The following is a 57,282-nucleotide window of genomic DNA, read 5'->3' on the forward strand; positions in this document are numbered from 1 at the left end:
CTCCCAACGAGATCCGAGCTGCCTCCCAGCTTCCTCAGGCCGCTGTGACGACCCGAGATCGGGGGTCTCTCACCCCCGATCGGTAACAACGCGCCTCAGGGCGCACATGGACCAGATGGTGGACCTGGGTATGTGCTGCTGGGGCACCGCATTTCACGCAACACCGGTCCCGGACGATGATCGCCTGCCGCAGATGGTGAGGGAACAGTCGTTTCGTGGTCCCCATCCGTAACGGGACACCCTCGGCGTCGAGGACGATCTCGGCTACCCCGCCGTCACACGACAACCGCCTGGCCGTCGATGCCGTGACCGCACCCACCCACGGCAGGCGTGCCGGATCGAGACCATCGGCGGGAATGGTGACCAGTAATTGGGTGCGCGGGGCTCCGGCGGTGGTCATCGCCGCGCCGATCGCCGCCTGATCGAGCAGCAGTTCCAGACCGTCGGCGCGACGCTCGCCGACACTGCGTCGATCGTCGGTGCCGTCGGGTTCGGGTCGCGGACCGGATCGTTCGTCGATCATCGTCAGGAACTTCTCTCCGATGACCGCCGTCACATCGCCGGTGATGGCGACTCGGCCCTCCTCGGTCACCCGGGCGTGCACGGTGTTCAGTGATGCGTTATCGGCTGCCGGAACCGCGTCCGGGTTTTCGTCGGCGACACGCATGGCGATCGAGCGGGCGTGGGTGTCGATCTCGGCGGGTGTGGCACCGGAGAACGCCTGGGTGAGCAACTCGGTCTCGAACAGCTGCCGGTCGTCGTCGGAATGCGTTGATGTGGAACACCTGTCGATGGAGGCGATACCGCGGACGACCGCATCGACGCACTCGACGGCGAGGTATCCGTCGGCGGCGCAGTCGGCGACCTTTGGCAACGACGCCAGGCCGGCGGCGATCCGCACACCGCGGTAGGCGACCGATGGTGGCATGCCCATCTCGATCAGCCACGACCGTGTCGTCGATCCCGCACGCGCCGCTGTACCCGAGGCCTCCAGAAGAGCTATGTGGACAGCGATCTGGTGATCGAGCACGTTGCGCAGCACCCGTAGTTCGTCGAGTCGGTCGAGCACCGCGCGACCGGTGCCGTCGTCGGGTGGTGGAGTCAGACCGATGAGGGTGTCGCGGAGCTCGGTGATCGAGGGCATGACACCAAGGTACTCGCCAAAGCGTTCGACGACGAGATTTGTTTCACAACCTAGGAGTCGACGAAAATTACTGCACTGCAATGGATGTCACTCACGTCCCAGCGGTGAACCGTGGTGAACTGTGGTGAACAGAAACCCCACCTGTCACAAGGGGGCCGGCCGAGTCAGGGAGCAGTGAACGAGACGCCCCGCGCCGACCACCGGCCCTCCTGGTGCGCGATCTCGATGGGGTAGTCGAAGCACTCGGTCACCAACTCGGTGGTCAGGATCTCGTCGACGGGGCCGGCGGCGAGGATTCGACCTCCGGTCACCAATACGGCATGCGTGGTCGTCTCGGGCAGTTCCTCGAGGTGGTGGGTGACGAGCACGGTCGCGAGGTCCGGGTGCGTGCGGTGCAACCGGTCGACGGTCTGCAGAAGTCGCTCGCGCGCGGCCACATCGAGGCCGGTCGACGGCTCGTCGAGCAGCAGGAGCCGCGGGTCGGACAGCAGCGCGCGGGCGATCAGCGTCCGGCCGCGTTCGCCCTGTGACAGGTTGGTCCACGGCGCCGACGCGAGCGCGCTCAGGCCGAGCATCTCGATCAGCTCGTCGGCGCGGGCGAGTGTCTCCGGTGCGGGTTTCCGGTGGTCCATCAACTCGGTCGTGCCGGTCGCACCGGTCAGCACGACCTCGCGGATGGTCAGCGGTGATCGCAGCGGATGCCGCGGGTTCACGTGGCCGATGGACTCGCGCAGTTGTCGTATCTCGACCCGCCCCAGCTGATGTCCGAGGACATGGACCGTTCCGGACGTCGGATGTTGTTCGGCGCCACACAGGCTCAGGATCGTCGATTTGCCCGCACCGTTCGGGCCGATGAGCGCCCATCGCTCGCCGGCCCGGATGGTGAGGTCGATGTCGGTGAGGATCGCGCGGGACTGCCGCACGAAACCGACCGAATCCAGGCGCAAGACATCCGGGGTAGACACGCTTGCGAACCTACCGGACCCTTCGTGACGGCCCTCCGCAAGCTCCGGGCCTCCTCAGCCTGGATCTTTCACGGGTTTGCGAGTTTGTCGGCGTGTGAATGCGCGAAAGTGCCTGTCTGCCAGTGGATTATTGAATCACCACAACACAATGATCCTGGCGCAGAGAGGCACTTCGCACGTGAAGCATAACCGCTACCCACATCTGGTTGTCGATACCGACCGCAGTGAGTCACTGACCAGCTCCACCGGCGCAGTCCTGCTACGCAAAACCATGCAGATCGCCGGTCTCGATACCGCCCTGAGCGCGGCGTTGATGCCGTGGACCGCACCACGGGCCGAGCATGACCCCGCCAAAATGCTGTTGGATCTGGCGACCGCGGTCGCTGTGGGCGGCGATTGTGTGTCTGATCTGGCGATCGTGCGCGCCCAACCCGCCCTGTTCGGCACCGTTGCCTCAGACCCGACGGTGTCTCGCCTGATCAGCACACTCGCCGAGAATTCCACCGCGGTTGTGGCCGCCATCCGCCAAGCCCGCGCACACTGCCGAGACAAGGTGTGGGCGCGGCGACGGCCACTGGACGGAGTGCCGGGCAGCGTCGACGGCGGGCAGGTCATCGTCGATCTCGACGCCACCACCGTGACCGCGCACTCGGACAAAGAACACGCCGAAATCAACTACAAACGCCAGTACGGCCACGCCCCGATGTGCGCACTGGTCGATCACGGCCAGTACGGCACCGGTGAACCACTCATCTGCGACCTCCGCCGCGGCGGCGCCTCACCACAAGGTGCTGACCTGCACATCTCTACGCTGACCGCCGCGTTGGCCCAGCTACCTCCTGGTGAACGTGATCAGGTACTCGTGCGCACCGACGCCGCGGGATGTTCCAAAGAGTTCCTGGCCCACATCACCGACGCCGGATTGCAGTACTCGATCGGCTACATCATCTCCGACACCATCAAAACCGCACTCGCTCGACTCCCCGAACAGGCCTGGCAACCAGCCCTCGACGCCAACGGCGAACCCCGACTCGACGCCCACGTCGCCGAACTCACCACCGCGATCCCCGCCCTGGCCACCAGCGACGCACCGTGGCCGAAAGGGATGCGTGTCATCGTCCGCCGCGAGTACCCCCACTCCGGCGCCCAGCTCCGGCTGACCGATATCGATGGCCGCCACTACACCGTGTTCGCCACCAACACCCGCGGCACCGGCTGGACGCTACCCACCCTCGAACTGCGCCACCGACAACGCGCCCGCGCCGAGGACCGCATCCGCAACCTCAAAGACACCGGACTGGCCAACCTACCGTTCCAAGCATTCGCCAAGAACCAGATCTGGCTGGAAATAGTCTGTCTAGCAACAGAACTACTGGTATGGACCCAAACCCTGTGCTGGGACCCCCACGCACCGATCCGCCGATGGGAACCCAAACAACTACGCCTACGCATCCTCGCCGTGGCCGGACGCATCATCCGATCCGGACGCCGCCAACTCCTCCGACTACCCCGCAACTGGCCCCACCTCGAGGCCATCACCACCGGCTGGACCGCACTACACACCACCTGAGCACCACAACCATCACGCACTCGGTCACTGCAGCCCGAACCCGACAACCCAGGACACCGAAAAACCGGCGCACAACGCCGGAACCCCCGCACGCCCACACCACAACCCCACCCAGCCCGACCTCACGTGAAAGATCCAGGCTCAGGGGGGCGGGGGTGACGGCCCTCCGCAAGCTCCGGGCCTCCTCAGGGGGCGGGGGTGGCGGCCGTCCGCAAGCTCCGGGCCTCCTCAGGGGGCGGGGTGGCGGCCCTCCGCAAGCTCCGGGCCTCCTCAGGGGGCGGGGGTGGCGGCCGTCCGCAAGCTCCGGGCCTCCTCAGGGGGCGGGGGTGGCGGCCCTCCGCAAGCTCCGGGCGCTGCGCCTTAACCCAACGATCCCAGCGTCTTCAACCGTTCGTGCGCCTGGGTCATGATCGACTGGATCAGCTCGTCACAGCTCGGCAGGTCGTCGATCATCCCGACCACCTGGCCGGAGGCGAGTACCCCGGCGCGGGTGTCGCCCTCGACGAGGCCGGCCTTGAGCAGCATCGGGGTGTTGCCGGCCATGATGACCTGTTGCCACGTGCGTTCGCCCGACTTCTTCATCGTGCGACCGTCTTTGAGCATCGTCGTCCAGCGCATGCCGGTCATCTGTTTGAACTCGTTGGCGTTGCGCGCCGCGGCGACGAGCGCCTTGACCGGGCTTCCGCTTTCGAGCGCCTCCACCAGCGGGGTACGCAAGACGCGATGCGGCATGCCGTCGACCTTCACCGACACGACGGTGTCGCCGAGTCCGCGTCCGAGGTACTCCTGTTTGACCGAGTCGGGCACGGCACTGTCGGAGGTGAGCAGAAAGCGCGTGCCCATCGCGACGCCCTGGGCGCCATAGGCCAGCGCCGCGGCGAGCCCGCGGCCGTCGAAGAAGCCGCCGGCGGCGACCACCGGCATGTCGATGCCTTTCGCCGACAACGCATCCAGCACCGACGGCAAGAGCAGCGTCGTCGCGACGGGTCCGGTGTGGCCGCCACCTTCGCCGCCCTGCACGATCACCGCGTCGGCACCCCACGACGCGACTTTCACGGCGTGCTTGGCCGCACCGATCGACGGGATGACGACGATCCCGTTGTCCTTCAGCTTGGCGATGAGTTCCGGTTTGGGTGCCAGCGCGAAGGACGCGACCTTCACACGCTCGCGGATCAGCAGGTCGATCCGCTCCGGGGCGTCGGTCGCGTCGGCGCGCATGTTCACGCCGAACGGCTTGTCGGTCAGCGTCTTCGTCTTCGCGATCGCGGTCTCGAGTTCGGCGAAGGTCATCGTCGCCGACGCCAGGATTCCCAGCCCGCCGGCGTTCGACGTCGCCGAGGTCAACGAGGGCCCGGACACCCAGCCCATCCCGGTCTGCACGATCGGGTACTCGATGCCCACGAGTTCGGTGAACGCAGTCGACAATCCGGCTGCACGTGCCGGGCTCGGATGCGCGGCGGTGGGTTCGCTCATCGGACTTCCTTGTTGCGGACGCCCTTCGGATCGAGGACGTCCCGGATCAGGCCGAGCTCCTCTGCCGTCGGCCTGCGCGTTTCCGGTGCATCGGCGAGGCCGTCGATCTCGAAGCCGGTGTTCTCGGCGACCTCGTCGGCCGTGACTCCCGGATGCAGGGACAGGGCCCGCATCGTGTGGCCCGCACCGCCGAAGTCGAAGACGCCCAGGTTGGTGACGACGCGGTGGATGTTCAGATCGTCGAAGGCGGGGTTCTCCGGATCGACCTTGTCGAAGCCGACGCCGGACACGATGTCGACGGACTCGCCGAAGACGCGTGCCGTGTGCCGCGGCACCCAGTAGCTCGTCGGGTGGTTGATGGTGTTGCCGGGAGCTCCGCGCACACCGAACATCTGGCGGGTCGGGTGCTGCAGCGGTCCGAAGGCCGACAGATTCTGATTGCCGTGACGGTCGATCTGGTTGGCGCCCATGACCACATGACGACGCCCCGACGCGACGACGTCGAAGACCTTGCGGAACGGCATCCACCCCTCGATGGGTCCGGTCTTCCCGATCGGCGGGGTGTCGGCCAGGATCAACGCCTCACCGTCGGTGATCAGCAGATCGGGTTCGGTGGTGAGACGTGCCAGGCGGGCACCGAGCAGGGGAGTGGGCGCCATCGGCGATGCCATGATCTCGCCTGCCCCGGAGAAGATCTCGGCGCAGGAGATGACGCAGTACTCGGCACGCGTGACGTCCGTGGACGTCTGGGTCTCGGCGGTGCTCACTGCTCGTTCTCCTTCTGCTCGGTCTGCCACGCGGTGACCTCGCGCTGGTAGGTCTCCTCGTCGACCTGGAGGAACCGGCGGGAGAACGCATCCCAGGTCTCGGGTTCCTTGGCCGAGGCCACATAGAACTGCTGGAACTTCTCATCCCGGCCGTACTCGGCTGTGCCATTGGGCCCGCTCGCTCCGCTCCCGGCGCCCGTCAAAGTGAAGTGCGCCCCGTTCGGTGCGTGGACAACCCGGTCGACGTTCATCCGATTGAGCAGAAGACGCTGATGCGGAACCGTTTTGACCAGTACCTCCGTGGAGACGATCTGATCTGTTTCGAGGTAGCGACGCTCGGCGGCCGCGCAGTAGAGATCGTCGAAGTACGGGTCGACCCCGGTGTAGGCGGCGTTGCCGTGGGCGTCGGCCAGATCCAGGTGGACGAAGGCGGCGTCGAGTTTCAGTGCCGGCATCGCCACCAGGGTCTGGGTGCGGCCGTCGGCGTCGGGATAGGGCGAGGTGACGGTCTTCAGCTCCCCCTCCCAGAAATTGAGGACGTCGGAGCCCAGGCCGGCGCGGATGGGCAGGAACGGCACGCGCGCGGCGGCTGCTTCCAGCCCGCATTTCACCATTCCCTCGTCCATCTCGCGCACCTCGATCTCGCCGTTGGTGCGGGCCTTGGCGAACCACGGGTCGTAGAACGGCGCCGAGTCGAGCGAGACGAAGCCGTAGTACGCGCGGCGTACCTTGCCTGCGGCGCACAACAACCCGAGGTCGGGCCCGCCGTAGGTGACCACGGTGAGGTCCTTGACGTCGGAGCGGGCGAGCGCGCGCACCAGCGCCATCGGCTTACGGCGCGAACCCCATCCGCCGATGCCGATGGTCATCCCGTCGCGCAGCTCGGCGATGACGTCGTCGAAAGTGCTTGTCTTGTCGGTGAGCATCAGGCACGTCCTCCATCCGAAGCCGAATTCGCGGTGAGTGGCTTGCCGGTCGAGACGAACGCGTCGCGGTGCTCGTCGGCGACGCCGGCCAGGTTCAACTCGAAGGTGTAACCCTGCTCGAGGCGGTAACTCGCCTTGACGTCGATCGGGTCGATGTTGTTGATCGCTTCCTTCGCTGCGCGGATCACCCGAGTGTCCTTGGCGGCGATGGCCTCCGCGATCTCGAGGGCCGCGTCGAGCAGCTCCTCGCGCGGCACGACCCGGTACACCGACCCGAAATGCTCGAGTTGCTGGGCGGTGACGTTCTTGGCGGTGAAGTACAGGGTCCGCATCATGTGCTGGGGCACGAGTCGTGCGAGATGCGTTGCCGCGCCGAGGGCTCCGCGGTCGACCTCGGGCAGTCCGAAGACGGCGTCGTCGGAGGCCACGATGACGTCGGCGTTCCCGACGAGTCCGATGCCGCCGCCCACGCAGAATCCGTTCACGGCGACGACGACGGGGACCGCGCAGTCGTAGACCGCGCTGAACGCGGCGGCGCATCCGCGGTTGGCGCCGATCAGGGCGTCGAAGCCGTCGGTCGCCTGCATCTCCTTGATGTCGACGCCGGCATTGAAGCCGCGCCCCTCTGCTCGCAGGACCACCACATGCGTGGTCGGGTCCGCTCCGGCGGCGGTGATGGCGTCACCGAGTTCGAACCACGCGGCCGATGGCAGCGCGTTGACCGGCGGATAGTCGACGGTGACCGTCACGATCCCGGAATCGGAACGTGTCGTGGTGATCGGCACGCGGGCTCCTCTCATGGGGCGATTCGGACAGCCCGGAGGACTGCGGAAGCGCACCAAGCAAGTGCTTGGTTGTTTGGTAGGGTAGCACCCATGCAGACGCAGTCACAGGTCGAGCTGGGCCTGGTCGGAAAGGTCGTGCTGGTCACCGGCGGGGCGCGTGGGGTGGGTGCCGGGATCACCCGCGTGCTGGGCTCGCTCGGCGCTCGACCGGTGATCTGCGGCCGTAACGCCGACAACCTCGCCGACGACCTCCGTGAGGTCGACTTCGTGTCCTGCGACGTCCGCGACGCGGATGCGGTCGAGGCGATGATGGACGAGATCATCGGGCGCGCCGGACGTATCGACGGCGTCGTGAACAACGCAGGCGGATCACCGTTCGCACTGGCTGCCGACGCGTCGGTCCGATTCGCCAGCAAGATCGTCGATCTCAACCTGCTCGCTCCGCTGGCCGTGGCCCGCGCGGCCAACGCCGTGATGCAGACGCAGCCCGACGGCGGTGCGATCGTGAACATCTCCAGCGTGAGCGGCCACCGGCCGTCACCCGGGACCTCGGCCTACGGGGCGGCGAAGGCCGGGCTCGACAACCTGATGAGCTCGCTGGCCGTCGAGTGGGCGCCGCGGGTGCGGGTGAACTCGGTGATCGCCGGTCCGGTCGTCACCGAGCAGTCGCACCTGCACTACGGCGACGACGCCGGCGTCGCGGCGGTGGGTGCGACCATCCCGATGGGCCGCATGGCCACGCCCGCCGACGTGGGCAATGCGGTCGCGTTCCTGCTGTCACCGCTCGCCGGTTACATCAGCGGATCGACGCTGACCGTGCACGGGGGCGGCGAGAAACCGGCATTCCTCGACGCCGCGACCGCCGGTAACGCAGTCTGAGACCCGGCGCGGATCGGGTCCGAGAGCAGTTCGGAAAGGAAACAGTGTGACCAGCACAATGAATGAGGGTCGAGTCGTCATCGTGACCGGTGCCGGCCAGGGCATCGGACGTGCCCACGCCCTCGCGTTCGCCGCCGACGGCGCGAAGGTCGTGGTCAACGATTACGCCGAGGATCCGGCGAGCGAGGTGGTCGACGAGATCGTCGCCGCGGGCGGGCAGGCCGTCGCATCGGTGGGTGATGTCGCGGACTGGGATGCGGGAGCGGCCATGGTCGAGACCGCGCTCTCCACCTTCGGGCGCCTCGACATCCTGGTCAACAATGCGGGTTTCGTCCGCGACCGGATGCTGGTCTCGTTGTCGGAGGACGAATGGGATGCGGTCGTCCGGGTGCACCTCAAAGGGCACTTCGTCGGACTGCGGCACGCGGCCGCGCACTGGCGCGCGCAGGCCAAGGCCGGCGACGTTCCGCAGGCACGCATCATCAACACGAGTTCCGGTGCGGGCCTGTACGGTTCGGTGGGCCAGGGTAACTACGTCGCGGCGAAGGCCGGCATCGCGGCCCTGACGATCCAGGCAGCGGCCGAACTGGGGTCGTATGGTGTCACCGTGAACGCGATCGCTCCGGCCGCCCGCACCCAGATGACCATGGGCGCCGGTGAGGCAATGGCCGCTCAGATGGCCGCGCCCGCCGACGGCTCCTTCGACTCGATGGATCCGGCAAATGTGTCGCCGCTCGTGGTCTGGCTCGGTTCGCCCGCAGCGGGCTCGGTGACCGGCCGGGTGTTCGAGGTCGAGGGCGGCAAGATCTCGGTCACCGATGGCTGGCAACGAAGCATCGAGCGGGACAAGGGGTCTCGCTGGGAGGCCGGTGAGCTCGGCCCGGTGATCGAGGAGATTCTGGCGAAGGCGCCGGTGCCGATGCCGGTGTACGGCGCGCGATGACGTCACCCGCCGATTCGTCGGGCGACCGGATCGCAGCGGCCAGGGCCTATGTCGATGCCCTGGTCAGTCACGATCCGTCTGCGGTTGCGCTGCACCCGGACTGCACCCGGGTGGAGTTCGGCGTCAAGACCGGACGCAACGGCGGCCACATCACCCGTAGCCTCGCCCGCGGTCCGCAATTCCGCCTCATCCATCGGGTCTCGGACTTCACCGCAACGGTCGACGGTCACAGCGTGACCACGCGCTACGTCGTGCACGTCCGACCCAAGGCGCTACGACTGGGGGCGACGGTGTCGGAGACCTTCGTGATCGACGAGGACAACCGGATCCGTGCGATCGTCGCCCACTTCGGACTCCCGCGGCCCCAACGCGCCTGACCGCCGGGCACTTTCGCACGCAACGAACACCCACCGCCCCGCGTGGCGGTGGGTGTTCGGCTGGTATGGATGTGAGTCAGGCGCCCGGCGCGCGGACGACCATCGGCACGCCCGGGAAGTAGGCGGCCATCTCCGAACGCGACTTGCGCAGCGCGGCGGTGCCGTACCCCGACTTGCGGAACTGGGGATGGATCCAGATGCGCAGGTCGATCTCGCCGTCCTTCAGCTCGCCGAATACGAAGCCCACCTTCGATTCGCCCTCGACGGCCACCAGCCAGACGGCTTCCTCGGCGTCGACCCGGTCGGTGGCGGCGCTGATCTCGGCCGCGACATCTCCGGCGGGAGCACCGGAACCGTCTCCGGCGGTGCCGATCTCGTTGGTCCGCGCCGAGAACAGTTCCGCGTCGGCGGACGGGTCGAACGGACGGAGGTCGAGCGTGTCACCGCTGCTCGCCGGCCGCTCGGCCAGCGTGAAGGTGAGGGAACTGTTCAGGTCGTCGAGCTCGGCCTGGTTCTTGCGACGGTCGTCCTTGGTGAGCTGGTCGAGCTTCATGTCCAGAATGGCCTCGGCGCCGAGCCGGGACTTCCCGAGCAGCTCGACGATTGCGGCGACGGCCTGGTCGTGATTCTCGGCGTCGACGATGGCATCGAGGACCTCATGGCGACGTTCGAGAGCGGTCAGCAGGGCGTCGGCGATGTCTCGTCGGGTGGTGGCGAGGTCGAGATCAGTCATGCCTCGATCCTAGGTCACCGTCGGTCACCATGTGGTGGACATCCGGTGCGCGCATCGGATGCCGGACCTCGCCCTCGAGGCGCAAATGTAGAACAGGTTCTATTGGCTGGATGGTCTGTTTTGGTGGAGATTCTTCCCTCTGGCTGTAACACGTCCTAGTCTGGTGCTCATGACGAACGAGGGTACGACGACACCACCGACCGACTTCGATCACCTGCGCGGGGGCACGCACATGGGCGACCTGATGGTCGCGGCGTTGCGGCGGCACGCCGGCCGCACCGTGCTGTCCCTCGGGGACACCGAGATGACCGGCGGCGAGATGGCCGCGTCGATCAGCCGGTACATCCAGGCCTTCGAGGGATTGGGGGCCGGCACCGGAACCGCGGTCGGCCTGCTCGCGCTGAATCGTCCGGAGGTGCTGTTCGTGATCGGCGCCGGCCAGACCCAGGGATGGCGTCGTACCGCGCTGCATCCGCTGGGGTCGCTCGACGACCACGCCTACGTGCTGTCCGACGCCGGTGTGTCGACCCTGATCATCGATCCGGTCCCCATGTTCGTCGAACGGGCGGCGGCGCTGCTCGAACGAGTGCCCGGCCTCAAGCAGGTGCTGACACTCGGGCCGGTACCCGAGCAGCTGGCCGCCCACGCGCGCGACGTGATCGCCGAGGCCGAGAACTTCGACCCCAAGCCTCTTGCGGCGGCACATCTCTCGCCCGACCACGTTGTCTCGATCACCTACACGGGTGGGACGACGGGCAAACCCAAGGGTGTCATCGGCACCGCCCGGGCCATGTCGACGATGACGCAGATCCAGCTCGCGGAATGGGAATGGCCGGAACACCCGCGGTTCCTGCTCTGCACCCCGCTGTCACATGCCGGTGCGGCGTTCTTCGTGCCGACCCTCATGAAGGGCGGATCGATGGTGGTGCTGTCCAAGTTCGACCCGGCGGAGGTGCTGCGCACGATCGAGGAGCAGAAGATCACCGCGACGATGCTGGTGCCGTCGATGCTGTACGCGCTGATGGACCACCCGGACTCGAAGACGCGCGACCTTTCGTCGCTGGAGACCGTGTATTACGGTGCGTCGCCGATCAATCCGGTACGTCTCGCCGAGGCCATCGAGCGTTTCGGGCCGATCTTCGCGCAGTACTACGGCCAGTCCGAGGCCCCGATGGTCATCAGCTATCTGGCCAAGGGCGATCATCCGGGTCCCGGCGAGGACCAGCGTCGGCTGAGCAGCTGCGGACGACCGTCGGCCTTCCTGCGCACCGCCCTCCTCGGCCCCGACGACAAGCCCGTCCCGCAGGGTGAGCCCGGCGAGATCTGTGTCGCCGGACCGCTTCTCGCGGGTGGCTACCTCGGTCTCCCGGAGCAGACCGCGGACACCTTCCGTGACGGCTGGCTGCGCACCGGTGACGTCGCCCGCGAGGACGAGGACGGATTCTGGTTCATCGTCGACCGCACCAAGGACATGATCGTCACCGGCGGGTTCAACGTGTTCCCGCGCGAGGTCGAGGATGTCGTCGCCGAGCACCCGGCCGTCGGGCAGGTCGGCGTCATCGGTGTCCCGGACGAGAAGTGGGGGGAGGCGGTCACCGCGATCGTCGTGCTCCGCAGTGATGCCGACACCGACGATGCGGCGAAAGGCCGCATCACGACCGAGATCCAGCAGTCCGTCAAAGACCGCAAGGGCGCGGTGCAGTCGCCCAAGCAGGTGATCTTCGCCGACGCACTGCCGTTGACCGCACTCGGCAAACCCGACAAGAAGGCGCTGCGGTCCCAGTACTGGGCCACCTCCGACCGCGGAGTCGGGTAGGTCTTCGTTCCCTGGGGGACGGACCCAGATCGCAGGTCAGAGATCGCAGCAGTCGCAACAATCGCAGCAGTCACAGTCGTCGCAGACCGCATCCTTGTACTTGTCGGTGAAGTGATTCCAATGGTCGGTGCAGCAGGCCTTGCCGAAACAGGAAACACCGATGAAGGGCAGAATCCGTTCGGCGAAGGAACGATTCGGCTTGAACGGCGGCGGGTACGGCCACTCGGTCGGATAACCGAAGGGCCGGTGCGGTGGCCACTGTGTGCGCGAGTCGGCGGTCACCGACATGGTGGCAGAATGAGGGTGCATTCGCTTGTGGATGGCGTGGCGCAGGCCGTCGAGCAGAACCACGCGCAGCAAGCGGTCGTCGGCGAGGGAGAGATCCGCATAGCGCGCCCGGATCGCGGCCGCCAGTCGCCGGCACCGGTCGAGGGCGGTCTCGGGTGACGTGCCGGTCGCGCGGAGTGGGTTGAACCGCCCCTCGGCGTCATCGGAGTCGTAGTCGTCTACCGCGTCGAGCAGGTGCGCGATGCGGCCGAAGTCCGCGCCGATGTCGAGCAGCGGCTCCCGATTGCCGGGGACCTCGGCGAGCACCGCCGAGGTGGCGAAGACCTGTGCCGCGGCGACCGCCGATGGTTCGATGAGGTCGTCGAGCACCACGCTCGTCGACTCGATCTCCGCCTGCCGCGACAGCGTCGTCATCATGGAATCGATGTCGAGCCGGTCGGCGACCGCGGTGTCGGCCGCTGCGTGCCGGCGCAGATGGTTCCCGGCGTATCCGGCGAGTTTCGCGCGGACCGGCCGGCGGGGCGCGAGCGCGTGGTGTTGCTCGTTGCCGACGTCGACAGCCTTCGCTGCGGCCAGGGTGAGCGACGCGGTGGTGGCCAGGCGGACGCCCGGTTCGTCGCCGGACACGACTGTCGCCGTGCGCATTCCGCGAAGGGGGCACCGGCCGGCAGTTGTGGAGGCGCACTCCGACGCCGATTGCGCAGCGGTGAGGATCGAGACCATCACCGCGTCGGTGTTGACCGTCAGCCTGCTCGACTGGCCGTGGTTGTCGCGCAGCGAGATACAGACACCGCACAGGTGTGAGCGCCACTGGTCCATCAGATCGTGGTCGAGTGCATGCCGACAAGGAGTGAGGACTCCGAACATCTGAGAATCAGACCACAGGGCCGGGAGCGTCGCCACGGGATTCATTCGTTCGGCGCAACCACTCTCAACCCGGTCCGCGCGCCCCTCCGATCGATCGGGCGCGAGCGGACAGTGCGTCCCGCAACCACCTCGGCTCCACCACGGCGAAATCGTGATCGAACATCGACGTCCACAGGGCGCGGGTGGCATGTCGATGATCGGCGAAATGGAGTTCGAGGTGACAGCGGTCGCCCGGCCGGCGAATCGTGTCGACGGCGGTGGCGATCATCCCAAGGCGCTCGGCATCGTCGGCGGCACAGTCGACGACCACGTCGACGGGTTCGAACGAGCTGCGGAACGCGTCGCGGCGTCGTTCCCAGATCGCGGCGAGGTCAACCTCGTCGTCCCGTTGTGCGGGCTCGTCGAGGACCTCGACGTCGCGCATCCTGGAGATGCGGTACATCCGTTCGTCGGAACCCTTGCCCGGTCCGTCCTTCCGGGTGGCGGCCGTCTCGGTGGTCCCCGGGCGTCGTCCGGAGGCGACGAGATACCACGTGTCGCCGGCGACGATGAGTCCGATCGGGTCGAGGACGTGTTCACGGGCCTCGTCCGCGCCTCGCCGGCGGTAGCACATGCGTATCCGACGCCCCTCGAGGACAGCGGTCTGCACGGCGTCGAGCGACTCGAGTCGCTCGGGTGCGCGGACGAACCCTTCCGGCCGGACCAGAACCCGCTGGGCGGCCCGGACCGCGTGCCCGCGGTGCGCCTCCGGGAGCGCCGCGGTCACCTTTCGCATGGCGCTGGTGAACGCGGGGGAGTCCAACCGGCCCGTCCCGGCCAGGAGGGAGGTCGCCTCGTCGACGGTCAGTCCGGTGAGATCGGTGCGGTATCCGGGCAGGAGTGCAAACCCGCCGTGGCGACCCCTCTCGGCGTACACGGGGACACCGGACAGGGACAACGCGTCGATGTCACGCAGCACGGTTCGCTCGGAGACCCCGAGTTCGGCGGCCAGCACCGCGGCGGTGACCCGGTCGTGCTTCTTCAGGACCATGAGCAGGGCGATGAGGCGTTCAGCGCGCACGGGGGAGATTCTTCCGGAAATACATGACAGAAGGTGTCGTGTATCGGGACTTCACTGGTCGACGTACCCGAAACCCCACGAGAGGACGACACCATGAACGCAGCGACCACGAACTCCGCACCCACTCCCGAGGCGACGCCCGCCCTCGACGATCCCCGGCCGGCGTTCCGCGCCGCCACCGCATGGGTCGTGGAACTGCTCGACGGAGTGTCCGACGACCAACTCGACTCGCCGACGCCGTGCGACGAGTTCGACGTCCGAACGCTGTCGGCCCACCTCGTCGCCGTCGCCGAACGCGCGGCCGCGCTGGCCGAGGGTGTCGACATCCGCACGATGGCGTCGATCGCCGAACAGTTCGACGCCCGGACCTACGCGGCCTTCATCGACCAGGCGCTCGACTCATGGTCGGATGACGCCAAGCTCTCCGCGATGGTCCAGGTGCCATGGGGCGAAGTCCCGGGCGCCGGTGCCCTGTGGGGTTATGTCAGTGAAACACTCGTCCACGGCTGGGATCTGGCGGTCGCCACCGGTCGGCCTCCGGAGGCCGACGCCGAACTCGCCGAGACGACGCTCGGGGTGGCACGCCAGTTCATCCCGGCCGCGATCCGCACCGATCCCGGTGTCCCGTTCGGCCCCGTCGTCGAGCCGCGGCCCGAGGCCGGACCCACCGAGCGGCTCGCCAACTGGACCGGCCGGCAGTCGGTGGGATGGGTGGCCTGAAGTACAGAGCGCGACGGCTTCTGCTCCCTGAGGTGCGGGCGGGTCGACTTCGCGCTACCTGAGGTGCGAGCGGGCCGACTTCGCGCTCCCTGAGGTGCGAGCGAAGCGAGCCTCGAAGGGTCCTGGCGAGATGCGTTGCCGCCCTTCGTGGCTCGTCGCTATCGCTCCTCACACCTCAGGGAGCAGGGATGGGGTCTCTGGCTAGAGCTATGCAACCGGCTCGCAGATGACCACCGGGATCGTCCGCTCCGTCTGTGTCTCCGGTGGACGGGAGCGGACGAGCTCAGGCGGTCGGCTCGCAGATGACCACCGGGATCGTCCGCTCCGTCCAGGCAGCGTAGGTGTCGTAGTCGGCATAGGTGTCGACCAGATCCGGCCACAGATCGGCGCGTTCGGCATCGGTGGCCGTGCGCGCGACGAGGTCGAACTTCTCCTTGCCGAGCTGGATCTCGACCTTCGGGTTGTCCCGGAGGTTGAGGTACCACGCGGGGTGCTTGGCCGAGCCGCCCTGCGACGCCACGACGACGAACGAGTCGCCGCGGCGCAGGTAGATGAGCGGAGCCGTGCGCGGCTGACCCGACTTGCGGCCGATCGTCGTCAGCAGGCACACCGGCGCCGGTTTGCGGAGGCCCGCGCCCACGCGCCACGTGCCGCCGACCCGGCCGCCGGTCGCCTTGTACAGCGCCGTGTTCGCCTTGGAGCCCAGCTTGATGAACTTGCTGACGACAGGTGAATCCAGCTGCGCCGGTTTGTTGTTCGGATCGAAGGCGGGCATCAGATCCGCTCGATGATCGTGCCGGTGGCCATCGCTCCGCCCGCGCACATGGTGATCAGGGCGGTCTGACCGTCCCGGCGTTCCAGCTCGTGCAGTGCGGTCGTGATGAGGCGGGACCCGGTACTGCCCACCGGGTGGCCGAGGGCGATGGCGCCGCCGTTGACGTTCACCTTGTCCATGTCCGCGCCGTGGACCTGAGCCCAGCTCAGCACCACCGACGCGAACGCCTCGTTGATCTCGACGACGTCGATGTCGGACAACGACATCCCCGACTTCGCCAGCACACGTTCGGTCGCCTGGACCGGACCGTCGAGGTGGAAGTGCGGCTCCGCGCCGACGAGTGCCTGCGACCGGATGCGAGCACGCGGCGTCAGGCCCAACTCGCGTGCCCTGGACTCGTCCATGATCAGCACCGCGGCCGCGCCGTCGGAGATCTGCGACGAGGTGCCCGCGGTGTGGATGCCACCCTCGAGGACGGGCTTGAGTGCCGACAACGACTCGAGGGTGGTGTCACGCAGACCCTGGTCCCGGCTGACGTCCAGGATGTTGCCGGTGAGCTCGCCCTCCTTGGTCCGCTCGGGTGCTTTCAGCGTCAACACCTCGCGATCGAAGCGGCCCTCGTCCCACGCCTGGCGCGCGAGGCGCTGGCTGCGTTCGCCCAGCCCGTCGATGTCGGCGCGTGTGATGCCGCGGCGTTTCGCGATGCGCTCGGCGGCCTCGAACTGATTGGGCATGTCGACGTCCCACGACTCCGCGTGGTACGGCCCGGCGTCGGTGCCGACGTTGGCCCCCAGCGGGACGACCGACATCGTCTCCACGCCACAGGCCAGACCGATTTCTATCGCGTCGGAGGCGATCAGCCCGGCGATCAGATGGTTGGCCTGCTGCGCCGAACCGCACTGGGCGTCGATGGTGGTGGCGCCCGTCGCCTCGGCAAGGCCCGCCGACAGCCACGCCTTGCGGGTGATGTTTCCGGCCTGCGCGCCGGCCTGGGTGACACAACCGCCGATGACCTGCTCGACGAGTGCGGGATCGATGCCGGCCTTGTCGAGGACCCCGCGCTGGGTCATGCCGAGGAGCTCCTCGGCATGTAGTCCTGACAGCCATCCGCCACGCTTGCCGATCGGCGTACGCGCCGCCTCCACGATGACCGGAACGCCCATGGTCACTCCTTCGTTGGTCTCGGTGAACTCCGTTGCCCACCGGGTATGGCCCGACGACAGGGCGTCGAGGCCGCTGAGATCACGCTAGAACACGTTCTATGTTTGCGTCTATGGTGGGTCCGGAAGGCGTCCCCCGATGACACCTCGGGACGCGGTCCGGCGTCGTACGACTGCGCTGCACGATGGCGAACATGGTCGGATCTGCGAAGCAACGCTGCTGGTGGGGGCAACAAGCCGGGAACAAAACTAGAACAAGTTCTCGTCTGGGGGTGTCGAATGGGTCACAGTGTGCTTCAATGTGATTGAAACAGGTTCTAAATCTCACAGCGAGGTGGTGTGACGTGACCCAGGCCCAGAGCGCCCCGATCGGCAGCGAGCCGACCACGGCGGATTCTGCGCACGCGAGCCCTCCCGACGTCGTCGCGGAGTGCCCGTTCATGCAGCAGGAAGGGTGGGATTTCACCAACCCTGATCTGCTCGAAAAGGGAATCCCCGTGCAGGAATTCGCGCAACTGCGCAAGACCGCACCCGTCTGGTGGAATGCCCAGGCGCCCGGAAAGGGCGGCGGGTTCCACGATGGTGGCTACTGGGTGATCTCCAAGCACGCCCACGTCCGCGAGATCTCGAAGAACAACGACGACTGGGAAACCAACGCCAACGGCGTGATCATGCGTTTCGAGGACGACATGACCGCCGATCAGATCGAGATCACCAAGGCGCTGCTGATCAACCACGATCCGCCGGAGCACACACGCCTGCGCAAGCTGGTCTCCAAGTTGTTCACGCCGCGTGCCGTGCACTCCCTCGAGGAGAAGCTCGACGATGCCGCGCGTGAGATCGTCAGGCGGGCCGCGGAGAAGGGCAGCGGCGACTTCGTCAAGGACGTTGCCGTCGACCTCCCGCTGCTGGCGATCGCGGATCTGCTCGGTGTGCCCGAGGTGGACCGGGAGAAGCTGTTCGACTGGTCGAACTCGATGATGAACGCCGACGACCCGGACTACACCACCGATCCGCAGCAGGCGAATGCCGAGATCCTCGGCTACGGCTACACGATGGCCGAGGAGAAGCGTAAGAATCCCGGCGAGGACATCGTCACCACTCTGGTGAACGCCGACATCGACGGGCAGGCGCTCGACGAGACCGAGTTCGGGTTCTTCTTCATCCTCCTGACCGTGGCCGGTAACGAGACCACCCGTAACGCCATCAGCCACGGGATGAACGCGTTCCTGGACAACCCCGACCAGTGGGAGCTGTTCAAGAAGGAGCGCCCGGCGACCGCGGTCGACGAGATCGTCCGATGGGCGACCCCGGTGAACTGCTTCCAGCGGACTGCCAAGCGGGACACGCAGATCGGCGGCGTCCACATCGCGAAGGGCGAGCGCGTCGGTATGTTCTACGGCTCGGCGAACTACGACGAGGACGTCTTCGACGATCCGTTCTCGTTCAACATCATGCGTGACCCGAACCCGCACGTCGGGTTCGGCGGCAACGGTGCGCACTTCTGCGTCGGCGCGAACCTCGCGCGGATGGAGATCAACCTGATGTTCAACGCGCTCGCCGACATGGTGCCCGACATCACCAAGCTCGACGCCCCGCGCCGCCTGCGGCACGGTTGGATCAACGGGGTCAAGGAACTCCGCGTCGACTACGGTACGAAGTGACCGCAGCGGAGGAGACCGCCGGACAGCAGTCGCCGGCCTACCTCGGCATCGACCGGGAGAATCATCCCGCAGTCGTGGCAGGTCGTCGTTCGCGTGAGTTCGTGGCGTCACGGGACAAGCAGGCGTGGATCGACAACTTCGCCGTCGACGCCACGGTGGAGGACCCGGTCGGTCCGTCGATGTTCGATCCGGACGGCGCCGGATTCCGTGGGCACGAGGCGATCTCCGAGTTCTGGGACAAGTCGATCGGGACGACCGAGAACATCGACTTCCGGTTCGACGAGGAGATCATCTGCGGGAACGAGGTCGCCTACATCGGCAGCATCGTCACCCACATCGCCGGCCACGTCTCCGAGGCGCGGGGAGTCTTCACGTATCGGGCCGACGCCGAGGGGAAGCTGTCGGCACTGCGCGCCTTCTGGGAAGTGGAGAAGACCATCAACTCGGTGCGCAAGGCCTGATCGGCGCACGAGTTGCCCACCGCGGGCGGGACAGGTGACGACCACCTGTCCCGCCCGCGGTGTTTGTCAGTGACGGTGCCTGTGAGCCATCGGACGTTTACACCGGAGTCGCATCGGCGCACGATGAGGTGCGTAAAGGTCGGCGATCGGCACCGGAAGGACGGACGATGAGGGCACTGCACCGAACACGGAACTACCTTCGCGCGATGGGGCGGGCCCGACGGCATCGCGCCGAACTCGTCGGCCATCTGGCACGACGACCCCTCGTCGCCGGCGCGACCATGGGCATGGAATCGGCACTGCTGCTGTCGAATCGGATGGACCCGAAGCTCAAGGAGCTGGCCGAACTGAAAACGGCCGGCCTGGTCAGCTGCGAGTTCTGCCTCGACATCGGTTCGGCGCTCGCGACGGGAGCGGGCATCACCGAGCAGCAGCTTCGCGATCTGCCGCGGTATCGGGAATCGGGTGCGTACACCGAGCTGGAGAAACTCGTCATCGGCTACGCCGAGGCGATGACCCTGACCCCCGCAGTGGGCGAGAATCTCGCCGAGCTGCGGGGTCGGCTGGCCGAACATCTGTCGGAGACCCAGATCGTCGAGCTCGCGATGACCATCGCATGGGAGAACCAGCGGGCTCGGCTGAACCAGTCACTGGGCGTTCGGCCGACCGGGATGTCCGACGGCCTCGCCTGCGCTGTGCCAGAACGCATGTCGTAGCAGTCATGCGCACATGGCGCGCATGACTGCTACGAGAACGGATCAGTGGAGGGGCTTGTCCGCCCCGACGAGCCACATCGAGAAGTACTGCGAGCCACCACCATAGGCGTGACCCAGCGCCTTGCGCGCATCGGCGACCTGGTGGTCGCCCGCCTTGCCCATGACCTGGATGGCTGCCTCGGCGAAACGGATCATGCCCGATGCGCCGATCGGGTTCGACGACAACACACCGCCCGACGCGTTGAGCGGCAGGCGGCCGCCGATCTCGGTGTCACCCGATTCGGTGAGCTTCCAACCCTCGCCCTCGGCGACGAAGCCGAGGTTCTCCAACCACATCGGCTCGAACCACGAGAAGGGGACGTAGATCTCGGCGGCGTCGATCTCGTCGAGCGGATTGCTGATGCCACCGGCCTTCCACAGCGCGGCGGCGGCGTCGCGCCCGGCTTGGGGACTCACGACGTTGCGGTGCGCATAGGACAGCGGTTCGGTGCGCATCGCGGTGGCGTGAATCCACGCCACCGGATCACCCGCGGCCACGGCCGCATCGGCGACATCCTCGCTGCCGATCACCACCGCGCAGGCGCCGTCCGACGACGGGCAGGTCTCGTCGTAGCGGATCGGGTCCCACAGCATCTGCGAGCTCATGACCTTCTCGACGGTCTGATCCGGCTGATGCAGGTGCGCAAGGGGATTCAACGCGCCGTTACGACGGTCCTTGGCGGCGACCATCGCGCCGATGTGCTCGGGAGCCCCGGACTGCCGGATGTAGGCGCGTACGTGCGGTGCGAAGAATCCGCCCGCGCCCGCACCGACCGGTTTGGTGAAGGGCACCGGGATCGACAGGGCCCACATCGCGTTGGACTCCGACTGCTTCTCCCACGCGACCGCGAGGACTCTCTTGTGCACGCCCGCGAAGACCAGCGACGCGGCCACGTTGGCCGTCGACCCGCCGACCGAGCCGGCCGTGTGCACGCGGATGAGGCGTTTGCCGACCGCGCCGATGGCCTCGGCCATCGCGAGCTCGGGCATCATCGACCCCTCGAACAGGTCGGGCGCCTTGCCGATGACGATCGCGTCGATGTCGTCGAGCGAGACCTTCGAGTCGATCAGCGCGGCGTCGATGGCCTCGCGGACCATGCCGGCCATCGTGACATCGGACCGTTTGGCGACGTATCGTGTCTGCCCGGTGCCCAGCACCGCGGCACGGTTGTTGTGTCCCATCAGTTCCCGGCCCCCTCGTTGTTCTGGGCACTCAGTGTGACCACCATGTTCTGCTGCAGCAGCGGGCCGCTCGACGCATGGGCGAGCGCGGTGCCCGCGTTGCCGCCGAGGATCTCGTGCGCGGCGTAGCCGATGCGCTGCAGGCCGGCCGAGAACAGCGAATTGCCGGCGAGGGAACCGCCGGACGGGTTGATCCGCACCGAGTCCGGAAGGCCGAGTGCGTTACGGACGATGATCTCCTGATGCGTGTACGACGCGTTGATCTCGGCGACGTCGACCGCACGGCTGCGATCGCCGAACGCGGTGTCGCCGGCCAGCTTCGTCGACGGGGAGAGGGTGAGGTCGCGTGCCCCGAAGTTGGGGGTGTCGATCCGATGGTCCCATCCGGTGACGAATGCCGGATTGGCGACGAGTTCACGCGCTTTGCGCTCACTGGCGATGACGACCGCGGCGGCGGCGTCGGTGTACGGCGCGATGTCGTGCGCCCGTAGCGGATTCGCGACGTAGTCGCGGCCGAGAAGCTCGTCGACCGAGCCGCCGAAGGTGCGGGCGCCGATCGTCGCCATGTCTTCTTCGGTCCACACCCCGGCGTCGATCCCGGCTCGCGCCTGCAGCGCGCCGAGCGACCGGGCGTCGGGGTGCAGGGGAGCGACCGTGTAGGGGTCGGTCTGCAGGGTCAGGGTCTGATCCGCATTGCCGGCGGTGGCCTTGCCGAAACCGTAGGCGAGCGCGAGGTCGACCTCACCGGTGGCGATCTTGACCCACGCCTCGTAGAGCGCCCATGCGCCGTCCATCTCGACGTGTGACTCGTTGATGGGCGGCATGGCGCCGATCGAATCGATCGCCGAGATGAAGGAGAACGCGCGGCCGGCAAGGTAATCCGACGATCCGCTGCACCAGAACTCGATGTCGGTGCGAGCGATGCCGAGCTCGGCGTAGAGCTTCTCGAAGCACGGGATCAGCATCTCGACACCGTTGGTGGTGCCGTGGGTGCCGGCGACATTGGGGCTGTGCGCGAAACCGATGATCGCGATCGGGGGCAGTGTCATCAGAGGTGGTCCTTGTAGGTCTCGTACTCGGCGTCCGGTTCCCCGGTGGGCGCGAAGTGGCTGATGTTGCCGATCGAGTGCTCCCATTCGTCCTCGGGGAGCCAGACGGCCTTGACGCGCATGCCCATTCGGACCTCGGCGGCCTCGATGTCGAGGATCAGGTGGAGGAACGGGATGTCCGCGCCGTCGAGGAGCACGTAGGCGGCGACGTACGGAGGCTTGATCCGCTGGCCCTGGAAGGGCACGTTGACGATGCAGAACGTGGTGACGATGCCGGTGTGGGCGAGTTCGACTCGTTCCACCGCGGGGGAACCGTCGGCCGGGCTGACGCCACGGGGCGGGAAGTACACGCGTCCGGCGTCGACACCCGAACCGATACGGGTCCCGATCAGCTTGCCCGCCTTCAGCCCTTCGAGGTAGACGGACTCCTCCTCGTTGGCCGAGTGGATGATCTCGGTGCTGACCGGGGTGGGGATGACGAGGAGGCCGGTGTCGGCACCCTTGGGTGCCTCGGCGGTGTTGGCAGGGGCGGTGGCCGGCTCCTCGCCGGGGGCGAAGTGGGCGATGTCGTCGATGCGGCCGATACGAGCCGCGCCGAACACCGCGTGGACCCGCATCCCGGTCGACATCTCGTCCGGGGAGCCGACCGAGATCGCATGCAGCAGAGTCGTGTCCGCGCCGTCGAGGCGGATGAGCGCCCATGCGAACGGCTTGTCCAGCGGTTGGCCGGGTACCGGCTCCGGGTTCCAGGTCCACGTGGTCACCGTGCCGACGGTCGACACCTCGACGAACTCCGTGGACTGCGCGCCGGTGACGGGGTCGAACTCGACCGGAGGGACCGCGACCTTGCCGTCGCTGCCTCTCGAGCCGATGATCCGACCGTCGCGCAGGGCGAGTGCGAACTGACTGAGAACCGGACCCAGAGACCTGGTGTAGTCGAACGAGTTGGTCAGGGGAGCGGTCAGGATGGGGGACTTCGGCTCGGGCACCTCGGCAACGGGACTCGGGGCGGCCGGAGACGTTACGCTCATGCTCACATCTCGAGTAGAACACGTTCTAGTATTGGACACAAGGTGCATGTCAGGCCGTGGGAACGCGCGGCCGGGCGAAAGGGGAGTGGGAGTGAAGCTCGGTCTGCAACTGGGGTACTGGGGCGCCGACCCCATCCCGAACGCGCCGGAATTGATCGCCGCCGCGGAGGAATGTGGCTTCGACGCCGTGTTCACCGCGGAGTCGTGGGGATCGGATGCGTACACGCCGCTGGCGTGGTGGGGTGCCGCGACCTCGCGTCTGCGACTGGGCACCGCGGTGGCCCAGCTGTCGGCGCGACCGCCGACCTCGCTCGCCATGCACGCGCTGACCCTCGACCATCTCTCCGGCGGCCGGCACATCGTCGGACTCGGGGTGTCGGGACCGCAGGTCGTGGAGGGTTGGTACGGCGAACCGTTCGCCCAACCGCTGGCGCGCACGAGAGAGTACGTGCGCGTGGTGCGGGACGTGCTCGCGCGCCAGGACAAGGTGACCAACCCCGGTCCGCACTATCCGCTGCCGTATCCGGCTGACGCACCGGGGTCGACCGGCCTCGGGAAACCGTTGAAGCCGATCACCCACCCGCTGCGCGCCGATGTGCCGATCTGGCTGGGCGCCGAGGGCCCGAAGAACGTCGCGCAGACCGCCGAGATCGCCGACGGCTGGCTCGCCATCTTCTTCAGCCTCGGCCTCGCCGACCAGTACAACGCCTGGCTCGACGAGGGATTCGCCCGCCCGGGTGCGCGCCGGTCGCGCAGCGACTTCGAGGTGGCCGCGACCGTGCAGGTCGTCATCACCGACGACGTCGCGGCCGCCATCGACCGGTACCGGCCGTCGACGGCGCTCTACGTCGGCGGAATGGGCGCCAAGGAGAAGAACTTTCACGCCGAGCTGTACAAGCGGATGGGTTACGGCGACGCCGTCGACGAGATCGTGAGCCTGTTCCTGAGCGGGAAGAAGGCCGAGGCGATGGCCGCGGTGCCCGACGAGATGGTCCGCGAGACGATGCTGGTCGGGACCGCCGACGAGGTGCGCGCGCAGATCAAGGAGTGGGAGGCGGCCGGGGTCACCATGCTCATGGTCACCGCGCGCGACGCCGAGACGATCCGCGAACTGGCGACGCTGGTGTGATTCGGCCATAGAATTCACCCCGTGCGACACGGTGATCACGATCCTCGTTGTGAGGGCGCAGACCACGAACGGGGCGGCCTCCCGGCGGGAAGGCAGAACAACACGTCCGACCGGATGCCGTCGGGAATGCGCCGCATCGGCAACTTTCGCTTCTTCTACGAGGGTGAGAAGTGGGAGTGGTCGGACGAGGTCGCCGCGCTGCACGGCTACGCACCGGGTGAGGTGGAACCGACCACCGAGCTGATGCGCCGCCACAAGCACCCCGAGGACCGTGCCCACTTCGACGCGGTGATGGCCGAGATGCTCACCAATCACGCGCCGTTCTCGAGCCGTCACCGCATCGTCGACACGTCGGGGCGCGTCCGACCGGTGGCGGTCATCGCCCACTCCATCACCGACGCAACCGGTGTGCCCATCGGCACCGAGGGTTTCTATCTCGACCTGACCGACGCCGAACTGGCCGCGGTGCAGCGGCGGGTCGACGATCAGGTCCGGGCCTTCCGGGACAGCAGCGGGGTGATCGAGCAGGCGAAGGGCATGCTCATGCTGGTGTACGGAGTCAACGCCGACCGGGCGTTCGATGTGCTCCGCTGGCGCTCGCAGCAGGAGAACGTCAAGATCCGGGATGTCGCGGCCGCGCTCGTCGTCGAGATCCAGGCGGGACTCTCGGTGGAGGACCACCAGCGTCGGCGCCTCGACGAGATCGTGCTGCGTCCTCGGCAGTCGGCGGGGGACTGACCGGTGCTCTCCAGCCCTACCGCGCGCCTCGCTCGGTAGGGCTGGAGTCGGACTGGTGTCGACCGTGCCTCGTCCTTCGTCGACTGGGCGTGGACTTTCGTCGACTGGGCGTCGTTTCGTGTTGATTGTGCGCTGAAGTGACTACTCGCCGGTGAACTCGGGTGTGCGCTTCTCGGCGAACGCGCGCGGGCCGACCTTGGCGTCCTTGGACTTGAAGACCGAGATGCCGATCTTCGCGTCGATCTCGAAGGCGTCGAGTTCGTGCAGGCCCTCGGTGTCGCGGATGGTCTTCAGGATTCCCTGTACCGCGAGCGGACCGTTGGCCGCGATCTTCTCGGCGAGCTCGAGGGCTTTGTCGAGCGCGGCGCCGTCGTCGACGACGTGGCCGATCAGGCCGTACTCCAGGGCCTCTCGCGCGGTGACGTGGCGACCGGTCAGCAGGATGTCGCAGGCGACGGTGTACGGGATCTGTCGGACGAGCCGGACGGCGCTGCCGCCCATGGGGTAGAGCCCCCAGCGCGCCTCGGAGACACCGAACTTCGCGCTCTCGCCGGCGATCCGGATGTCGGTGCCCTGCAGGATCTCGGTGCCGCCGGCGATCGCCGGTCCCTCCACCGCGGCGATCAGCGGCTTGGTGAGGCGGCGTCCCTTGAGCAGCGCGGGCAGCGACGCCGGATTCCAGGCGCCGGAGTCCACCGTGTCGCCGGGTGCGTTCTTGTTCATGCTCTTCAGGTCGGCGCCCGCACAGAAGTATCCGCCGGCGCCGGTGAGGATGGCCACGCGGATGTCGGGGTCGGCATCGACCTGATCCCACGCCTCCGTCATGATCCGCATCATCTCCGTCGACAGCGCGTTGCGCGCCTCCGGGCGGTTCATCGTCACGATGAGGATGTGCCCGCGCTTCTCGACGAGGCACTCGGGTGCCTTCTCGGTGACGGACTCGGCGGGGGTTGTTGTGGTCATCGCTGCGCTCCGGTCTCGCTGTGCTCAGGTGATCGCGGCGGCAGTGGATTGCCGCTTGCCCAGAACGATAACACGTTCTAATTTTGATCCCATGGCCTACACGATCGCCGACCTCATCGAGCATGCCGTCGACCTTGTTCCCGAGCGCATCGCGCTCGAGTCCGGCGGCCGCACGCTCTCCTACGCCGAGCTGGAGGCGCGGTCGAACGCCCTCGCCCACACACTGCGCGAACTGGGTGTCAAGCCGGGTGACCGAGTGGGGTTGTACAGCCGGAACACCATCGAATCGGTAGAGGCGATGGTCGCCATCTTCAAGGCGCGCGCGGTGATGGTCAACGTCAACTACCGCTACGTCGAAGCCGAACTCGAGCACATCTTCACCGACTCCGGGATGAAGGTGCTCATCCACGAGCGCGGCTTCGCCACCCGCGTCTGCAACACGTTGCCGCGCTCACCCGAACTCGAGCACCGCATCGCCATCGAGGACGGGTCCGACGAGGATCTCTGCTGCGACGGACACGGCGACGCCATCCGGTACGAGGAAGCGATCGCGGGATCGTCGACCGAACGCGACTTCGAGGACCGCAGCGACGACGACCTGTACATGCTCTACACCGGTGGCACCACCGGGAAGCCCAAGGGTGTCGTGTGGCGTCAGGTGGACGTCTGGCGTGTGCTCGGTGGCGGAATCGACTGGTACACCAGCGAACCCGTCCCCGACGAGTGGCATCTCGCCAAGACCGGCGCCGACGGCGGGCAGCTCGTCCGGTACCCGATCCCGCCGTTCATCCATGGCGGATCGCAGTGGGCGATCTTCCAGTCGCTGTTCGCCGGCGGAAAAGCGGTGGTGTACCCCGAGTTCAGCGGCTCGGCCGCGTGGGACATCGTCGAACGCCACAAGGTCAACGTCGTGTTCATCACCGGAGACGCCATGGGACGTCCCATGATCGAGGCGCTGGAGAACGGCGACGAGCGCGATCTGTCCAGCGTGCTGTCCGTCGCGTCATCGGCCTGCCTCTTCTCGCCGAGCGTGAAAGAACAGTTCCTCGACCGCTTTCCGAACGCAGTCGTCATCGATGCCATCGGGTCGTCGGAGACCGGCTTCGGTGGAATGGGAGTCGTCGAGAAGGGCACCCCGCACACCGGTGGTCCACGGGTGAAGGCCGACAGCGAGACCCACGTCCTCCGGGAGGACGGCACACCCGTCGAGGCGGGGAGTGGCGAGGTGGGGGTGCTCGCGCGCTCCGGACATGTGCCGCTGCGCTACCACAACGATCCGGAGAAGTCGGCCAAGACATTCAAGGTCTTCGACGGCGTGCGGTACTCACTGCCCGGCGACAATGCGGTCCTCGAGGCCGACGGGACGATCACCATGCTCGGCCGCGGGTCGGTGTCGATCAACACCGGCGGCGAGAAGGTGTTCCCCGAGGAGGTCGAGGGCGCGCTCAAGGCCCACCCGGACGTGTTCGACACCGTCGTGGTGGGAGTGGCCGACGATCGATGGGGCCAGCGCGTCGCCGCGGTGATCGCCACCCGCGACGGGGCGCGGCCGTCGCTCACGAGTCTCAACGACGTCGTGCGGAAAGAGCTCGCGGGCTACAAATGCCCGCGCAGCGTGTGGTTCGTGGACGAGATCAAGCGTTCTCCCGCAGGCAAACCCGACTACCGATGGGGAGCGTCGGTCACCGCCGAGCGTCCCGCCGACGAGGCGCAGTAGAGCGCCGGAAGCGAGCTGACAACAATGCGTACTGAACTGGCCGAGAAGTTCGGCATCGAATACCCGATCTTCGGGTTCACACCCAGCCAGGACGTGGCGGCGGCGATCAGTCGCGCCGGCGGACTCGGCGTGCTGGGATGCGTCCGCTTCAACGAGGCCGACGAGCTCGACGAGGTCCTGGAGTGGATGCACGAGAACACCGACGGCAAGCCCTTCGGCGTCGATGTGGTGATGCCCGCCAAGATCCCCACCGAGGGTTCCAAGGTCGACCTCGACTCGATGATCCCGCCCGAGCACCGGGCGTTCGTCGAGCGCACGCTCGACGATCTGGGTGTGCCGCCGCTGCCCGGTGGTGATCGTGTCGACGCCGGTGTGCTCGGCTGGCTGCACTCGGTCGCGCGGTCCCACGTCGACATCTCGATGGAGCATCGTCGGAAATACGGGCAGATCAAACTGATCGCCAACGCCCTGGGGTCGCCGCCGCCCGACGTCATCCAGACCGCGCACGACAACGGCGTGCTGGTGGCCGCACTGGCAGGCGCGAAAGATCATGCGCTGCATCACGTCGAGGCCGGCGTGGACATCGTCATCGCGCAGGGTTACGAGGGTGGTGGGCACACCGGTGAGGTCACCTCGATGATCCTGTGGCCCGAACTCGTCGACGCGGTCGGCGACACCGCCCCCGTTCTCGCGGCCGGTGGCGTCGGTAGCGGTCGTCAGATCGCCGCCGCGATCGCGCTGGGTGCCCAGGGTGTGTGGATGGGCACGTACTGGCTGACGGCCGCGGAGTACAAGCTCGGCGTGCCGGAGGGCTCGGACAAGCCGTCGACCGTTCAGCAGGCGCTGCTCAAGGCGACGTCGCGCGACACCGTGCGCCGCCGGATCTACTCGGGAAAGCCTGCGCGACTGCTGAAGACGGCCTGGACGGATGCGTGGGATGCCGAATCGGCGCCCGAACCGCTGCCGATGCCGCTGCAGAACCTCCTCGTCGCCGAGGCGCACGCACGGATCTCGCAGGCCGACAACCCCGACGTCGTCGCCATGCCCGCCGGGCAGATCGTCGGACGCTGCAACGCCATCACGCCGGTGGCCGATCTGATCGCCGATCTCGTCAGCGAGTACGACGAGGCCGTCGGCCGGATGAACAAGACGCTGGGCGGTTAGCGGACTGGTGCGGCGACGTCACGTCAGCGGACATCGGCTCGCAAGAATTTCGGATGATCCAGGCGCCAGGTGATCATCGCCGCGACCACCGCGACCACGGCCAACGTCAGCAGTGAGTTCCGTTCGTCGAAGGCGTTGAACAGCAGACCACCGAATCCGGCACCGGCCAGGAATCCGGCGTAGGTGCTCAGGTGAGCGACCCATCCCCACCGCTTGGCGCCGGCCACGTGCAACCCGGCACCCTGGCCGATCTTCACCAGCGTGCCGGTCACATACGACAGGGGCATGACGACCTCGCCCTTGCGGCTGATCGAGGTGTTGAGTGCGCCGAGACCGAAGGCCAGGCAGAGGACCGGGCCGGCGCCGAATTCGCGATTGCCGTTCTCGAGGCCGATGTCGATGAGCCACGCCGCGATCGTCGAACCCGCGGTCAGCATCGTCGCCCCGTGCCTGGCCTTGCGCCACACATACATTCGCGCCAAGGTGGCCACGAACACCCCGAGAACGAACACCACCACGGTGAGCAGAGCGGTGAGGCCGAGCCGGTGCGCCCCCTTGACGTGTTCGAGCACCAGCCGTTCGCTGTTGCCCGTCATGAAGGTGACGTACCAGCCGGAGGAGTACAGCCATGCCGCGGCGCCGGTGGCGCCGGCCAGCGCGGCGAGGACGGCGGCGAGAACCATCTCTCGCCCGTCGTAGAAGGGACCCAGCAATTCCTTTCGGGTTGATTCGCTGCGAGGGTCGGAAGTGGATGCGGTGCGTTCGACAACGGTCATCGGGTCGGCTCCCAGTCCTGTCGGTAGGGCTGTGGTCGTGATCGGCATTCGAACGGGGGAGTGTGTCCCGGCGGCATCGGCGGTCTGTCCCGTCGGGGAAGCCCGATAGGGCAGTTCCCTCCTTCCAGGGCACCCGAAGTCCGCCGTCTGCGCCACGTGAGTCCGACCACATACTGGTCCGCCCGGGCGATCCGTCACCCATCGAGGTGTCGGCGGAACCAGCGCGTCGGCACGACCGTTGTGTGGCGGCTGCGAGCGGGCTCGGCTCGGGATTCGGGGATCGCGCTACGGCGAGGTGTACTCGCCCCACAGGTCGTCGACGATGTCGGCGGCGTCGGGCGGGAGGCAACTCGCGTCGGGACACGGCCCCGGCGGCATGGGAGTCGGTGCGATCAGGGTGCCGGCTGCGGCGGGAAGTGTCAGTCGCGTGGTTGGTGCGGTCGACGGCTTTCCGGTCGGGCCGAGCGTGCCCCATTGTTCGACGCCGTCGACTCCCGGCACGGTGGTGCATCCCCAGTACAGGTCCCAGTCGCCGTCGGGCAGCACGGTGGACCCGGTCGGACCGTCGTCGAATACCTCGAGCGCAACAGTTCTCGTGCCGCGGGGGGCGATCAGAGCCCGCGGGTCGACCGGATTGACGTACCCGAACGGCGGTCGTGAGTCGCTGTTCGCCACCGACCCGGCCGGTAGCCCGAACATCTTGCACCCGATCACCGCCGCGGACCGGTTCGTGACTGTCACGGTGACCGAGTTGCCCGACACCGAGGGCGCGATAGTCACGTCGCCGGGGGCGGCGTGCGCGACAGCGGGGGAGAGGATTGCCGCGGTTGCGCATCCGAGCGCGATGCCCAGGGTGCGGAGCAGGTGTCGTCCGGTCATGGAGTCAGGCCTCTCGAGCTGCTGGTCGGATACCGTCAGGGAACGCGGGCCGACGGGCATCAAAGTACCTGACGATCTGGTGCGTCGTAGGTCGGAACGGGTGTGTCGCCGTTGCCGGCCAACATGCTTTCCATGGCTCCTCCGACGTTGCGGGGTGTCACTTCGACGGAAACTCGGTCAGATCTTGGCGACGACCGCCGGTACAAGCAAAGACGGGCAGGGATTCTGGCGCCCGCACTCTGCAACTCACTGTCCACAATGACGCGAAACCCGTATGACATTAGGTTCGGATTCCGAACACAAAGTCATACGGATCGCGCGCGAACTACGTCGCCGGCGCGGTAGGTGCGGCCGTCGCGAACCCACGTGGGCGGGGTGGTGTCGGCCGCCAGCAGTCGCTTGACCGTCTTGAAGGTGGCGGTCTCGGGGAGCTCGTCGACGAGTCGCACCCGGTGCGGCCACTGCTTGGGACCGAGATCGTCCTGAGCGGAGAGGAACTCGCCGAACTCGTCGGCCGTGAGCCCGTCGGCGACGAGGACCGCCTCGATCTCGTCACCGATCTCCACCGGTACGCCATGCACCGCGACCTGACGAATCGACGGATGACGCAGCAGGATTCGTTCGATGGGGCCGGTGCCGATGTTCTCCCCGTCGACCCGCAGCCAGTCGCCGAGCCGTCCGGCGAAGTGCAGGAAACCGGCGTCGTCGACCCAGGCGAGGTCGCCGGTGTGGTAGATCCCGCCACGCATACGGTCGGCGGTGGCGTCGGGTTCATTGTGATAACCGGCGAAAAGGCCGGGGCCCGAGAGGTTCACGATCTCACCGACCGTGCCGACAGGTACGGGCTCGCCGGTGTCGACATCGACGACCGCGGTCGGCTCACGCAACGGTCCCAGGGCGTCGTCGGGTGTGTCGGGGGTCCGGGTGATGGCCACCCCGCCCTCGGTGGAGCCGAAACCGTCGACGACGCGGCACCCGAATCGCTCGGCGAACCGGCGCCGGTCGCGGGCCGATGCCTCGTTGCCGTACATGATGCGTAACGAACTCGCGGCGTCGCCGGCGTGCGGCTCGGTGGCGAGGATGTAGTTCATCGGTTTGCCGACATAGTTGGCATAGGTCACGCCGTATCGATGGACATCCTCGACGAACCCGCGCGCGGAGAAGCTGCGTCGCAACGCGATCGACGCCCCGCCGGCCACCGCGACGCACCACCCGGCGATCATCGCGTTCGAGTGGAACATCGGCATCGACAGGTAGGCGACGTCGCGCGGACCGATGTCGAACCGGTCGGCCAGCATCGGGCCGCTGGTGGCGAAGGTGCGATGCGTACACCGCACCGCCTTCGGATCCCCGGTCGTCCCCGAGGTGAAGATCAGCATCATGAGGTCGTCCGGCGTCGGATCGGCGAGTGGCGCCGGCTCGCTCGTGGCCACCGCGTCCGCCCACTCGGGCGAGTCGACATCGATGACGCGGGTTTCACCGAGGTCGAGGCCGTCGAGCAGATGCCGGGTGTCGACGCCGCACAACACGACCTGACAATCGGCGCGGGCGATGTCGGCGGCGAGGGCGTCACCGCGGCGGGTGGTGTTCAGGCCGACCAGCACGAATCCGTGACGTGCCGCCGCTGCGAACAGTGCGCTGAACTCCGGTGTGTTGGCGAGCAGGATGCCCACGTGGCGCGGGCGGTCCTCCGACAACCAGCTCCGCACCACCCCGGCCCGCAGTGCGGCGTCGACGAGATGATCTGCCCACGAACGGAACCCGCCCTCGAACCAGATCCCGCGATCGTCGACCCCGGTCAGCGGCGCGACGAGATCGGCGACCGTCGAGGCGCGCGTCGGGGCGATCGGCCGGCTCACGCCGGTGTGGCGGCCAGCTCGGCTCCGATGACCCTCACCGACGCGGTGGCCGAGCCGAACGCGAACTCGTTGTGCTTGGCGCGCAAGAAGTAGCGATGCACGGGGTGGCTGGTGTCGAGGCCGACACCACCGTGAACGTGTACGGCCGTGTGTGCCACGCGGTGACCGGCCTCCGCAGCCCAGAACTTGGCCGTCGCGATCGCATTCTGCAGCTCCGGGGTGGGTCCGCTCGAATGGTCGAGCAGCCAGGCCGCCTGCGTCGTCGTCAGCGCCAACCCCTGCGCGTCGATGTATCCGTCGGCGAGACGCTGCGCGACCGCCTGGAACGATCCGATGGCGCGGCCGAACTGCTCACGCTCGCGGGCATATTCGGCGGTGAGCTCGAGTCCGCGCTCGACGATGCCGGTCTGGTCGGCACAACACGCCAGTGTCGCGCGGGCGACCAGCGTCGCGGCGGTGTCCCCTCCGCCGGCGAGAACGGCGTCGCCGTCGACCGGTGTGCCGTCGAACTCGACCTGCGCCGAGGGGATCAATCCGGTGGACGGGGTGGGGGTGACGACGACGCCCGGGGCGTCGGCCGCGACGACCACCGCGACGACACCGTCGGGTCCGGATGCGGTGACCACGAACATGTCCGCGGCCTCGGCATAGGGAACGTCGACCTTGACCCCGGTCAGCGTCCCCTCCGTCGAGAACGTCGTCGTGGGGGAGCCGAGGTCGGTCGCCAGGTCTTCCTCGACGGCAACGGTGAGCACCGAATCGCCGGTGGCACCGGCAGCGAGGACCCGGCCACGGAGCTGCGCCGAACCGTGCGCGGCGATCACCGGCAGCGCAGCGATCGCATGGGGTCCGAACGGTACGCGGGCCAGCACCCGGCCGAGCTCGGTGGCCACGAGCGCGTTCTCGACGACACCGAGGTCGCCACCGGCATCTCCGACGGCTTCGGCGGTCAGCTCGAGGCCCAGGAGCCCGGCGCCGCCGAGTTCACGCCACAGGTTCGCGTCGAGCGCAGCCCGCGAGGACTCCAGGTCGGCGACGCGCTCGGGAGTGCTGATCGACGTCGCGATGTCGCGGGCCAGTCCACGGACGTCGGCGCCGGATTCGGGAAGCGAGAAATCCATCGGTGCGTCTCCATCTTCGGGGTGCGGTTGTGGTTTCGATACGCCGCGTACTCGCTGCGCTCGCTCGGGGCTACTCGACCAGCGGGTGGGCGGGGTGCTTGCTCATCGGCTGGGGCGGGGCAGGCTACCTGCGCTGGTGCGGGAGGCCGAGGGCGAGCATCGCGATGATGTCGCGCTGGATCTCGTTGGTGCCGCCGCCGAAGGTGAGGATCAGCGACGTGCGCTGGTAGCGCTCGAGCCGGCCGTTGAGATGTGCCCCCGTACTGCCGGTGCGCAGGGTCGCGGCGGGACCGACGACCTCCATCAGCAATCGGTAGGCCTCGGTGGCGAATTCGGTGCCGTAGACCTTGGTCGCCGACGCATCGGCCGGACTCGGCGACCCGCCGGAGCTGGCGACCGAGGCGATCTTCCAGTTGATCAGCTTCAGGAACTCGACCTTGGCATGGACGCGGGCGAGGTTCTGCTGAACCCACGGCGCGTCGATCACCCGGTGGCCGTCACCGGTCTTGGTCTGCTGTGCCCACGCGACCGTCTCGCGCAGTGCGGTCTGGATCGGCGCCGCGCTGCACAGCGCCACCCGCTCGTGGTTGAGCTGATTGGTCACCAGCGGCCACCCACCGCCCTCCTCGCCGACGATCGACGACGTCGGCACCCGGACGTCCTGGTAGTAGGTCGCGCTGGTGTCGACTCCCGACATGGTGTGCACCGGTGTGTAACTGAAGCCCTCGGCGGTGGTGGGCACGATGAGCATCGAGATGCCCTTGTGCTTCTTCCCGCCGGTTTCCAGCGTCGACGGGTCGGTACGGCAGGCGAGCCAGATGTAGTCCGCATACGCGACCAGGCTGGTCCACATCTTCTGGCCGTTGATGACGTAGTCGTCACCGTCGCGGACCGCGGTGGTCCGCAGGGCCGCGAGATCGGTGCCGGCGCCCGGCTCGGAGTACCCGATCGAGAAGTGCAGCTTGCCCGCCGCGATCCGCGGCAGAAAGTACGCCTTCTGCTCGTCGGAGCCGTAGTTCATGATCGTCGGCGCCACCGAGTTGATGGTGAGGAACGGAACGGGTGCGCCCGCGATCGCGGCCTCGTCGGTGAAGATCAGCTGATCCATCATCGACCGGTTCTGGCCGCCGAACTCGGTGGGCCAGCCCAACGCGAGCCAGCCGTCGGCGCCCATCTGGGCGACGACGTCGCGGTAGGCGTCGCCCTCGCCGAGCTCGCCGTCGCCGCCGGACAGGGCGGCACGACGGTCCTCGGTCATGAGGCCGGAGAAGTAGTCGCGGAGTTCTCTGCGGAGCTCGGCTTGTTGGTCGGTATAGGCGATGCGCATCGACACTCCAAGGGGTGGATCGGCTAGCGTCCGGTCCCGGCTTATGGTCAAGTTGACAGGCGAAGTGCTCGTGCACTTCTGAAACACGTTCTAACCTGTTCTCACAGCCCAGTCAACAGGTGACCCATCGATGAGGAGACGGTTCCGATGCGTATCAAGGCAGATTTCGACCTCTGCGAGTCCAACGCCATCTGTGTCGGGATGGCGCCGGACTTCTTCGACCTGGATGACAACGACTACCTGGTGATTCTTCAAGAGGACATCCCGGCGGACCGCGTCGAGGAACTTCGTCAGGTCGCCGCCAACTGCCCGAAGTCGGCGCTGTCGGTGGTCGAGGACTGACCCCGGCGAAAATGCGGTTCGGTTCCATCCGTTCGTGAATCATGCTAGAACAGGTTCTAGTTTTAGCTCAGGAGGATGTCGGGTGGGTTACTCGTTGGACGGTCGCGTCGCGGTCGTCACCGGTGCAGGTGCAGGTCTCGGTCGCGCGGAGGCCATCGGATTGGCTGCCGAGGGGGCAACGGTCGTCGTGAACGACCTCCCCGCGGCGCTCGAACAGAGCGACGTGATCGACACGATCACGACCGCAGGCGGCCGAGCTGTCGCGGTGGCCGGCGACATCGGCGACTCGGCCACCGCCACCGCCATCATGACGACGGCGACCGACCAACTCGGCTCGCTCGACATCGTCCTGAACAACGCGGGCGTGGTGCGCGACAAGATGCTGTTCAACATGACCGACGACGAGTGGGACCTGGTGATCCGCGTGCATCTGCGCGGTCACTTCCTGCTCACCCGCAACGCCGCGTCGCACTGGCGCGCCGCATCGAAGGCGGCGGGCGGTCCGGTCTACGGCCGGATCATCAACACCGCGTCGGAGGCCGGTCTGCTCGGTCCCGAGGGGCAGGCCAACTACGGGGCGGCGAAGGCGGGTATCACCGCGCTGACGCTGTCGGCATCTCGAGCCCTCAAGCGATACGGCGTGCGTGCCAATGCGATCTGCCCGCGGGCGCGGACGGCGATGACCGCCGCGGTGTTCGGCGACGCGCCCACCGACGGGGTGGATCCCCTCGACCCCGAACACGTCGTGCGGCTGGTGTCCTATCTCGCCGGTCCCGACTCCGACGCGGTCACCGGTCAGGTGTTCGTCGTCTACGGTCCCAAGGTCACGCTGATGGCTGCGCCGACGGTCGACGAGGTCTTCGTGGCCGAGGGCGACGCGTGGGCGGCGGAGGACCTCGCGAAGACCCTGACGGGCCACTTCGCCGACCGCGATCCGGGACGCACATTCTCGGCAAGTGCTCTGGTCAACTGACCAAATCGGCTCGATTGTGCGTGATAGGTTTCGCGATGGTGCGAGGGTGAAGGGGGGCTGGCGGTGCTGAGCAAACTGGCCACACCCTTGAGCGGGATCGGGGATTTCGTTGCGCTCGGGGTCGAGTCGACGCGCGAGTTGTTCCACCGTCCGTTCCAGTGGCGGGAGACCGTCGAACAGTCCTGGGCGATCGCCCGCGTGTCGATGGTGCCGACGCTCCTGGTCGCCATCCCGTTCACGGTTCTCGTCAGCTTCACGCTGAACATCCTGTTGCGCGAGATCGGCGCACAGGACCTGTCGGGTGCGGGTGCCGCGCTGGGCACGGTCACCCAGATCGGCCCGATCGTCACCGTGCTGATCGTCGCCGGGGCGGGCGCCACCGCGATCTGCGCGGATCTCGGCGCCCGGACCATCCGCGAAGAGATCGACGCCATGAAGGTGCTCGGCATCAACCCGATCCATCGTCTGGTGGTGCCGCGCATCGTGGCCTCCACCGGCGTGGCGCTGCTCCTCAACAGTCTCGTGTGCACCATCGGCATCGGCGGCGGGTTCATCTTCTCCGTCTACCTCCAGGACGTGAATCCCGGTGCATTCGTGGCCAACCTGACACTGCTCACCGGGTTCGGCGAGCTGATGATCTCCATGGTCAAGGCGGCTCTGTTCGGTCTGTTCGCCGGCATGGTCGGCTGTTACCAGGGCCTCAACGTCAAGGGTGGCGCGAAGGGCGTCGGCGATGCCGTGAACGAGACCGTCGTGTATTCGTTCATGGCGCTGTTCGTCGTCAACGTCGTCGTCACCGCCGTCGGTCTCAAGGCAACGGCGGGCTGAGCGATGGTACTTCCGTTCACCACCCGGTTCCGGACCGCGCGCGTCGCGGTCAAGCGGGCCGGCGAGGACTGGGATCAGATCGGCGATCAGGCGCTGTTTTACTGGGACAGCGTCGTGTCGATCCCGCGTGCGATCAAGCACTACAAGAAGGAGACCCTGCGGCTCATCGCCGAGATCTCCATGGGCACGGGCGCGCTGGCCATGATCGGCGGCACCGTCGTGGTCGTCGGATTCCTGACACTGTTCACCGGCGGGACGATCGCGGTCCAGGGGTACAGTTCGCTGGCCAACATCGGCGTCGAGGCGCTCACCGGCTTCTTCTCGGCGTTCATCAACGTGCGCATCGCCGTCCCGGTGATCTCCGGTATCGCGCTCGCCGCGACCATCGGTGCCGGCGCGACCGCGCAGCTCGGTGCCATGCGCGTCTCGGAGGAGATCGACGCGCTGGAGACGATGGCGATCTCGTCCATCCCGTACCTGGTGTCCACGCGGATCATCGCCGGTCTGATCGCGATCATCCCGCTCTACGCGTTGGCGTCGTTGGCATCGTTCCTCGCGAGCCGGTCGGCGACGGTCTTCCTGTACGGACAGTCGCCCGGCGTCTACGACCACTATTTCGACACGTTCCTCATCCCGTCGGACATCCTGTGGTCGTTCGTGCAGGCGATCTGCATGGCGGTCGCCGTCATGCTGATCCACACCTATTACGGCTACAACGCCTCGGGTGGGCCGGTCGGCGTGGGCGTCGCCGTCGGGAACGCGGTCCGCGCATCGCTCGTTGTTGTGGTCGTGATCACACTCCTGACCTCTCTCGCCATCTACGGCGCCGATGGCAAGTTCAACCTGGCGGGCTGAGTCATGAGCAAGAGACAAGAGCGTTCACGGGCCACCCGCCGAACGGCGGCGGTCGTCATGGTCGCGGTGCTGCTGGCGCTGATCATCGGGGCGAGCGCATCATTCCTCGGTGCCTTCAAGGGCACCCAGCAGGTCACCCTGGTCGCCCCCCGCGCCGGACTGGTGATGAACCCCGACGCCAAGGTGAAACTGCGCGGCGTCGAGGTGGGACGGGTCGCCGAGATCTCCGAGCGCGGCGGCGATGCGATACTGACCCTCGACATCGCCGACGGCGACATGTCCAAGATTCCCGCCAATGTGGCCGCGGACATCAAGTCGAACACCATCTTCGGCGCCAAGGCGGTCAACTTCGTGGTGCCCGGAGAGCCAGAGGGCACACTCACCGCAGGAGCGGAGATCCCCGCCGACCGGGTGGTCGTCGAGCTGAACACCGTCTATCAGCAACTCGTCTCGGTGCTCGCGCAACTGCAGCCGGAGAAACTCAACGCGACCCTCGGTGCGATCAACACGGCGCTGCAGGGTCAGGGCGAGGAGATCGGCGATGCCCTTGAGCAACTGACCACGCTGCTGGGCAAGACCAATCCGCATCTGCCTGCCCTGAACCGACTCTTCCGGGAGGGCGCGACCGTCACCAACGTCTACGCGGATTCGATGCCCGATCTCCTGCGCACCGTCGACAACTTCACCGTTGTCGGGAACACGTTGGTGGACAACACGTCCAACCTCGACGCACTGCTCATCAACGCCACCGGGATGGCCAACACCATCGATGGGGTCATCGCCCCCTCGAAGAAGACGCTCATCGGAGCGCTGTCGGATCTCGATCCCATCGCGGCGCTCCTGGGATACAACGCCCCGGGGATCAAGTGCTTCCTCACCGCGGGCGCGATCGCCTCCGAGGTCGCGGCGCCGTTCCTCGGCGAACGCAACGGCATGCTGATGCTCGACGCGGGCCTGCTGCCCGGCAAGGATCCCTACGCCTACCCCTACGACCTGCCGCGGGTCGGGGTCGAGGGACCGCCGACGTGCCAGGGCGGGCTCAGTGATCCCGCAACCAAGGTGCCGGCACCGTTCTACGTCGGCGACAACGCACCCCAGCCCTACCAGCCCAGGACCAAGCCGAAGGCGAACTCGCAGAAGCTGTTCCAGATCCTGTTCGGAGAACCGCCCCGTGGATAACCGCGCTCGCGCGTTCCGCGCGACCCTGATCAAACTGGGTGCCTTCACCGTGGTGATGGTCCTGGTCTTCGTCGCGCTGGTCGTCGTCTTCAGCCGCTATCGGTCCGGCGCGTCGAACGAGTACAGTGCCGTCTTCACCAGTGCATCGGCGATGAAATCGGGCAGCAAGGTCAAGATCGCCGGAGTCGAGGTCGGGTCGGTCGGTGATGTCGAGCTGAACCGCGACAACGATGCCGTCATCACCTTCAGCGTCGACCAGCAGTATCCGCTGCCGGAGTCGGCACGCGCGTTGATCCGATACGAGAACCTCACCGGCGACCGGTATCTCGAGTTGCAGCAGGGGACCGGCAACACGTCGACCTTCCTTGCCGACGGCGCGCAGATCCCGATCGGCCAGACCGAGCCCGCACTCGATCTCGACAAGCTCGTCGGTGGCTTCAAGCCACTGTTCCGGACCCTGGACGCCGATGAGGCCAACGCGCTGACCAGTTCGCTGATCGCGGTCTTCCAGGGGCAGGGCGGCGCGTTGAACACGTTGCTGGGCAACACCGCGTCGTTCACCGACTCGCTGGCCGACCGCGACCAGTTGATCGGCGACGTGATCGACAACCTCAACACGACCCTCGCCACCCTCGACGGCGATCGGGAGGGCCTCGACACCAGCGTCGACCTCCTGCAGCAACTCGTCACCGGGCTCGCCGAACAGAAGAGCACCGTCGGCAACGCGTTGACGCAGACCTCGCGCGTCACCAACGGTCTCGCCGACCTGTTGGGCACCACCCGACCGACCCTGCAGTCGATGGTGACCAACACCGGACGGGTCTCGGAGGAGTTGCTGGCCGCGGAACCGTTTGTCCGCAACCTGATCTCGCGACTTCCCGAGGACTACAAGACGCTGTCGAACCTCGGCTCCTACGGCGCCTGGCTGCAGATCTACTTCTGCCGCATCCGGCTGATGCTGCCGGCGCCCGGCGGTCAGACCATCCTGTACACGTCGAACAACGTGATGGGGAACTCGACGACGGCAGGCGGAAGGTGTGACGGCTCATGAGTCTTCCGTTCGGCGGCATGTTCTCGAGCCGTAGATCCGAATCCGACGAGGCCGACGTCGCCCGCGAGCAGAAACGCGGACAGCGGAGTCGCGCACAGGTCGGCGTCATCGGCATCGTCGTGATCGGCCTGGTGGTCATCACCGCGATGCAGATGGACAAGCTGCCCTACATCTCGCCGATCAGCACCTACACCGCCTACTTCGACGACGCCGGCGGACTCACCAAGGGCGACATCGTCTCCGTCTCCGGTGTCCAGGTCGGCACGGTCGAGTCGATCGCGCTGGCCGGGACCGACGCCGGGACCAAGGTGAAGGTCGGGTTCCGGATGGACGACACCGTCGAGATGGGCTCGGACTCCCAGGCGGCCATCCGAACCGAAACCGTGCTGGGTCGGCGCAATCTCACCGTCATCCCGCACGGCGGGGAGCGGATCAAGCCCGGCGGCTCGATCCCGATCGGCAACACGATCTCCCCGTATTCGCTGCAGGACGCTCTCGAAGGCGCGACCGACACCGTCGCCGACACCGACACCGAGCAGCTCAACGAAGCCCTCAACACCTTGACGATCACCTTCTCCGAGACGCCGGATCAGGTCCAGGGTGCGGTCAACGGTGTGGCACGGCTGTCGAAGGCGGTGGCCGACCGCGACAACGAGCTGCGAGCGCTGCTGGCCAAGGCCAATCAGGTCAGCAAGATCCTCGGCGACCGTAATGAGCAGATCAACCGCCTTCTCGTCGACGCCAATGCGCTCGTCGGGGAGATCGAGATGCGGCGCTACGCGCTCAACCAGCTGATCAAGGGAATCGGTGACGTCACCGCGCAATTGCGTGGCTTCATCGCCGAGAACAACGCCCAGCTGACCCCGGTCCTGCAGAAGTTCGACCGTGTGGCGACGATCCTCACCGATCAGGAGAAGGAACTGAAGGAGACGATCGACCGGCTGGGGCCGTTCGCCAACACCCTCGGCGAGGCGGTGGCGTCGGGCCCGAACTTCGATTCCCTCGTCGGGCTCAACACCTTCGGCGACTACACCGCGATCTTCCTGAACGCCCTGCGCGGTCGCTACCCGCAGCTGTGGCAGTCCCTGCAGTACTCGAGCTTCCCGTTGCTGCCGCAACCGTGGAGCCAAGGGCCCCCGGTGGGAAGCGATCCGCCGCGCGGACCACTGCCCACCCCGACCTATCCCACGCCCGCGCCGACCACGAGGGGGAGGTGACATGACCGTCGGAAGTATGACCATCGGACGCAAGGTGCTCTTCGGCGTGCTCGCCGTGGTTCTCGCGATCGCCCTGATCCTCGTGGGCTGGAAGGTGTTCACCAAATCCACGACGAACACCTTCACCGCCTATTTCGCCGGCGTCGCCAGCCTCTACAAGGGGGATCCGGTCCGGGTGCTCGGTGTGAACGTCGGCAGCGTCTCGGCGATCACCCCCCGCGAGAACGACGTGAAAGTCGAACTGCGCGTGGACTCCAGCGTCGACATCCCGCAGGACGCGAAGGCCGTCATCGTGGCGCAGAGTCTGGTCTCGGGCCGGTTCGTGCAGCTGACCCCGGTCTATTCGGGCGGGCCGCAGATGTCCGACGGCGCCGACATCCCGATGGATCGCACCGCGGTGCCGATGGAGTGGGACGACATCAAGGCCCAGCTCACCCGGCTCACCGAGGCCATCGGGCCGGAGGGCGCCGATCCGGGTTCGGCGGCCAAGGCGGTCAACGTCTTCGACGAGAACCTCGAGGGCAACGGGGAGGCTATCAACGAGTCGATCCGCGAGGTGTCCGATGTCATCGGCACCCTCGCGGCCGGTAGCGGTGACCTCTTCTCCACCATCCAGAGCCTGCAGAAGCTCACCGACGCCCTGTCGGGGAGCCACGAGCAGCTGGTGCAGTTCAACGGTCGGATCGCTTCGGTCAGTTCGGTTCTCGCGGACAACACGACCGAGCTCGACGAGGCCCTCAAGGGTCTCGACGCGGCCATGACCGATGTGCAGCTCTTCATCGACACCAACAAGACGGCGCTGTCGTCGTCGGTGGAACGCCTGGCCGCGAGTACGAAGATCGTGGCCGACAAGGACGAACAGGTTCGCGGTGTGTTGCATTCGGCACCCAACCAGCTCGCGAACTTCTACAACATCTACAACCCGCTGTCGGGTTCGCTGTCGGGTGTGTTCGGCCTGGGCAACGGCACCAACCTGATCACACTGCTGTGCGGGTCCATGGAATCGACCAAACGACCCGGCACCACGATGGCCGACGTCGACAAGTGCGTGGAGATCCTCGCGCCCGTCCTGTCGTCGATCTCGATGAACTACCCGCCGTTCCTGACGAATCCGGTGCAGGGTCGCAACGCGACACCGAGTCAGCTCCAGTACCAGGACGCAAGCGTTCGAGCGCGAGCCAATGCCGGTGTGACCCGGTTGGACAACGAGACCCGACGCGACAACCGAGGCAGCCCGCTCGAGGATCTGCTGGTCCCGTTCGGAGGTGACCGATGAGGCCGGCACGCCTGCGCGGCGGGTTGGTCGCCGGTGCGGCCTCCCTCGCGCTGATTGTGGCCGGATGTTCCTTCGACGGACCCAACTCGCTGCCCGTCCCGGGCGCCGAGGGCACCGGTGGTGGTTCCTACGAGATCACCGCCCTGATCCCGTCGGCTGCCGGACTCGTCAACAATGCGCCGGTCCTCATCGACGACGCAACGGTCGGGAGCATCGGCGACATCGAGGTCGAGGACTGGAATGCGCTGGTCACCATCCGCCTCAACGACGGCGTGATCGTCCCGCGCGGGTCGCACGTCATGGTGGGGTTGACCAGTGCGCTGGGTTCGACGCACCTGGAGATCGTGCAGCCGGCCGAGCCCGAAGGCGGCCGCCTCGAAGCGGGCGACCAGATCCCCCTCACCAAATGCCCGGAGCAATCCAACATCGTGACCGACCCGTCGGTGCCCGCGGTGCCCGACATCAATGCGGCACAACAGGTCTCGGCGTGTACCTATCCCAGTACCGAGCAGGTGCTCAGCTCGCTGTCGGTGGTGCTCAACGGCGGTGGTCTGTCACAGATCGGCGACATCGTGCACGAGATGAGCGAGGTCTTCGGCGGACGCGAGGACCAGATCAAGAAGCTGATCCCGCGACTGAACACACTCGTCGCCGATCTGGATGCGCAGAAGGGCAACATCATCCGGGCCACCGAGGGACTCGACCGGTTGTCGCGCACCATGAACGAACAGTCCGGCACCATCGAGCGCGCGCTCGACGACAGCCCGCAGATCCTGCAGCTTCTCGTCGACCAGCGTCAGCAGTTCCTGGACACGCTCGGCTCGGTCGCCACTCTGTCGAAGACAGCCAACGACATCCTCGACGCCAACTCCGAGGACATCGTGACGATCGTGGAGGGGATCGAACCGGCCCTCGATCAGCTCCAGGCGGCAGGTCCCGCGATGACGCAATCGCTCAACATCCTGCTGACCTTCCCGTTCTACGAACCGACGATCCGACGAATCGTCAAGGGTGACTACGTGAACTCGGACCTCACGCTCGATCTGACGCTGGAGCGCCTGGACAAGACGATGTTCGCCAGCCTCGGCGTCACCGGGCCCGAGGGCGTCTTCGGACGTCCCGCCGGCGCCGCCGCGCGCGGGCTGAATCCGTTCATCGCGCCACTCCAACCGGGCGGCGAACGGATGCCCGACTCCGCCGAACCGATTCCGGCGAACATGATTCCGCAGATGCCCGCGGTCACGCCGGTCCCGGCCGCGGGAGGTGGCCGCTGATGAAGATCACGCGATTCGTCCGGATGCAGCTGATGATCTTCGCGATCGTGACCGTGGTCGCGATGGTGGTGATGGCGCTGTTCTACATCCGCATCCCGTCGATGTTCGGGGTCGGCAGCTACCAGGTGCAGCTGTTGCTGCCCACCAGCGGTGGCCTGTATCAGAATGCGAACGTCAGTTACCGCGGCGTGTACGTCGGCAAGGTCGACTCGGTGCAGCTGACCGACTCCGGCGTCGAAGCGGTGCTGACGATCGAGAACAGCGCGGAGATCCCGGCATCGTCGACGGCGTCGGTGCGCAGCGTCTCCGCGATCGGCGAGCAGTTCGTGGAGTTCACACCGGACCCCGAGGCCGGGGAGTCCGGAGGATTCCTGCAGGACGGGGCCACGGTCTCGACCAACAAGGTGCCGGTGGAGATCTCGTCGATGCTCGACCAGGCCGACCGGTTGCTCGCCGAGATCGGTGACACGCGTCTGCGCTCGCTGATGGACGAGGCCTTCGTCGCGTTCAACGGCACCGGCGAGGCGCTTCAGCGACTGCTCGACTCGATGGTCCTGTTCGTCGACGAGGCGAACAAGAACACCGACACGACGATCCAGCTGGTCGAGCAGGGCGCCCCGCTGCTGGCCACCCAGTCACGCACGGCCGACGCCATCCGCTCCTGGACCCGGGACGTCACCGCGTTCACCGATCAGCTCCGCGCGAACCGGCCCGAGATCGGCGACATCCTGCGCAAGGGGCCGGCGACCGCGTCGAAGAGCCAGGAACTCTTCGAATCCCTCGGCGCGTCGTACCCGCTGTTGGTCTCGAATCTGGGCACCATCGCCAAGACCCAGGTGGTGTATCTACCGAACTGGAAGCAGGTCCTCGTTCTCTATCCGCGACTGGTCAATTCGTTGATCACGGCTCTGAACACCGGCACCAACCGGTTCGGTCCCAACGTGAACTTCTCGCTCGGTTTCCAGGACCGGCCGCCGTGCAACATCGGGTTCCTCCCCAAGGAGGACTGGCGGTGGCCCTCGGAGCAGACCGCTCGCGAACTGCCGCCGGGCATGCTGTGCCGGGTGCCGCAGAACTCCAACATCGCCGTCCGGGGCGCGCGCAACTACCCGTGCGCGGAGTTCCCGGGACGCCGTGCGCCCACTCCGGCGGAATGCGCGACGGGGTATGTGCCGAAGCCGGGTTCGGTCGACCCCTTCCAGAGCGGGCTGCCGTTCGGGTTGAAATGGCAACCGGCGTCCTCCGGTACCGTGACACCGGGCACACCGAAGGACTTCGACGCCGAGCCCGCGGTGTACGCGACGACATACGACCCGGACTCGGGCAACTTCATCGGACCCGACGGAAAGACCTACAACGCCGGGGCCGGCAGCGATGAGCAGGGACAGAGCAGTACATGGCAGACGATGATCAGCGGGACGGTCGCCCCGTGACGCCGGACGGTCCCGGCACGACCTCCCCGGATCGCACGGGCACGGATCGCGCGGGCACGGGTGACCGCCGAAATGCGAAGCGGCCGGTGCGTTCGGCGCCGATCCGGCGCGGGCGTTCGGCAGGGAAGAAGCCGTCGAAGCCGGCCGCGGCGACCCCCGCCGGCGATGTTCCCACGCCGACGGACGGGCGCACCGACGAGTCGGCGGCCGGAACCGACGAGGTCAGGTCGGACACGACGTCGTCGGTGTCGCTCACCAAGCCGGACGGCGAGTCCGGCGCTGAGGCGGGCGCCGGCGCGGTGCCCGCCATCGCGCCCGACCCGTCCGAGGTCGAGAAGACGGTCGGCTACCGTGAGCGTCGACGCGCCCGGACGGCAGCCGCCTCGTCGGCCGCGCAGGCGCCGAAAGCCAAGCGCCGCATCAGGTACCGCGGAACCGGTCGACGCTCGCCACGGACGATCGTAGGTGTCGTGGTGGCACTCGTGGTCATCGTCGTGTGCGCCATCGCGTCCGTGGTGTTCGCGCTCGGTATCGCCCGCCAGGACCGCACCGACGACCTGCGAGCCGAGTACTCGGCCTTCGCGTCACAGGTCCTCGTGAACCTCACCAGCATGAACCCCGACACCGTCGACCAGACCCTCACCTCGGTGCAGGAGGACACTAGCGGCAAGGTCAAGCAGGAGGTGGAGAACAACATCCAGCAGGTCGCTGCCCTGGTCCGCGACGGCAAGCTGGAGACCCGGTCGCTGATCCTCAGTTCTGCGGTCACCAAGGCCGAACCCGACGAGGGCTCGGTCATCATGGTGTTCGGCTGGCACCAGCGATCTCTCGATGGCGAGGTGCCGTCGCAGGAGAAGGTGTTCCGGTGGCGTGTGGACATGACGCGCATCAACGGGGACCTGAAGATGACCGACTTCGAGTGGGTGGCGTGATGGCGTCCGGGTCCGCACCGACCTCGCGTTCGCGATTCGCGATGGGCAAAGGGCGTCTGGGTCTGATCGCACTCGGGGTGGTGCTGGTCGCCGCGGTCGTGGTCACGGCGTTCCTCGGGTTCCGCTTCACCCAGGGTCGCGCCGTCGAGGACGCGCGGGCGTCGTCGCTGGCGGCGGCGCGCGACTATGCGACGACGATGTTCGGGTACAACGCCGAGAACGTCACCGAGCACATCGATCAGTCGATGAGCGTGCTCACCGGGCCGGCGAAGCCGGAGTACACGAAGCTGATCACCGACAACAATCTCGCCGCCGAGGTACGCAAGCAGTCGGTCGTGTCCGAGGTGACGATCCAGGACGCGGGCGTGGTGACCAACACCGCGGACACCTCGCAGGTCCTGATCTTCATGAACCAGTCGGTGACCCGAGGCAACAAGGAACTCGTGAGCATCAACCCGTCGCGGCTGACCTTCGACATGAAACGCGACGGCGACCGCTGGATGATCAACTCCATCGAGGTCATCACCGACGACACCTTCCGCTCGAAGATCGAGGTCGTGGAGTCGCTACCGCCCGACGCGAAGCCGGTGCCCGGCCCGAGTTCCGCGCCCGCGGCGACGCCGACGCCGGCGCCCGGCCCGGCCGGAGCGCCGGTGCCCACTCCCTGACCGGGTTAATCCGTTGCGGCCCGCCGGAATCGGGCGTACGTTCGCGGGTACACAAGGAAGGAGGTGGTCTGATAGTGATTTCTCATCGGACATGTGAGGTGACCATCCGTTAGCAGTTGACCGTGTGGCATTCGTGTCGCACCGAGGCGGGACTCCACCCGTCGGTCGGCGCAAGCGAATACCAGGTGGTCACCCGGCCCCCGCATCCCGACCCGGTCCGGTCGGCGCAGGCCCATCGAGGGCGATGCGGGGGCCGTTCCATGTCCGGGGTGCGCGGAGTGGATACCCATACAGGGTAGAAGTAGTCCTGGTGCTGGTACCCCTAGGGGGTATAGTCTCGGGTCATGAACACGCATCATGACCATCCACGTGCAGCGGCGTCGCCCACCGCGGACCACGCACATCGCGCTCAGCCCGCACCCGGGCACGGCGGCCACGATGAGCACGCCGACCATGGCGGTCACGGGGACCACGTCGAGCAGTTCCGGCGACTGTTCTGGATCATGCTCGTCCTGGCGGTCCCGACCGTCGGCTTCAACGACATGTTCGCCGACATCCTGGGCTACGGGCTGCCCGACGCCGACTGGGTGCGATGGGTGTCGCCGATCTTCGGCACCGTGCTCTACCTGTGGGGCGGACGTCCGTTCCTCGCCGGCGCAGCCGGCGAGATCCGTTCTCGTCGTCCGGGGATGATGCTCCTGATCGCCCTGGCGATCACCGTCGCCTTCGTCGCCTCCTGGGGCTCGACGCTGCATCTGTTCGGCCACGAGCTGAACTTCTGGTGGGAGCTGGCGCTGCTCGTGGTGATCATGCTGCTGGGTCACTGGATCGAGATGCGTTCACTGGCCCGGACGACATCGGCCCTCGACTCACTCGCCGCGCTCCTCCCGGACGAGGCCGAGAAGGTCGACGGGGACGAGATCATCACGGTGGCGCCCGCTGCCCTGGTCGTCGGCGACGTGGTCATCGTCCGGCCCGGGGCATCCGTGCCCGCCGACGGCGCCATCATCGACGGCTCCGCGAACATGGACGAGTCGATGGTCACCGGGGAGTCCGCCCCCGTCCGGCGGGAGATCGGCGACGTCGTGGTCGCCGGTACCGTCGCGACCGACTCCGGACTGCGGGTCCGCGTGACCGCGACCGGCGACGACACCGCCCTGGCCGGTATCGGGCGTCTGGTTGCCGACGCGCAGGCCTCCTCATCGCGCGCTCAGCGGCTCGCCGACACCGCGGCCGGGTGGTTGTTCTGGTTCGCTCTCGGCGCCGCGGTGGTGACCGCGATCGTCTGGACCGCGGTCGGGTCGCCCGACGACGCCGTCGTCCGCGCGATCACGGTGCTGGTCATCGCGTGTCCTCATGCGCTGGGTCTGGCGATCCCCCTCGTCGTCTCCATCGCCACCGAGCGGGCCGCCCGCGGTGGGGTCCTGATCACGGACCGGCTCGCGCTCGAGTCGATGCGCAATGTCGACGCCGTGCTCTTCGACAAGACCGGCACCCTGACCAAGGGGGAGCCGACCGTCCTCGAGGTCGAGCCGGCCCCGGGACAGGATCGGCGTCGGGTGCTGACCCTCGCGGCCGCCGCGGAGGCGGCCAGTGAACACCCGCTGGCCTCGGCGATCATGCGTGCCGCGCGGGCCGACGGTATCGATCTGCCTGTCGCACAGGGCTTTTCCTCGTCACCTGCGGTGGGGGTGTCCGCGTCCGTCGACGGACACAGCGTGCGGGTGGGCGGACCGAATCTGCTCGACGAGCAGGGCCTCGACGAACTCCCCGTCGCGTCGTCGTGGCGTGAGCAGGGGGCGATCATCCTGCATGTGCTCGTCGACGAGCGTGTCGCAGGGGCGATCCGGCTCGCCGACGAGGTCCGTCCGGAGTCGCGTGCGGCCGTGGACGAACTCCATGCCCTCGGTGTGCAGGTCGTGATGATCACCGGCGACGCGCAGGCCGTGGCCGACGACGTCGCCGGCCGGCTCGACATCGATCGCGTCTACGCCGGGGTCCGGCCCGAGGACAAGGCGGCCACTGTCGCCGAACTCCAGCGCGAGGGACATCGCGTGGCGATGGTCGGCGACGGGGTCAACGACGCGCCCGCCCTCGCGCAGGCCGACGTCGGCATCGCCATCGGCGCCGGGACCGACGTGGCTATCGGTTCGGCCGGGGTCATCCTCGCCTCGTCCGATCCGCGATCGGTCCTGTCGGTCATCGAGCTGTCGCGCGCGAGCTATCGGAAGATGGCGCAGAACCTCTGGTGGGCAGCGGGTTACAACCTCGTCTCGGTACCGCTGGCCGCCGGCATCCTGGCGCCGATCGGTGTCGTCCTCCCGATGAGCGTCGGCGCCATCCTGATGTCCGCGTCGACGGTGGTGGTGGCGCTGAACGCGCAGCTGCTGCGTCGACTCGATCTGCGACCCGGCTCCGTGGGAGCGCGCTCCGGGCGCAGGTAGACAGGATGCGGTTGCCGGTGACCAGCGTGGTGATTCGCGTAGCGCAGTACTCGCGAGACCGGGGCGTGGAAGCGCTGGAATGGGAACACAGCGAGTCCACGGCGCCCGTCGGGGTGCCGAGAGGAGAAGGTGCGATGGTGGCCACGAATATCGCCACGGTGGTCGGAGAGGCGAACCCCGGTCGCCATCAACCCGGGGTGGGCGAACGGTACTGGGGTCCGGGCGATCCGGACTTCGGAACGGCGGTGGCACCCCGCTTCGAGTTCGCCGATCCGCACGCCGCCGGGTTGTTCCACGCCAGGGACAGGTCCCGCGACTTCGGTGACCGCGTCACCATCGGCAACCGTGGCGAGCGCGATGCGGCCGTCGTGGTCCTGCTCGCGGACGGTCGCACATATTTCGACATCCTGATCCCCGGTTCGGAAGCCCCTCTGCCGGAGGGGGATTCGCTCACCTACGTCCAGGCGCCGCGCACCGCCGACGGCCGGCCGGTCCTGTACGGCGCGGTGTGGGTGCGAGACGGACGGGTGATGCCGGTGACGCTGCCGATCCCCACCCGGCACGAGTTCCTCGACCACCTGTACCTCACTCCGTGGAGTCCGGAGTGGAACGGCGGTGTCTCGGGCCGACAGATTCTCGACGCCGCGGCGGCGGGCATCTCGTATCAGTACCGGACGGGCGGTTCGACGTTCCTCGTGCGCAACTCCAGCCGCGACTGGATCGGTGTGGTGCATCGATCCGGTGCCGACCTCACCTTCGTCGAGTGTCCGCCGGGAGGCCGCGTCGGTTTCGACCTGTCCCCGCATTCCGCGCGCGCCGAGGTGTTCTCGGTGGTCGGACGCCGCATCGGCGGCACGGCGGGGCACGGACCGTACATGTCGCGGTCGGGAACGGTGCATCCCGGGTGGGCGGGGCGCCCGGGTGAGGCCACTGCGTACGGGTCCGTCGTCGTCATGCTCGGATCGCCCGTCTACAGCGCACTGCCGAAACGGAATCTCTACATGGCGTTCTCGGATCGGCGACCCTTCGAGGCTCGCTTCGCTCGCACCTCAGGGAGCAGGAGGCCGCGCCGCCGGACTGGGGCGAGTGTGCGGGGCGCAGGGAGCGTCGATGAGGTGGATCAGCCGACGTGTCGGCGGAGCTTGGCGGACAGCCGGGGTGTGAGATCCCCGTCGGCGTCGACGCGCTCCTCGACGTAGGCGAGGTCGCCGTCGGCGACGAGGCCGTACAGACGTTTGGCACCGCCGGTGCGCCGGCCCGACTCGGCCTTGATGACGACGTCGGTGGCGAGTTCCCAGGTGGTCTGGTTCAGCGGGGTGCCGTAGAAGAGTTCGACGGAACCCTCGGCGTGGGCGAGCAGCAGTTCGATGGTGTCGTCCTCACCGATCCGCCAGAATCCGGATTCGCGGAGGTCGGGCCGTTGGTAGGCGGCGTCCTCGTCGATCACCCACGAGCGGGACTCCCAGGCGAGGAAGTTCTGACCGTCGTGCGAGACCACGACCTGCTGCGCGAAGTGATAGTCGGTGTCGGTCTCGGGATCGTGCCCCTCGCCGTCGCCACGCCACACACCGACGAGCGGCAGGAGTGCGAGCAGGCCCGGATGCAGATCGGCCCCGAGACGGAGATTGGCGGTGTCGGCGGGAAGCGGCAGATCGTCCCACGTGGGGACGTTGCGTTCACGGCTGCCGGACTCCACGGCCCGGGCCTCGGCCTGATTGATCGCCTCGTCACCGGACCGGCGGGATTCGGAGACGGCATCTGTCGACCCGTCGCCGGACGGCTCCGGGGCGGATGGGCCGTCGGCCGTGGTGCCGCCGGGTGGGGACGTCACGACTCGTCGGTCACCAGGCGGTACAGGGTGTAGACACCGAACCAGGTGATCAGCACGGCGGCCAGGATCAGCAGGATTTCGAAGAAGAGGACCACGAGGGAAATTCTAACCCCGGCCCGGCCCGGACGTTTCGCGGGGCCGGAACGAGACAGCCCGGTCACCGCGGATGCGGTGACCGGGCTGCCGGGGACGAACTGGCCGTCACTGTGGAGACGATGTCTCCGGCGTCACTTCGAGACGGTGATGTCCTTCTCGTGGATGCCGGGGCCCTCGGGGCTGATCGTCACGTCGCCGTTGCCGACGGCGGACAGGGCGCGCAGCGTCCAGGTGCCGGGGGCGGCGAAGAAACGGAAGTCGCCGGTGGGCGAGGCCACGACCTCGGCGGTGAACTCACCGGTGGAGTCGAGCAGACGCACGAAGGCGCCGGCGACGGGCGAACCCGAGCCGTCGGTGACCTGTCCGGTCAGGACGACCTCCTTCTCGACGTCGACGCCCGCGGGCAGCTTCTGTCCCTGCTTGGGTGCAGCACACATATCTCTTACTTTCCTTCTCCGAGTTCGATCGGGACGCCGATCAGCGAGCCGTATTCGGTCCAGCTGCCGTCGTAGTTCTTGACGTTCTGGTGACCGAGCAGTTCCTTGAGGACGAACCAGGTGTGGCTCGAGCGCTCGCCGATGCGGCAGTAGGCGATGGTGTCCTTCGAGCCGTCGAGGCCGGCCTCACCGTAGAGCTCGGCGAGTTCCTCGTCCGACTTGAAGGTGCCGTCCTCGTTGGCAGCCTTGCTCCACGGCACGCTGATGGCGCCGGGGATGTGGCCGGGACGCTGGCTCTGCTCCTGCGGCAGGTGAGCCGGCGCCAGGATCTTGCCCGAGAACTCGTCGGGGCTGCGCACGTCGACCAGGTTTTTGACGTTGATGGCGTCGACGACCTCGTCGCGGAACGCGCGGATGCTCAGGTCGGGCTCGCCGGCCTTGTAGGTCGTGGCCGGACGGCTGACGGAGTCGGACGACAGCGGACGGCCGTCGAGTTCCCACTTCTTGCGGCCACCGTCGAGGAGCTTGACGTCGTTGTGGCCGTACAGCTTGAAGTACCAGTATGCGTAGGCGGCGAACCAGTTGTTGTTGCCGCCGTAGAGGATCACGGTGTCGTCGTTGGCGATGCCGCGCTCGGACAGCAGGGCGCCGAACTGCTCGGCGTCGACGAAGTCACGGCGGACCGGATCCTGCAGGTCGGTCTTCCAGTCGAGCTTGACGGCGCCGGCGATGTGCCCGCCGTCGTAGGCCGAGGTGTCCTCGTCGACCTCGACGAAGACGGTCTTTTCGGCATTGAGGTTCTGCTCAGCCCATTCGGTGCTGACCAGGACGTCGGAACGTGCCATGGCGGTGTCCTTTCCGGTGCATTTGTGATGGTCGTCGATCAGATGGTGGAGGTGGAGAACAGTGAGACGCGAGAAGGATTCCCGCGTTCTCGGCGGAGATGATGAGCGCGGGTGACGGCGCACGGAATCGAGGAATCGATACCTCGGTGGAGACGCCCCCGTACTCATCGACGGTGTGGGCGACCGGCTGCCAACGCAGCGCGGGTGGTCACACCGTCAACGGCGAGTGCGACAACAACAGTCGGCGACACGACAGAAGTCGATCGCCCGGCGTCGTGTGAGCAGATACTCACGGCGCTGCTGCATGCCCACGAGGGTACAACAGAGTCGATCGGGCCCCCAACGGCCGGGGTCGTTTGGCGCCCGCATCCCCGACAACCGTCTGAACTGCTCAGAGTCTGTTCGGGTGACCCTCAGAAGCGGTCGGGTCGGACCGCGGCCGGGCCGGAATCGCCGACCAGCTGGACGTCCCCGCCGAAACTCTCCGCGCGCTCGGCCGCGACGTCCCAGGCCATGGGCAGTCGGGGGAGCGTCATGCTGAACCGGTCGAGAACCGCGGCGCGCATGTCGGGCGCGATCTCGGCGTCGACGTGGCGTTCGGGGCCGGTGTAGAAGCCGGTGGCCCGGATGTCCAGTGCGCCGTCGACCACGCCGAGGTCGACGGACACGCTCACGCGCACCTTCGGTCCGTCGTAAGCCGACGCCGACGGTGGCTCGGCGGGATCGAGTCCGTCGCCCGGCGGCAGCGCGACGGTGCCGGTGAACACGACGCCGCTGGTGCGGCTGACGGTGCCGTCCTGAGGGCCGCCCGCACCGGCCTTGCCGTCCGGCCCCGGCGTGCTCACCGTGAGGTCGACGATGCGCAGATACCGCGCCAGGGTGACGGCGTCGAGGCGTGTGTAGGCCGAGATCGAGCTGGTGTGGAGAACATCACTCGCGGTAAAACCGCTGCCGTCGGCGACGTCGAACGGGCCGAGAGCGGCCCCCAACTCGCCGCGGCAGACGCCGCGGGCGGGCTCACAGCCGGGCAGCTCGACGCCCCGTGCGGCGATGGTGGCGCCCGCGAAGTGGCCGGCGGACGACTGGGAGGTGAACGGGAACCCGGCGATGGTGACCTCGGGATCGACAGTCACGCGGGGGGATTGGGCGATGGCGCGGGAGAGCTGGTGTTCGCCGCGGACTGCGGCCGCGACGTCGACGCCGACCGCGACCCCCGTTGCGGCGAGCGCGGCGACAACGCCGATGACAAGCACTTTCCGGATGCGCGGCATGCTCGGCCGATCACCCTCCCCGTCGTCGTCATCCGGCGGTCGAGGTCGCCTTGTTAACAGCCAACCGCCCCGGTGGCGCTATTCTGTCACCTATCCCGCACACGTTGGTAAGGCGGCGTAAACAATCGCCGAGCGCAGGTGTGGGTGGCGTTCACGTCGTGGTGAGCGATCTGGATGGTCCGGGACGGGGACGAACGAGATCGGAGTGCTGGGTGGATCTCTTGTTGTTGACGGCCGACCCGAATCCGGAGTCGGTCTTGCCGTCGCTGTCGCTGCTCGCGCATACGGTACGGACCGCTCCGACCGAGGTGTCGTCACTCATGGAGGCGGGCAACGCCGATGTCGCGCTGGTCGACGCGCGCGCCGATCTCGCGGCGGCTCGCGGACTGTGCCGTCTGCTGGGCAGCACCGGCTCCTCGGTGCCGGTCGCGGCGGTGCTGACCGAGGGTGGGCTGGTCGCGGTCAACGCAGACTGGGGCATCGACGAATTCCTGCTGCCGGGTACCGGCCCGGCCGAGCTCGACGCCCGGCTGCGCCTGCTCGTGGTGCGTACCCGCGGGGTCGCTGCGGAGGAGTCCTCGGGCAAGGTCACGCTGGGTGAACTCGTCATCGACGAGGGGACCTACACCGCGCGCCTGCGCGGACGTCCGCTCGACCTGACCTACAAGGAGTTCGAACTCCTGAAGTACCTGGCGCAGAACGCCGGTCGCGTGTTCACCAGGGCTCAGCTGCTGCAGGAGGTCTGGGGGTACGACTTCTTCGGCGGCACCCGCACCGTCGACGTGCACGTCCGGCGCCTCCGCGCCAAGCTGGGCAGCGAGCACGAGTCGCTGATCGGCACCGTGCGCAACGTCGGGTACAAGGCAGTACGCCCGACGCGCGGTCGGGCGGCCGCGGCGGCGGACACCGACCTGTCCGACGACGAGCCTGCGGGACCGGCCGGGTCCGGCCCCGACGACTTCGACGGTGCCCTGGATGGTTCCGACCCCTTCGACGAGGAGTTCAGTGCAAGCGCCGGGAACTGATCGCATCCAGATCCATCAGGGCGCGCTGCCCGACGACGTGGCGGACTTCGCTCGTCGTCTGGTCCGCGACGCGACCACGGCCGACGGCGTCGCACCGCTGTCGGAAGGTGCGGTCACGGCGATCGACGCCCCCGACGGGTCGCCGACCGTCCATGTCTGGTCAGGAGCGGGTTACGCCGTCATCGTCCCCGGTCGCGACGGTGAGCCTGCGATGATCGAGGCGGTCGTCGACCCGGCGCATCGGCGTGAGGGGCACGGCCGGAGGTTGCTCGATGCGGCGTTCGGTGCCGCACCCGTTCCCGAGTCGGGGGCCGGGGTCCGGGTCTGGGCGCACGGCGACCTCCCGGGTGCTGTTGCGCTCGCCGCGTCGATGGGCCTGACGAAGCGTCGCGAACTCCTGCAGCTGCGACGCCCGGTCGGAGAGGGCCACGAGCTCCCCGAACTCGTCGTCGACCCGACAGTCGAGCTCCGGACCTACGCCGGGCCGTCCGACGACGCCGAGATCCTGCGCGTGAACAATGCGGCGTTCGACTGGCATCCCGAGCAGGGCGGTTGGTCGCCGGAGCAGATCCACGAACGGGTCGCGGCCGACTGGTTCGATCCGGCGGGGTTGTTCCTCGCGTTCGACCGTGGCGGCGACGGGACCGGCAAGCTCCGCGGGTTCCACTGGACCAAGCGGCACGACGCGCATCTCGGCGAGGTCTACATCGTTGGCGTCGATCCCGCGGCACAGGGCCGGGGGCTGGGCCGATTGCTGACGCTCGCCGGACTGCACCATCTCGCGCGCGCGGGAGTCGCGGAGATCAACCTCTACGTCGAGGGTGACAACGTCGCCGCGCTGCACACCTACGAGCGGCTCGGGTTCACCCGGTACGCCGTCGACGTCGCCTACGGCTGAGTCTCAGGCGTCCCGGCGGTCGAGGGCGGTGCCGATGGCGTCGACGACGTCGCCGATGTGGGGTTCGCGGACCACGGACAGGTGATTGCAGTCGAGCCGGAGGACGTCGACGTCGCCGGTCACGATGTGGCGCCGCCAGACCGACGGTTCGTCGCGATTCTCGCTGCCCTGCACCACCAGGACTCGCCCCGAATACGGCCGCGGACGATGCAGCCGCGCGACCCGGACGCCGAGCTCCTCGAGGGCCTGCGCGTCGGCGGTGGGCGAGGTCTTCACCACACCCGCGAGTGGGACACGAATACGTCGTCGCCACAGTTCTTTTCGAGCGAGGGGTTCGTATACCGGGGTCGTGGTGAGGGACGGATCGGCGCGCTTGGCGCGATGCAGGATCCGAGGCGGGACGAAGGTGTCCACCACGACGACGAGGTCGACACGGTGCCCGTCGGCCTCGAGTCGACGCGCGGCCTCCAGGGCGATGAACCCGCCCAGTGAGTGGCCGACGAGGATGTAGGGCCCTTCGGGCTGGATCCGTCGCAGGTCGCGCAGGTGGCGCCGCACGGCCGCGTTGACGGTCCAGTCGGGGATCCCGCGTGTGTCCAGTCCGTGTGGTGCGAACGCGAAAACCGGTCCGATGCCGTCGAGTTGGCCGATGCGGTCGGCGAAGGGCACGAAGGTGAGCGCCGAGGCGCCCGCGCCGGTGAAACAGAAGACCGGCCGGCCGGTCCCACGGCGCAACGACACCGTCGTCGGTGCCAGGCGCGCGTCGCGCCGGCACCCCGATTCTGTCTCCGACCCGCCGGTGCGGGTGGCGATGAGTGCCGCGAGTTCCGCGACGGTCGGTGCGGAGGCCATGTCGGACTGGGTGAGGGCGGCGCCGTGAGATGAGTTCAGGCGCACCATGATCTGCTGAATCGTCAACGAATCCGCGCCCAGCGCATAGATGTTCTCGTTCCGGCCGACGACGTCCAGCGCGAGTTCACGCGCCCAGGTCGCGGCGACGGACGATTCGAGCTCGCCTGCCACCGGCTCGATGTGCCGCCGGGGTTCGGGCAGGGCCGTGCGATCGACCTTGCCGCGGGCGTTGCGGGGCAGGTCGGACAGTTCGACGATGTGCGTCGGGACCATCCACGGCGGCAGCGCATCCCGCAGGCGGGCACGCAGGGCGGCGGTCGGCGGTGTGCGCCGGCTGCCTTCGGGGACCACGTAGGCGATCAGTTCCACTGTCGCGGAGGGGGTCTCGCGCGCGATCACGACGGCCTCGGAGAGGTCGCCCTCGCGTAGGAGTGCGGCGCTGACCTCGGCCGGCTCGACGAGGTAACCACGGATCTTCACCGCGTCGTCGGC

General features: G+C 67.6%; 54 protein-coding genes (1 of these 54 only partly in view). 29 read left to right on the forward strand and 25 right to left on the reverse strand.

The annotated features are described in order from the left end of the window. Positions 1-34: 34 nt before the first annotated feature. Complete coding sequence (locus tag MHN80_RS20880; protein WP_239403487.1) at positions 35-1,144, reverse strand: DUF222 domain-containing protein; 1,110 nt, start codon at positions 1,142-1,144, stop codon at positions 35-37. 164 nt (positions 1,145-1,308) lie between these two features. Beyond that, positions 1,309-2,109 carry an ABC transporter ATP-binding protein gene (locus MHN80_RS20885; RefSeq protein ID WP_239403488.1) on the reverse strand — a complete coding sequence of 267 codons (801 nt, stop codon included), beginning with the start codon at positions 2,107-2,109 and terminating at the stop codon, positions 1,309-1,311. A 148-nt stretch (positions 2,110-2,257) separates the two neighbouring features. Here MHN80_RS20885 and MHN80_RS20890 point away from each other — a divergent pair, with 148 nt between their 5' ends. Continuing rightward, a complete protein-coding gene (locus MHN80_RS20890) occupies positions 2,258-3,679 on the forward strand; it encodes an IS1380 family transposase (RefSeq protein WP_275447997.1) in 1,422 nt (473 codons plus the stop codon). A gap of 360 nt (positions 3,680-4,039) precedes the next feature. On the opposite strand, the gene MHN80_RS20895 is transcribed toward MHN80_RS20890, so the two are convergent. Genes MHN80_RS20895 through echA20 form a run of 4 tightly spaced genes read right to left on the reverse strand, consistent with a single transcriptional unit; the run spans position 4,040 to position 7,630 of the window. Continuing rightward, complete coding sequence (locus MHN80_RS20895; protein ID WP_239403490.1) at positions 4,040-5,152, reverse strand: nitronate monooxygenase family protein; 1,113 nt, start codon at positions 5,150-5,152, stop codon at positions 4,040-4,042. Next, on the reverse strand, positions 5,149-5,919 hold the full coding sequence (locus MHN80_RS20900; protein ID WP_004020837.1) for a CoA-transferase subunit beta: 771 nt from the start codon (positions 5,917-5,919) through the stop codon (positions 5,149-5,151). Before MHN80_RS20900 ends, MHN80_RS20895 begins: the two co-directional genes overlap by 4 nt. Beyond that, entirely contained in the window at positions 5,916-6,845 is a 930-nt protein-coding gene (locus tag MHN80_RS20905) for a CoA transferase subunit A (protein WP_239403491.1), read from the reverse strand. The genes MHN80_RS20900 and MHN80_RS20905 overlap by 4 nt, the downstream gene beginning before the upstream one ends. After that, positions 6,845-7,630: a (7aS)-7a-methyl-1,5-dioxo-2,3,5,6,7,7a-hexahydro-1H-indene-carboxyl-CoA hydrolase gene (echA20, locus tag MHN80_RS20910; RefSeq protein ID WP_101819834.1), complete on the reverse strand. Its 786-nt coding sequence runs from the start codon at positions 7,628-7,630 to the stop codon at positions 6,845-6,847. The genes MHN80_RS20905 and echA20 overlap by 1 nt, the downstream gene beginning before the upstream one ends. Before the next feature lie 90 nt (positions 7,631-7,720). Between echA20 and MHN80_RS20915 the strand changes: the two genes are divergently transcribed. Genes MHN80_RS20915 through MHN80_RS20925 form a run of 3 tightly spaced genes read left to right on the forward strand, consistent with a single transcriptional unit; the run spans position 7,721 to position 9,829 of the window. Next, a complete protein-coding gene (locus tag MHN80_RS20915) occupies positions 7,721-8,509 on the forward strand; it encodes an SDR family oxidoreductase (protein WP_239403492.1) in 789 nt (262 codons plus the stop codon). Positions 8,510-8,567: 58 nt separating this feature from the next. Then, complete coding sequence (locus tag MHN80_RS20920) at positions 8,568-9,452, forward strand: SDR family oxidoreductase (RefSeq protein ID WP_033205060.1); 885 nt, start codon at positions 8,568-8,570, stop codon at positions 9,450-9,452. Further along, positions 9,449-9,829 carry a hypothetical protein gene (locus tag MHN80_RS20925; protein WP_004020842.1) on the forward strand — a complete coding sequence of 127 codons (381 nt, stop codon included), beginning with the start codon at positions 9,449-9,451 and terminating at the stop codon, positions 9,827-9,829. The genes MHN80_RS20920 and MHN80_RS20925 overlap by 4 nt, the downstream gene beginning before the upstream one ends. A 76-nt stretch (positions 9,830-9,905) precedes the next feature. Here MHN80_RS20925 and MHN80_RS20930 read toward each other — a convergent pair whose 3' ends face one another. Beyond that, a complete protein-coding gene (locus MHN80_RS20930; protein WP_004020843.1) occupies positions 9,906-10,562 on the reverse strand; it encodes a GNAT family N-acetyltransferase in 657 nt (218 codons plus the stop codon). A gap of 169 nt (positions 10,563-10,731) precedes the next feature. Here MHN80_RS20930 and fadD8 point away from each other — a divergent pair, with 169 nt between their 5' ends. Further along, positions 10,732-12,378 (forward strand): fatty-acid--CoA ligase FadD8, encoded by a 1,647-nt coding sequence (gene fadD8 / locus MHN80_RS20935; RefSeq protein ID WP_239403493.1) that lies wholly within the window; start codon positions 10,732-10,734, stop codon positions 12,376-12,378. A 36-nt stretch (positions 12,379-12,414) separates the two neighbouring features. Here fadD8 and MHN80_RS20940 read toward each other — a convergent pair whose 3' ends face one another. Both MHN80_RS20940 and MHN80_RS20945 read right to left on the reverse strand, forming a co-directional pair. Next, the gene (locus tag MHN80_RS20940) at positions 12,415-13,533 is read right to left on the reverse strand and encodes a DUF5685 family protein (protein ID WP_239403494.1); all 1,119 of its coding nucleotides are present in this window, start codon (positions 13,531-13,533) and stop codon (positions 12,415-12,417) included. 64 nt (positions 13,534-13,597) lie between these two features. Further along, positions 13,598-14,593 carry a YafY family protein gene (locus MHN80_RS20945; protein WP_239403495.1) on the reverse strand — a complete coding sequence of 332 codons (996 nt, stop codon included), beginning with the start codon at positions 14,591-14,593 and terminating at the stop codon, positions 13,598-13,600. 93 nt (positions 14,594-14,686) lie between these two features. Here MHN80_RS20945 and MHN80_RS20950 point away from each other — a divergent pair, with 93 nt between their 5' ends. Next, positions 14,687-15,313, forward strand: coding sequence for a TIGR03086 family metal-binding protein (locus tag MHN80_RS20950; protein ID WP_004022067.1), 627 nt, complete (start codon positions 14,687-14,689; stop codon positions 15,311-15,313). A gap of 283 nt (positions 15,314-15,596) precedes the next feature. Here the strand turns inward: MHN80_RS20950 and MHN80_RS20955 are convergent, their stop codons facing one another. Next, positions 15,597-16,088 (reverse strand): nitroreductase family deazaflavin-dependent oxidoreductase, encoded by a 492-nt coding sequence (locus MHN80_RS20955; RefSeq protein ID WP_239403496.1) that lies wholly within the window; start codon positions 16,086-16,088, stop codon positions 15,597-15,599. Next, positions 16,088-17,251: a steroid 3-ketoacyl-CoA thiolase gene (locus MHN80_RS20960; RefSeq protein WP_004022065.1), complete on the reverse strand. Its 1,164-nt coding sequence runs from the start codon at positions 17,249-17,251 to the stop codon at positions 16,088-16,090. Before MHN80_RS20960 ends, MHN80_RS20955 begins: the two co-directional genes overlap by 1 nt. Positions 17,252-17,592: 341 nt before the next feature. Here MHN80_RS20960 and MHN80_RS20965 point away from each other — a divergent pair, with 341 nt between their 5' ends. From MHN80_RS20965 to MHN80_RS20975, 3 genes are all read left to right on the forward strand, one after another. Continuing rightward, on the forward strand, positions 17,593-18,912 hold the full coding sequence (locus MHN80_RS20965) for a cytochrome P450 (protein ID WP_004022064.1): 1,320 nt from the start codon (positions 17,593-17,595) through the stop codon (positions 18,910-18,912). Next, positions 18,909-19,373 carry a nuclear transport factor 2 family protein gene (locus tag MHN80_RS20970; RefSeq protein ID WP_004022063.1) on the forward strand — a complete coding sequence of 155 codons (465 nt, stop codon included), beginning with the start codon at positions 18,909-18,911 and terminating at the stop codon, positions 19,371-19,373. The genes MHN80_RS20965 and MHN80_RS20970 overlap by 4 nt, the downstream gene beginning before the upstream one ends. Before the next feature lie 167 nt (positions 19,374-19,540). Next, positions 19,541-20,089: a carboxymuconolactone decarboxylase family protein gene (locus tag MHN80_RS20975; protein ID WP_239403497.1), complete on the forward strand. Its 549-nt coding sequence runs from the start codon at positions 19,541-19,543 to the stop codon at positions 20,087-20,089. Between the two features lie 42 nt (positions 20,090-20,131). On the opposite strand, the gene MHN80_RS20980 is transcribed toward MHN80_RS20975, so the two are convergent. From MHN80_RS20980 to MHN80_RS20990, 3 genes are read right to left on the reverse strand one after another with little or no spacing between them, the layout of a single operon-like run. Further along, positions 20,132-21,310: a thiolase domain-containing protein gene (locus MHN80_RS20980; protein ID WP_004022061.1), complete on the reverse strand. Its 1,179-nt coding sequence runs from the start codon at positions 21,308-21,310 to the stop codon at positions 20,132-20,134. Then, complete coding sequence (locus tag MHN80_RS20985) at positions 21,310-22,359, reverse strand: thiolase domain-containing protein (RefSeq protein ID WP_101819843.1); 1,050 nt, start codon at positions 22,357-22,359, stop codon at positions 21,310-21,312. The genes MHN80_RS20980 and MHN80_RS20985 overlap by 1 nt, the downstream gene beginning before the upstream one ends. Next, positions 22,359-23,390 carry an OB-fold nucleic acid binding domain-containing protein gene (locus tag MHN80_RS20990; protein WP_239403498.1) on the reverse strand — a complete coding sequence of 344 codons (1,032 nt, stop codon included), beginning with the start codon at positions 23,388-23,390 and terminating at the stop codon, positions 22,359-22,361. Before MHN80_RS20990 ends, MHN80_RS20985 begins: the two co-directional genes overlap by 1 nt. Before the next feature lie 91 nt (positions 23,391-23,481). On the opposite strand from MHN80_RS20990, the gene MHN80_RS20995 reads away from it, so the two are divergent. Together MHN80_RS20995 and MHN80_RS21000 are read left to right on the forward strand one after the other, a co-directional pair. Continuing rightward, positions 23,482-24,519: an LLM class F420-dependent oxidoreductase gene (locus MHN80_RS20995; RefSeq protein WP_004022058.1), complete on the forward strand. Its 1,038-nt coding sequence runs from the start codon at positions 23,482-23,484 to the stop codon at positions 24,517-24,519. 21 nt (positions 24,520-24,540) lie between these two features. Continuing rightward, positions 24,541-25,257, forward strand: a complete 717-nt coding sequence (locus MHN80_RS21000) for a PAS and ANTAR domain-containing protein (RefSeq protein ID WP_239403499.1) — start codon at positions 24,541-24,543, stop codon at positions 25,255-25,257. A gap of 141 nt (positions 25,258-25,398) precedes the next feature. Here MHN80_RS21000 and MHN80_RS21005 read toward each other — a convergent pair whose 3' ends face one another. Then, a complete protein-coding gene (locus MHN80_RS21005; RefSeq protein WP_004022056.1) occupies positions 25,399-26,220 on the reverse strand; it encodes a crotonase/enoyl-CoA hydratase family protein in 822 nt (273 codons plus the stop codon). A 91-nt stretch (positions 26,221-26,311) separates the two neighbouring features. Here MHN80_RS21005 and MHN80_RS21010 point away from each other — a divergent pair, with 91 nt between their 5' ends. Together MHN80_RS21010 and MHN80_RS21015 are read left to right on the forward strand one after the other, a co-directional pair. Beyond that, positions 26,312-27,937 (forward strand): acyl-CoA synthetase, encoded by a 1,626-nt coding sequence (locus MHN80_RS21010; protein ID WP_239403500.1) that lies wholly within the window; start codon positions 26,312-26,314, stop codon positions 27,935-27,937. A 24-nt stretch (positions 27,938-27,961) separates the two neighbouring features. Further along, positions 27,962-29,101: a nitronate monooxygenase family protein gene (locus MHN80_RS21015; RefSeq protein WP_064569769.1), complete on the forward strand. Its 1,140-nt coding sequence runs from the start codon at positions 27,962-27,964 to the stop codon at positions 29,099-29,101. Between the two features lie 23 nt (positions 29,102-29,124). Here MHN80_RS21015 and MHN80_RS21020 read toward each other — a convergent pair whose 3' ends face one another. From MHN80_RS21020 to MHN80_RS21040, 5 genes are all read right to left on the reverse strand, one after another. Continuing rightward, positions 29,125-29,877, reverse strand: coding sequence for a DUF1275 family protein (locus MHN80_RS21020; protein ID WP_239403501.1), 753 nt, complete (start codon positions 29,875-29,877; stop codon positions 29,125-29,127). Positions 29,878-30,162: 285 nt separating this feature from the next. Next, the gene (locus MHN80_RS21025) at positions 30,163-30,756 is read right to left on the reverse strand and encodes a hypothetical protein (RefSeq protein WP_239403502.1); all 594 of its coding nucleotides are present in this window, start codon (positions 30,754-30,756) and stop codon (positions 30,163-30,165) included. A 305-nt stretch (positions 30,757-31,061) separates the two neighbouring features. Beyond that, positions 31,062-32,615: a long-chain-fatty-acid--CoA ligase gene (locus MHN80_RS21030; RefSeq protein ID WP_239403503.1), complete on the reverse strand. Its 1,554-nt coding sequence runs from the start codon at positions 32,613-32,615 to the stop codon at positions 31,062-31,064. After that, complete coding sequence (locus MHN80_RS21035; protein ID WP_239403504.1) at positions 32,612-33,736, reverse strand: acyl-CoA dehydrogenase family protein; 1,125 nt, start codon at positions 33,734-33,736, stop codon at positions 32,612-32,614. Before MHN80_RS21035 ends, MHN80_RS21030 begins: the two co-directional genes overlap by 4 nt. 124 nt (positions 33,737-33,860) lie before the next feature. Further along, positions 33,861-35,063 carry an acyl-CoA dehydrogenase family protein gene (locus MHN80_RS21040; protein WP_004022044.1) on the reverse strand — a complete coding sequence of 401 codons (1,203 nt, stop codon included), beginning with the start codon at positions 35,061-35,063 and terminating at the stop codon, positions 33,861-33,863. A 147-nt stretch (positions 35,064-35,210) separates the two neighbouring features. On the opposite strand from MHN80_RS21040, the gene MHN80_RS21045 reads away from it, so the two are divergent. From MHN80_RS21045 to MHN80_RS21110, 14 genes are all read left to right on the forward strand, one after another. Beyond that, positions 35,211-35,405 (forward strand): ferredoxin, encoded by a 195-nt coding sequence (locus MHN80_RS21045; RefSeq protein WP_004022043.1) that lies wholly within the window; start codon positions 35,211-35,213, stop codon positions 35,403-35,405. An 82-nt stretch (positions 35,406-35,487) separates the two neighbouring features. Beyond that, positions 35,488-36,378 (forward strand): 3-oxoacyl-ACP reductase, encoded by an 891-nt coding sequence (locus MHN80_RS21050; RefSeq protein ID WP_004022042.1) that lies wholly within the window; start codon positions 35,488-35,490, stop codon positions 36,376-36,378. 63 nt (positions 36,379-36,441) lie between these two features. Beyond that, positions 36,442-37,206 carry an ABC transporter permease gene (locus MHN80_RS21055; protein ID WP_004022041.1) on the forward strand — a complete coding sequence of 255 codons (765 nt, stop codon included), beginning with the start codon at positions 36,442-36,444 and terminating at the stop codon, positions 37,204-37,206. A gap of 3 nt (positions 37,207-37,209) precedes the next feature. After that, positions 37,210-38,061 carry an ABC transporter permease gene (locus MHN80_RS21060; RefSeq protein ID WP_004022039.1) on the forward strand — a complete coding sequence of 284 codons (852 nt, stop codon included), beginning with the start codon at positions 37,210-37,212 and terminating at the stop codon, positions 38,059-38,061. Positions 38,062-38,118: 57 nt separating this feature from the next. Further along, positions 38,119-39,240: an MCE family protein gene (locus MHN80_RS21065; RefSeq protein WP_239403566.1), complete on the forward strand. Its 1,122-nt coding sequence runs from the start codon at positions 38,119-38,121 to the stop codon at positions 39,238-39,240. Then, positions 39,233-40,291 carry an MCE family protein gene (locus tag MHN80_RS21070; RefSeq protein WP_058253549.1) on the forward strand — a complete coding sequence of 353 codons (1,059 nt, stop codon included), beginning with the start codon at positions 39,233-39,235 and terminating at the stop codon, positions 40,289-40,291. The genes MHN80_RS21065 and MHN80_RS21070 overlap by 8 nt, the downstream gene beginning before the upstream one ends. Continuing rightward, positions 40,288-41,508, forward strand: coding sequence for an MCE family protein (locus MHN80_RS21075; RefSeq protein ID WP_239403505.1), 1,221 nt, complete (start codon positions 40,288-40,290; stop codon positions 41,506-41,508). Before MHN80_RS21070 ends, MHN80_RS21075 begins: the two co-directional genes overlap by 4 nt. Position 41,509: 1 nt before the next feature. Further along, entirely contained in the window at positions 41,510-42,784 is a 1,275-nt protein-coding gene (locus MHN80_RS21080; protein WP_064569773.1) for an MCE family protein, read from the forward strand. Then, a complete protein-coding gene (locus MHN80_RS21085) occupies positions 42,781-44,058 on the forward strand; it encodes an MCE family protein (protein ID WP_004022034.1) in 1,278 nt (425 codons plus the stop codon). Before MHN80_RS21080 ends, MHN80_RS21085 begins: the two co-directional genes overlap by 4 nt. Beyond that, positions 44,058-45,491, forward strand: coding sequence for an MCE family protein (locus MHN80_RS21090; RefSeq protein WP_101819853.1), 1,434 nt, complete (start codon positions 44,058-44,060; stop codon positions 45,489-45,491). The genes MHN80_RS21085 and MHN80_RS21090 overlap by 1 nt, the downstream gene beginning before the upstream one ends. Continuing rightward, entirely contained in the window at positions 45,488-46,423 is a 936-nt protein-coding gene (locus MHN80_RS21095) for a hypothetical protein (protein WP_239403567.1), read from the forward strand. The genes MHN80_RS21090 and MHN80_RS21095 overlap by 4 nt, the downstream gene beginning before the upstream one ends. Then, positions 46,423-47,091 carry a hypothetical protein gene (locus MHN80_RS21100; RefSeq protein WP_197505574.1) on the forward strand — a complete coding sequence of 223 codons (669 nt, stop codon included), beginning with the start codon at positions 46,423-46,425 and terminating at the stop codon, positions 47,089-47,091. The genes MHN80_RS21095 and MHN80_RS21100 overlap by 1 nt, the downstream gene beginning before the upstream one ends. Positions 47,092-47,435: 344 nt before the next feature. Beyond that, complete coding sequence (locus tag MHN80_RS21105) at positions 47,436-49,535, forward strand: heavy metal translocating P-type ATPase (protein ID WP_239403506.1); 2,100 nt, start codon at positions 47,436-47,438, stop codon at positions 49,533-49,535. A gap of 134 nt (positions 49,536-49,669) precedes the next feature. Next, positions 49,670-50,734 carry a hypothetical protein gene (locus MHN80_RS21110; RefSeq protein ID WP_239403507.1) on the forward strand — a complete coding sequence of 355 codons (1,065 nt, stop codon included), beginning with the start codon at positions 49,670-49,672 and terminating at the stop codon, positions 50,732-50,734. On the opposite strand, the gene MHN80_RS21115 is transcribed toward MHN80_RS21110, so the two are convergent. From MHN80_RS21115 to MHN80_RS21130, 4 genes are all read right to left on the reverse strand, one after another. Further along, positions 50,656-51,366, reverse strand: a complete 711-nt coding sequence (locus MHN80_RS21115; protein WP_004022026.1) for an FABP family protein — start codon at positions 51,364-51,366, stop codon at positions 50,656-50,658. The genes MHN80_RS21110 and MHN80_RS21115 overlap by 79 nt on opposite strands. Before the next feature lie 227 nt (positions 51,367-51,593). Continuing rightward, the gene (locus tag MHN80_RS21120) at positions 51,594-51,899 is read right to left on the reverse strand and encodes a DUF1416 domain-containing protein (RefSeq protein ID WP_004022024.1); all 306 of its coding nucleotides are present in this window, start codon (positions 51,897-51,899) and stop codon (positions 51,594-51,596) included. Between the two features lie 5 nt (positions 51,900-51,904). After that, a complete protein-coding gene (locus MHN80_RS21125; protein ID WP_239403508.1) occupies positions 51,905-52,744 on the reverse strand; it encodes a sulfurtransferase in 840 nt (279 codons plus the stop codon). A gap of 413 nt (positions 52,745-53,157) precedes the next feature. Further along, entirely contained in the window at positions 53,158-54,015 is an 858-nt protein-coding gene (locus tag MHN80_RS21130; RefSeq protein WP_004022022.1) for a DUF2993 domain-containing protein, read from the reverse strand. A 212-nt stretch (positions 54,016-54,227) separates the two neighbouring features. Here MHN80_RS21130 and MHN80_RS21135 point away from each other — a divergent pair, with 212 nt between their 5' ends. Further along, positions 54,228-55,040, forward strand: coding sequence for a response regulator transcription factor (locus MHN80_RS21135; protein WP_004022021.1), 813 nt, complete (start codon positions 54,228-54,230; stop codon positions 55,038-55,040). Next, a complete protein-coding gene (gene mshD / locus MHN80_RS21140) occupies positions 55,021-55,938 on the forward strand; it encodes a mycothiol synthase (RefSeq protein WP_239403509.1) in 918 nt (305 codons plus the stop codon). Before MHN80_RS21135 ends, mshD begins: the two co-directional genes overlap by 20 nt. A gap of 3 nt (positions 55,939-55,941) precedes the next feature. Here the strand turns inward: mshD and MHN80_RS21145 are convergent, their stop codons facing one another. Continuing rightward, positions 55,942-57,282, reverse strand: partial view of an alpha/beta fold hydrolase gene (locus tag MHN80_RS21145; RefSeq protein WP_239403510.1) — the 3' portion only. It continues 1,293 nt past the right edge of the window; only the last 1,341 of its 2,634 coding nucleotides appear in the window; its start codon lies beyond the right edge, outside the window; it ends in the stop codon at positions 55,942-55,944.

The sequence above is a fragment of the Gordonia sp. McavH-238-E genome, assembly GCF_022348225.1.
Classification (GTDB): Bacteria; Actinomycetota; Actinomycetes; order Mycobacteriales; family Mycobacteriaceae; genus Gordonia; species Gordonia terrae.

Coding starts and splice junctions, on each gene's coding strand:
- MHN80_RS20880 (WP_239403487.1), bottom strand. CDS start 1,144: ATGCCCTCGATCACCGAGCTCCGCGACACCCTCATCGGTCTGACTCCA.
- MHN80_RS20890 (WP_275447997.1), top strand. CDS start 2,258: ATGATCCTGGCGCAGAGAGGCACTTCGCACGTGAAGCATAACCGCTAC.
- MHN80_RS20895 (WP_239403490.1), bottom strand. CDS start 5,152: ATGAGCGAACCCACCGCCGCGCATCCGAGCCCGGCACGTGCAGCCGGA.
- MHN80_RS20905 (WP_239403491.1), bottom strand. CDS start 6,845: ATGCTCACCGACAAGACAAGCACTTTCGACGACGTCATCGCCGAGCTG.
- MHN80_RS20915 (WP_239403492.1), top strand. CDS start 7,721: ATGCAGACGCAGTCACAGGTCGAGCTGGGCCTGGTCGGAAAGGTCGTG.
- MHN80_RS20920 (WP_033205060.1), top strand. CDS start 8,568: ATGAATGAGGGTCGAGTCGTCATCGTGACCGGTGCCGGCCAGGGCATC.
- MHN80_RS20925 (WP_004020842.1), top strand. CDS start 9,449: ATGACGTCACCCGCCGATTCGTCGGGCGACCGGATCGCAGCGGCCAGG.
- MHN80_RS20930 (WP_004020843.1), bottom strand. CDS start 10,562: ATGACTGATCTCGACCTCGCCACCACCCGACGAGACATCGCCGACGCC.
- fadD8 (WP_239403493.1), top strand. CDS start 10,732: ATGACGAACGAGGGTACGACGACACCACCGACCGACTTCGATCACCTG.
- MHN80_RS20940 (WP_239403494.1), bottom strand. CDS start 13,533: ATGTTCGGAGTCCTCACTCCTTGTCGGCATGCACTCGACCACGATCTG.
- MHN80_RS20950 (WP_004022067.1), top strand. CDS start 14,687: ATGAACGCAGCGACCACGAACTCCGCACCCACTCCCGAGGCGACGCCC.
- MHN80_RS20955 (WP_239403496.1), bottom strand. CDS start 16,088: ATGCCCGCCTTCGATCCGAACAACAAACCGGCGCAGCTGGATTCACCT.
- MHN80_RS20960 (WP_004022065.1), bottom strand. CDS start 17,251: ATGGGCGTTCCGGTCATCGTGGAGGCGGCGCGTACGCCGATCGGCAAG.
- MHN80_RS20975 (WP_239403497.1), top strand. CDS start 19,541: ATGAGGGCACTGCACCGAACACGGAACTACCTTCGCGCGATGGGGCGG.
- MHN80_RS20980 (WP_004022061.1), bottom strand. CDS start 21,310: ATGGGACACAACAACCGTGCCGCGGTGCTGGGCACCGGGCAGACACGA.
- MHN80_RS20985 (WP_101819843.1), bottom strand. CDS start 22,359: ATGACACTGCCCCCGATCGCGATCATCGGTTTCGCGCACAGCCCCAAT.
- MHN80_RS20990 (WP_239403498.1), bottom strand. CDS start 23,390: ATGAGCGTAACGTCTCCGGCCGCCCCGAGTCCCGTTGCCGAGGTGCCC.
- MHN80_RS21005 (WP_004022056.1), bottom strand. CDS start 26,220: ATGACCACAACAACCCCCGCCGAGTCCGTCACCGAGAAGGCACCCGAG.
- MHN80_RS21010 (WP_239403500.1), top strand. CDS start 26,312: ATGGCCTACACGATCGCCGACCTCATCGAGCATGCCGTCGACCTTGTT.
- MHN80_RS21015 (WP_064569769.1), top strand. CDS start 27,962: ATGCGTACTGAACTGGCCGAGAAGTTCGGCATCGAATACCCGATCTTC.
- MHN80_RS21020 (WP_239403501.1), bottom strand. CDS start 29,877: ATGACCGTTGTCGAACGCACCGCATCCACTTCCGACCCTCGCAGCGAA.
- MHN80_RS21025 (WP_239403502.1), bottom strand. CDS start 30,756: ATGACCGGACGACACCTGCTCCGCACCCTGGGCATCGCGCTCGGATGC.
- MHN80_RS21035 (WP_239403504.1), bottom strand. CDS start 33,736: ATGGATTTCTCGCTTCCCGAATCCGGCGCCGACGTCCGTGGACTGGCC.
- MHN80_RS21040 (WP_004022044.1), bottom strand. CDS start 35,063: ATGCGCATCGCCTATACCGACCAACAAGCCGAGCTCCGCAGAGAACTC.
- MHN80_RS21045 (WP_004022043.1), top strand. CDS start 35,211: ATGCGTATCAAGGCAGATTTCGACCTCTGCGAGTCCAACGCCATCTGT.
- MHN80_RS21060 (WP_004022039.1), top strand. CDS start 37,210: ATGGTACTTCCGTTCACCACCCGGTTCCGGACCGCGCGCGTCGCGGTC.
- MHN80_RS21065 (WP_239403566.1), top strand. CDS start 38,119: ATGGTCGCGGTGCTGCTGGCGCTGATCATCGGGGCGAGCGCATCATTC.
- MHN80_RS21075 (WP_239403505.1), top strand. CDS start 40,288: ATGAGTCTTCCGTTCGGCGGCATGTTCTCGAGCCGTAGATCCGAATCC.
- MHN80_RS21080 (WP_064569773.1), top strand. CDS start 41,510: ATGACCGTCGGAAGTATGACCATCGGACGCAAGGTGCTCTTCGGCGTG.
- MHN80_RS21085 (WP_004022034.1), top strand. CDS start 42,781: ATGAGGCCGGCACGCCTGCGCGGCGGGTTGGTCGCCGGTGCGGCCTCC.
- MHN80_RS21090 (WP_101819853.1), top strand. CDS start 44,058: ATGAAGATCACGCGATTCGTCCGGATGCAGCTGATGATCTTCGCGATC.
- MHN80_RS21100 (WP_197505574.1), top strand. CDS start 46,423: ATGGCGTCCGGGTCCGCACCGACCTCGCGTTCGCGATTCGCGATGGGC.
- MHN80_RS21105 (WP_239403506.1), top strand. CDS start 47,436: ATGAACACGCATCATGACCATCCACGTGCAGCGGCGTCGCCCACCGCG.
- MHN80_RS21110 (WP_239403507.1), top strand. CDS start 49,670: ATGGTGGCCACGAATATCGCCACGGTGGTCGGAGAGGCGAACCCCGGT.
- MHN80_RS21120 (WP_004022024.1), bottom strand. CDS start 51,899: ATGTGTGCTGCACCCAAGCAGGGACAGAAGCTGCCCGCGGGCGTCGAC.
- MHN80_RS21125 (WP_239403508.1), bottom strand. CDS start 52,744: ATGGCACGTTCCGACGTCCTGGTCAGCACCGAATGGGCTGAGCAGAAC.
- MHN80_RS21130 (WP_004022022.1), bottom strand. CDS start 54,015: ATGCCGCGCATCCGGAAAGTGCTTGTCATCGGCGTTGTCGCCGCGCTC.